A 56,976-nucleotide genomic window follows, 5' to 3' on the forward strand; every position below is an offset into this window, starting at 1 on the left:
CCGCTCCACGCCGGTGAGTTGGATGACGGACGTGGTGGTGTCGAAGGCGCAGGGGACACCGGCGGGGCCGGGCATGTCGGCGGGGCTGGGGATCACTCGCCCACCACCACCCTCTCGCCCGCCTTCAACGCGCCCCCGGAGGGCGTGACTTCGACGATCCCGGCGGCGGAGAGCCCGACGGTGACATGGACGTCGGTCACGGTGGCGCCGCGCTCGACCTCGACCCGGGCACGTCCGTCGGACGAGGTGTGGATCGCGGCCATCGGCACGGTCAGCACCTTGCCGTCGGAGGCGCCGACCTTGACGGTCACCTTCACGGCGGCCTCGGCCTGCCCGGCGAGCGGACCCGGTTCCGGGACGGTGATCCGTACCTGGACGGCGGCCGTCGGGTCGGAGGCGGAGTCGGTGGCGGAGGGGGCCGTAGTGGAAGAAGCGGGGGTGGCGGACTCGTCCCCTACGACGTCCACCGTGCCCTTGGCCGTCTTGCCGTCCGTCGTGGTCAGTTCGGCGGTCATGCCGTGGTGCAGGAGTTGGGCGTCGGTGCCGGGGACGGCCGCCTGGACCACCAGGTCGGAGCTGGTCACGGTGCCGATCTGGGCGGACGGGGTGTCGCCCGTCTGCACGCTCACCTTGTCCAGCCGCGCGGGCAGCTTCGGCAGGAAGACGACCTCGCCGGCCGGGACCTTCGTACCGTAGGCGGCCTTGAAGCCGCTGAGCGCGTCGTTCGCCAAGTCCAGTGCTTTCTGGGCGGACTTGACCTGGAGCTTGTGGACCTGCTGGTCGGTACTGGACTGCGGGGCCGGGGTGCCGGCCGAACTGCTCTCGCCCGAACCGGCCTCCGTGGCACCGCTGTTGGTGGTGAGAAGTGCCTCCTGCGCGGCGGAGACGGCCTGTTCGAGCGAGCCGAGCTGCTGCTGGTCGGCGGGGCTCGGCTCCTGGGGGTCGTATCCCTTGCCCTTGTACCAGTCGGCGACGGCGTTGGCGGTGCCCTGCCCGTACGTCCCGCTGATGGCACCCGGGTCGAACCCGAGCCGTTTCAGGGCTTTCTGAAGCTGTGTCACATCGTTGCCCGAAGTGCCGGGTCCCAGCGCGCGGTACATCGGCACGGAACCGCCGAGCGCGAACACCGGGCGGCCGTTGACCGTCATCAGTACGTCACCCTCCTTGATCTTCGTACCGGCGACCGGCGCCTTGGTGACGCGCTGCTCGGCGCCCTCGCCGTCCGCGCCCGAGGACGTTCCACTGCCCACGGGCCCGGCCAGTGACAAGGGCCGCGGCGAGGCGAACTCGACCGACCCGGTCGCCACCACACTCGCGGTGAGCGACTGCCGTACGACCGCCACCGTCACCGGACCGGCCTTCGGCGCCCGGTGCGAGGCGGCGGCGTCGGCGGGCGACCGCACCTGCGTACCGGCGAACCAGCCCCCCGCCCCGACCAGCACGACCGCCCCGACGACGACCCCAAGTCGCCTACGACTACCGCCGATTCCCTTCTTGTCGACGCGGCTCATCCGTTCTCCCCGTAGTAGGGCTTGGCCTTCTCCTCGCCGAAGTAGGCGGCGCGGAACTTCCTGCCGCAGTCGAGGTCCTTCAGGGCGATGCCGATGTCCTTGTTGAGGAGGGGCAGTGCGTCCTCCTTGCTCAGCGACGTGAAGTTCTCCGGCAGCTTCCGGGCGATGTCGAGGCGGACCATGGTGACCATGCCGGTCGGCTGGGTGGTGGAGACGGAGATGCCCTGCCCGGTCAGACAGGTCGCGAACTCCTGGGCGAGCTGGACGAGTTGGGGATCACCGTTGAGCGCGAGGCCGTTGGCGTGGTTCGCGTCGGCGCGGGCCTTCTCCGCCTTCTTCTCGGCCGCGGCACTGAGCGCGGGACCGTACGCCGCGACCCGCCCGACCTCCGAACACCCGCCGACCTTCTCCTCGGCCTTGGTCTTCGCCGGCGGACCCTCCAGGGCGATGTCGTACGCCTTCTTCTGGGCGTCGGTCAGCCCGTCCTCGTCATGGTCCAAGGGGGCGGTCCTCTTGGCCACATTGGCTTTGCTGTACGGCACGTTGACGTCGTCGGGGTAGACGGCGCCGGCGTAGTACCCGAAGCCGTACTTCTGCCGGAACTTCTTCGCCTGCGCGTAGTCCTCCCCGTCGACCGCCGAGACCGGATCGGCCGCCGCGGACGAGATCTGCGCGTGCGGGGTGTAGGCGAAGCCCTGCTTCTTCATGCAGACCGCGATGGCGTTCTCCTGGATGTACTCCTTCTTGGTCGCGTCGTCCACGCCGTCCGGGACGGTGAGTTGTACGGCTCCGTTGGCGGCGGTCGTGGTGGCGGTCCCGCCCGAACCGGCGCTTGAGGACGCCGACTTGTCGCCTCCGCCACCGCAGGCGGCGAGGAGGGGGAGGAGGCCTAGCAGGCCGAGGGTCAGGGCGGACGTACGTGCTCTGGGCGTGCCGACTCCGGGCGCGCTACTTTTGGGCATGCTCATGCCATGTGCTCCTTCGGGGTTGATCAAGGGATGTGCGGGGGAGGTCTGTCACCTCGGCCGCCGGTCACCTTCAGCCGCCGGTCTCTTTCAGTCGCCGGTCTCCTTCACGGCGTCGAAGATGCGGGGGTCGGTGGCCAGTTGGACGAGCGGACCCGTTCTCGCGGCGCTGTGGTTCCTGCCGGTGGCCGCCTGGTCGAGCAGGCCCGCGACCACCGTCACGGTCCATCCGCCCGGGGTCAGACAGGTGACGCCGGTGGCCCAGGACGAACGCGTCCCGGTGCCGCTCGGCGTAGGCTGTGCCGCACCCGCCACGAGGAAGTTCAGCAGGCTGCCCTCCCCGTGCCGGGTCAGGGTGCACCGGGAGATCAGGCCGTTCCACGGGGAGCCGAGCACGTGTCCGGTGCGATCCGAGCAGGCCCGGGTCCGGTGGGCGTACGACGGGTCCACGGTGGTCCGACCGACGCTCACATAGAGGTCGTTCACGCCGCCGTCGGCGGTGATCAGCTTGAAGTACCGTCCGGGGCGCAGGGGTTGGCGCGGATTCCCGGCCGCGATCCGGGTGCCGTTGCCGGCCGGGATGATCGACTGGAGCAGCTCCAGCGACGGATACCAGACCGTCGACCGCCCGGCGGGCAGCGTCGGCGTACTCTCCGGCCGAGGCGCGAGCAGCGCGTGCCCGCCGACCGCGAGCACCCCCGCCAGCACCGCGGCGCCCAGCGTCGCCCCGACCCGTCGCCGCCGACGCATCCGCGTACCGCGTACGACCGCGCCCGGCACCAGATCCGGCATGGGCGGCTCCGCACCGGAGGCCAGCCCGCCCAGGGCTTCGGCCAGGGCGGACTCGTACGCGTGCTGCTCCGCCATGTGCTGCTGCGTCACGTGCTGCTCCGCCATGTGCCGCTCCGCGAACTCGTCACCTGCCTTTCCGCTCATGCTCACCACTCCGCTTGCAGATAGCTGGTGTCAGGGCTGGTGCCGGGGTCGGGACCAGGGCCGGTTCCGGTTCCGGTTCCGGTTCCGAAGTCCTTGCCCGAGTCGGCCAGGATGTGCCGCAGGGTGCCCAGACCCCGGGAGGTCTGGCTCTTCACCGTGCCGACGCTGCACCCCAGCGCCACCGCCGTGGCCTCCACGCTCTGGTCCTCCCAGAACCTCAGCACCAGCACCGCCCGCCCGCGCGGCGGCAACTGGCGCAGGGCGTCCAGCAGGGTCAGCCGCAGATCCGGATCGGAGGGCGGGGCCACCACGTCCTCCTGATGCGCCCCGGTCCGCTCCCACCAGCGCCGGCGCCGCGTCTCGTCGATGAACGTCCGGTACAGCACCCGCCGGGCGTACCCGTCCGGCGACTCCAGCTGGCGCACCCGACGCCACACCGCGTACAGCTTCGCCAACGCCGTCTGGGTCAGGTCCTCGGCCAAGTGCCAGTCCCCGCACAGCAGATGAGCCGTGCGCCGCAGATGCGCCTGCCGACTGCGGGCGAAGTCGTCGAAGTCGAGCCCGAGTTCGCGGACACCACCGACGTCATCGACACCACCGACGCCACCGGCATCGCCTGCGTGGGAGACGCCCTGTCCGACCGGCGTTCGGATCACAGGCCACCTCCACCCGGCACCGGCGCGGTGCGCGGTGAGAAGTACTTCATGCTTGAGGAACGGGGGCGCCGGCTCAGGAGGTTGTCACCTCACGAGAAGTTTTTTTCCACGACAATCACGGCAGCAATGGACGTGGACGACGGGGGTGGCAGCGGTGGATGGTTCGCGGAGCGGGACTCCGTCGTCGGCGGAGCTGCGCTATCGCGTGACCGTGTGGCAGCGAATAACACCCGTTGTGCCCATGGCTGTTCTGAGCGTGGCCCTTACCCTGACGTCCTTGACGGAGAAACCGCCCCCGGACGCGGTGACCGCCTGGCTGGCGATCTGGTTCGGCCTGCTGGTCGTGGGTGCCCTGCTCCCCTCCTACTTCGGCATCACCCTCACCCCGTCTGCGGCCGTGGTCCGCAACATCCGCCGTAGAACCATCCCTTGGGCCGACATCCAGGCCGTCCGGATCGAATCGATCCTGGGCACGAGGACGGTCGTCCTCTACGAGGTGAACGGCCGCAGCACCCGCCTACGGGCCCCCGCCACCGGCTTCCTCGCCTGGGACCGCCGCTTCGAGGAGAAGTTCCACGTCATAGGAACCTGGTGGCTGACCCACCGAGGCCCCGACTGGACCCCGGCCCCACCCCCACGGGCCTGGTGGACCACCCCACCGCCCCCGGACCAGAACCCGTTCGCCCCGCCCAAGTAGCCCGGCGCGGTGTGCCGGCGACGAGGCTGTCGGTGTGTGGCAGGCCGGCCGGACCGGCTGAACAGGACCGTCAGCAGGTTTCCGGCAGCCGGTGCGGCGCGTAGGTCTCCACCGCTTCCAGCCGTTCCCGTCTCGACGGGTTCACCATCACCCGACCCGCCACGGTCACTTCAGCGGTCGGGGCTGCTCACTTCACATCGACGTAGTCGGTCCAACCGGTCGTGGCCCGGGTGAGGTTCGTACCGGCGAAGTCGTAGCGGTACGCGCCGTCCGCCGTCGCTTTCACGGTGGCCGTGGCCCAGCCGTTCCGGTCGGTCTTGATCTTCTTCAGTGTGACGAAGGGGCCGCTCGTGCCCTTGCGGTACTGGAGGAGCACCTGGTGCCCGATGAGGGGCACGTTCTTGTGCTTCTCCCAGCTGGCGACGGTCATCTGGGCCTTGACCGTGAGGTTCTTGCCTTTCTTCACCACCGATACCATCACCCTTTTCAACCGATACCATCACCCTTTTCATTCGGGCATGACACTTTCGGGCATGACACTCATGACACTCATGACACTCATGACGCCGTGGATGCGGGAGAGGGTGAAAACGCGCTCGGCCTCCCGCAGGTGGCACCAGGCTTCCAGGTAGGGCGGGTCGAGTTCGAGCCGGCTGAGGGTACGCACAGTCTGCTGGCCCGAGGTGGCGACGTATTCGACGGTGATGGGCTGACCGACATCGATGGCATACGCGAGCTGGCGGATGTCGCTGTACGGCAGGCGCTTCGCCCACCCCGCGACGATCTCTTCGGTGTCCGTGGCGAAGGGAAGTCCCCCGTCGAACGGCGCGGGTTCGGGAATCGTGAGCGGGGCGGTCAGCAGCTGGTTCGCCAAGGCGTTCGGGTCGACGGCGGCGGGTGCCGTCGCGCGCGTGGCGGCGACAGCGATGCGGCCGCTGTCCCGCGTGCTGGTGCCGCGTGGAGTGGGAACGCGAGCGGAGGCGGCCCGCTGCGGCCGGGCTTTCTCGATGCGCACCGTGCCCTCGGCCGTCTCGGCGACAGGGGCGTATCCCTCGGCCCGGAGCGCGGCGAGGGTCGTGTCGATCGGGCTGCGGCTGATGAGCACTGTCGGCGCCAGCTGCCGCAGTCCGAGCCCGGCGAGCCCTCGGTGGGCGGCGAGTTCGGCCAGGAGCACGGGCTCGTCGCCGTGGATGACGCAGGCGGCAGGGGCGATGCGCACACGTCCGTGGCCGCGCGCGGTGTCGGCGATCAGATACGACAACGGCTGTGGCAGGGGCCCGCCGGCGACAGCGGCCAGGTCGGCTGTGATGTCCTCGGGGATGCGGCCGGCATCCAGAGCCCGGCGGATGCCGCCGGCGCTGAACCGCCACACCGACGCCGTGCCGCTGGTCTCTCGATCGGCGACGGAATCCAGGAGCGCGGTCAGTCGCGCGGACGGCGTGCCGGTGACGACGGCGGTGAGGTCGGCGCCGATCCGGGCCACTGCCGTGGCCGAGGGGACCAGTCGCTGGCACTCGATGCTCAGCCCCTCCGTGTCGCCGGTCCGCAGGTGGATGCCGAGAGCGGACAGGGCGCCACGCGCGAGTACCCCGAGGAGTTCGGCCTCACGGATCACGGCGGCGAACGGCGTTCCGTCCTGAGGTGACGAGTGGGCGAGGGGGCGGTGCCAGGCGATCAGCGGCCCCAGCTCCGCGGCGACTCGCGCGCCCTGCCCTGCCGGGAGCTGTGCCGCCGCGGCCAACAGCCCGAGGCGGGCCTGCGCACAACCGCCGCAGGGAGGTGCCCCGGCGACGGCGGGGAGCGCTCTGTTGTCCTCGTCCCGTGCCTGGGTGGGGGTGAGCGGCAGGTTCTGCCACGCCTGGAGCAGCACCGCGAACTGTTCCGGGGGTTCCTGTTCCGCCCAGGCGTCGTACGCCTCGGTGGGGGCCACCCGGTCGCCGTCCCGGCCCAGTAGCCCAGCGGCGTACGAGGTCTCCAGGGTGATGCGCACGACAGCGTCGTCGGCCTGGGCCGCCTTGCCGATCCGGGCCAGTTCCCGCGCACCCACCCCACCGGACTTCAACCGGGCCGGTGGGGTTGCCGAGCAGGCCGCCAGGACCGAGGCGGCATGGGCTACGAAGGCCGTGGCCGCGGCCGATGCTTCACGATCGGTCTCCGTCGGGGTGACAGATGCCGGCCGGGGGCACGGTGGGACGGGCTCGAACGGGGCGTGCCAGCCGGGCCCGCGCAGCGCGAGTGCCACCTCGGCGGGCATACGCGCCGGGCCGTATCGGTGCCGGTCGTGGATCAGGAACCCCCGGTCCAGTGCCCAGCGCGCGCCCGGTTCGAGCTCGGGCCCAGGAAACCCGGACACGACGAACTGCGGTTGCCTCGCCGAGGTCCGCGCCAGGCGGTCGAGCAGTTTCCGGGCGGTCTCGGGGGCCTTTGCGACCACGGAGGCGATCTGCTCCGGGTCGCTGTGGTGCTCCACCAGGGCGGCCAGTCGCTGCGGCTTGGCGCCCGGCGGCTTGAGGCCCAGTGTCACCAGCATGCCGCGCAGTTCGTCGGAGGTCGTGCCCGCGAGCAGTTCCTCCAGCGGAGCATCCAGCCCCAGGGGTGTGTCCCATGCCTGCCGCAGCGGTCCGGTCATACGGGGCTGCCCCGCGCCGTCCGGCCAGACCAGAGCGTGATCGGCCAGCGCCTCCAGTACGGCGTCCAGTTCGCGGGTGGTCGCGTCGTCCACAACTCCCAGCAGTTTCACCAGAGCATCGCGCGATGCGTGGACTCCCAGCGCCGCCAGCGCCTCGGCGACCTGGAGGTGCGGCAACGGGAGCCGCGGCAGGACCAGCGCCACCGATCCCGGGCGCTGAAGCCGATCCGCCAGTTCCCCCAACGAACGCGGCTCCGGGGGCGACGCAGCGTCCTGCCGTGCCCCGAGCACGCGTGCCAGACGCGAGCCGTCGAGGCTGCCGAGCCATGTCGCCAGCGTGGATCGGGACTTCATGCGACGTGCACCTCGTCAGACCAGGGAGCTTCGTAGCGGGGCCGAATCAAGGATGGCGTATCTCCGTGATCCGCGGGTGCCGCATGGGGCAAGTTCCCCCTTGGCGGGCATCGGCGGCTTGTGGGCCGTCTCCATTGCGGCGCGAGAGGGCCGACGGATCGGCTGAATGTCTGAAATGGAAGCTTATAAATGCAACCAAAACTGAGACCAGGCACGACGAAGGGCCCCACCGCGAACGGTGGGGCCCTTCGACATCGTGCCCGGTGAGGCACTGGCGGAGGATACGAGATTCGAACTCGTGAGGGGTTGCCCCCAACACGCTTTCCAAGCGTGCGCCCTAGGCCTCTAGGCGAATCCTCCGCCGCAAACAATACAAGACGTTGAGGAGTGCTCGCGAACTCGTTCCCCCCGCTCAGATCCTGTAGCCTGTGCGGAGCCCCTCACGCGGCGCTATCTGACTGAACTCCCCCAGGGCCGGAAGGCAGCAAGGGTAGGTTGGCTCTGGCGGGTGCGTGGGGGGCGCTTGCGTTCCCGGTGCGAAGGGCGGGGACTCGTTGCCGCGCGAAGAGCCGGACTCATCGGCGGACCCGGTTGTCAGTGGGCGCCTATAACCTCGTACGCGTGTCGTCTCTCGCGCTGTACCGCCGTTATCGCCCGGAGTCGTTCGCCGAGGTCATCGGGCAGGAACATGTCACCGACCCGTTGCAGCAGGCGCTGCGCAACAACCGGGTCAATCACGCGTACCTGTTCAGCGGGCCGCGAGGCTGCGGCAAGACCACGAGCGCGCGCATCCTGGCCCGCTGTCTGAACTGCGAGAAGGGCCCCACCCCGACCCCCTGCGGCGAGTGCCTGTCCTGCACGGACCTCGCGCGCAACGGCCCCGGTTCCATCGACGTCATCGAGATCGACGCCGCGTCGCACGGTGGTGTGGACGACGCCCGTGAGCTGCGCGAGAAGGCGTTCTTCGGGCCCGCGAGCAGCCGGTACAAGATCTACATCATCGACGAGGCCCACATGGTCACGCCGGCCGGCTTCAACGCGCTGCTCAAGGTCGTCGAGGAGCCGCCGGAGCACCTCAAGTTCATCTTCGCGACCACCGAGCCCGAGAAGGTCATCGGGACGATCCGGTCGCGGACCCATCACTACCCCTTCCGACTCGTGCCGCCCAGCACCCTGCGCGACTATCTGGGCCAGGTGTGCGGGCAGGAGAACATCCCCGTCGAGGACGGCGTGCTGCCCCTCGTCGTGCGCGCCGGCGCCGGTTCCGTGCGTGACTCCATGTCCGTCATGGACCAGTTGCTCGCGGGGGCGAGCACCGACGGTGTGACATACGCCATGGCGACCTCGCTGCTCGGTTACACCGACGCCTCGCTCCTCGACTCCGTCATCGAGGCCTTCGCCACCGGTGACGGCGCCGCCGCCTTCGAAGTCGTCGACCGCATCATCGAGGGCGGCAACGACCCGCGCCGCTTCGTCGCCGACCTGCTGGAGCGCCTCCGCGACCTGGTGATCCTCGCCGCCGTCCCGGACGCCCTCGACAAGGGCCTCATCGACGCCCCGACCGACGTACTGGAACGCATGCAGGCCCAGGCCGGCACCTTCGGCGCCGCCGAACTCAGCCGCGCCGCCGACCTCGTCAACACCGGCCTGACCGAGATGCGCGGCACCACCTCCCCCCGCCTCCAACTGGAGCTGATCTGCGCGCGCGTCATGCTCCCCGCCGCCTACGGCGACGAACAGTCGGTCATGGCCCGCCTGGACCGACTCGAGCGAGGCGTCAACTTCTCGGGCGGCGGCGGCGCGCCCGCCATGGGCTACGTCCCCGGACCCGACGCCCATCCCCAAGCCCGACCGCAGCCCCATCCCCAGGCCCAGGCCCAGGCCTACGGTGGCGGCGCCCCCGCCCCCGTACCGCCGGGCGGCGGTGCCGCCGCCGCGCGGGCAGCCGTACGAGGCCCAGGCGCCCCCGGCACCACCCCGCCCCCCGCCCCCGGTGCCCCCTTCGCCGGTACGACACCGGCCGCCCCCACCTCCACCCCCGCGACGCCGCCGGAGCAGGCACCCGCCCCCGCACCCGCCGCCTACTCCCAGCCGACCCAGGCACAACCCCCTGCCCCCGCCCCCACCCCCGGCGCCGGCGCCTGGCCCACCACCACAGCCGCAGGCAGCGGTCGCCGCCCCGGCGGCTGGCCCACGGCAGCCCCGGCGGGCGGCGGACAGCCCTCGTCCCCACCGGTACAGGCACCGTCACCCACGCCCGCGCCCACGCCCCAAGCCGCAGCCTCCGCCCAAGCCGTCACCCCGCCCCCCGCCGGCGGCCTCGACCCCCGCATGCTCTGGCCGAACATCCTGGACGTGGTGAAGAACCGCCGCCGCTTCACCTGGATCCTGCTCAGCCAGAACGCGCAGGTCACCGGTTTCGACGGCACGACCCTCCAGATCGGCTTCGTCAACGCCGGCGCGCGCGACAACTTCAACAGCAGCGGCAGCGAGGACGTACTGAAGCAGGCGCTGGCCGAGCAGTTCAACGTCCAGTGGAAGATCGAGGCGGTCGTCGACCCGTCGGGCGGCGGCACCCCGCCCCCGCAGCCGGGCGGCGGCTCGTACGGCGGTGGTGGCGGCGGCTTCGGCGGCGCCGCACCCGGTGGCTACGGCGGCCCCGGCCCCGTTACGCCCGCACCCCACCAACCGTCTCCCCAGCCCGCACCCACCTTCACCCCCCCGCCCCCGCCCACGAACACGCAGTCGGCACCGGCCCCCACCCAGTCCCAACCCCCTGCCGCCCCCTCCCCGGCACCGGCCCCCCGCACCGTGTCCGCCGAGGACGACACCCCCGAGGACGACGACCCCGACCTCGACGAGTCGGCCCTCTCCGGCCATGAACTGATCGTGCGGGAGCTGGGAGCGACGGTGATGGAGGAGTTCACGAACGAGTAGGCGCCGACCACTCCACCACCCCCGGCACAGACCGCGCGCCCCCGCGCCCCCGACCGACCCCACCCCGATGCCCCAGGGGCGCGAGGAACTGCGCGACCAGCCCCCGCACACCCGCACCCCGCAAACAACCCGCACCCCCCACCCCCGCCCCGCCCGCAACCCCGCTCCCGCCCCCGGCCAACCCTCACCCCAACCCCCACCCCGACCCACCCCACCCCCACCGTGTCCTAGGCTGACCCCCGTGAAGGTCCTCGTCATCGGTACCGGTGCCCGCGAACACGCCCTCTGCCGTTCCCTGTCCCTAGACCCCGACGTCACCGCGCTGCACTGCGCCCCCGGCAACGCCGGCATCGCCGAGGTGGCCGAGCTGCACCAGGTCGACCCCCTCGACGGCGCGGCTGTCACCACGCTGGCGACAGCGCTCGGTGCCGAGCTGGTCGTGGTCGGTCCGGAGGCACCCCTCGTCGCCGGGGTCGCCGACGCCGTGCGCGAGGCGGGCATCCCGGTCTTCGGCCCCTCCGGGGAGGCCGCGCAGCTGGAGGGCTCCAAGGCCTTCGCCAAGGAAGTGATGGCGGCGGCCGGTGTCCCCACTGCCCGCTCCTACGTCTGTACGACCCCGGAAGAGGTCGACGAGGCTCTCGACGCCTTCGGCGCGCCGTACGTCGTGAAGGACGACGGACTGGCCGCCGGCAAGGGTGTCGTGGTGACCGACGATCTCGACGCGGCGAAGGCGCACGCCAACGCCTGTGAGCGGGTCGTCATCGAGGAGTTCCTCGACGGCCCCGAGGTGTCGCTCTTCGCGATCACCGACGGCGTCACCGTCGTCCCGCTCCAGCCCGCGCAGGACTTCAAGCGCGCGCTCGACGGCGACGAGGGCCCGAACACCGGCGGCATGGGCGCGTACTCCCCGCTGCCGTGGGCCGACCCGAAGCTGGTGGACGAGGTCATGCAGACCGTCCTCCAGCCGACCGTGGACGAGATGCGGCGCCGCGGCACCCCCTTCTCCGGCCTTCTCTACGCCGGTCTGGCGATCACGAGCCGCGGGGTACGGGTGATCGAGTTCAACGCCCGTTTCGGCGACCCGGAGACCCAGGTGGTCCTGGCCCGCCTGAAGACCCCGCTGGCCGGCGTCCTGCTCGCCTCCGCGAACGGCACCCTCGACGACCTGGCCCCCCTGCGCTGGAGCGAGGACGCGGCGGTCACCGTCGTCATCGCCTCGCACAACTACCCGGACACCCCGCGCACCGGCGACCCGATCACCGGCCTCGACGAGGTCGCGGCGCAGGACGCCCCGCACGCGTACGTGCTGCACGCCGGGACCAGGCACGACGGCGACGCGGTCGTCAGCGCGGGCGGCCGGGTCCTCTCCGTCACGGCGACCGGCGAGGACCTCACCCAGGCCCGCGAGCGCGCGTACGCGGCCGTGGCCCGGGTCCGCCTCGACGGCTCCCAGCACCGCACGGACATCGCGGCGAAGGCGGCGGCGGGCGAGTAACCCCGCCGGGCCCGGCTCGGCACCGGCGGACGGCCACACTCCCCGGCCACACGCCCCGACACCACGCCCCGGCACCTCCCGACACTCCCCGGCACCACCCCGCATCGCCCGCCACCGGCGGGAAAAAAATCCCGATATCACCCCGATATCACCCCTATACCACCGCACTCCGATGAACCCCGCAGGCCCCGATCCCGTCTCAGGATTCGGGGCCTGAACCTTGCCCTCACCCTTGCCCTCCGTCATCCAGCTTTCCCCTGAGCCATTCCATCGAGTGACCGATGCCCCATCCGGCTGACGGGGGCCGGGGCCCCAACTATGGTGCGGCGCAAGCGTTCCGGCACTTGGCCCACCGGCATTGCGATGTCAGTGGCGAGTGCCACAGTGGGGGAGTGAGCAACGCCAGCAGAGCGGGACAGCACGGAGGGGGCGAGGTCCGGTCGTGACCGGTATGGGTGTGGGTGTGGAGGCGGGCGCGCAGGCGGCGCGTTCCCGGGCCTTGGCCGTGCTGCGGATCCGCAGCCGGGCGCTGGCCGTCGCCCTGTTGCCCGCCGCCGTCGCGGTGATCCTGCTCGCCGGCGGTTCCACCGGCCATCTCATGGGCCGGGGCTGGGACCTCTCCCGCTGGATCATGGGCGTGGCCGCGGTCGTCGTGCTGCTCGCGGCCGGCGCCATCGCGCTGGTCGTCGCGCGGGCCCGCCCGGCCGTGAGTCCCACGGTCGCGATCGCCGAGGAGTCGGCCCCCGACCTGTACCGCCTGGTGCGCGACCTGGCCGACCGCCTCGACGTCCCCGCGCCGTCCGCGATAGCGCTCACCCCGGACTGCGACAGCTGGCTGGAGGACCGCACCCACCCGGCCCACGGCCCGCCCCCGCAGGAGAACCGCGACGAGATCACCGGCGTCCGGAGCCTCACCCCGGCGCGTTCGCGTCGTACGGCCGCCTCGCCCGTCCTGGTGATCGGCTCGCCGTTCCTGTGGTGGATGCGGGTCGGTGAGCTGCGCGCGGTGCTCGCCCCGGTCGTCGCCGGTACGGGACCCTCCGCGCACCCGGACATAGCCGCGGCCCGCCGTTTCGTACGGGGCCTGGACGCGGCGGTGGCCGTGACCTCGGCACCCCGCGGTCCGCTGTACCGCGTGGCGCTCGCCGGTGTCGGCTGGGTCGCCCGGCTGCTGCTGCGCAGTTGCCGGGGGCACGCGGCCGAGATGGAGCGGGGTGTGGCCGCCGCTGCCGCCGAGCGCGCACAGGCTGTGGACTACGGCCTGCGGATCGTCGCGCAGGAACAGGTGGGCCTGGCGTACGCGGGCTGGGACCGGCTGCTCACCCGGGTCGCGCTGCCCGCGTGGCGGATGGGCCGCTGGCCGTCCCGGCTGGACGCGGGCGTCGTGGCGGCGCTCACGGAGCTGTCCCGCCGCGACCGCCTGGCCGAGGGCTTCGCCTCCCGGCTCGGTGAGCGCCCCGCCTGCGACCTGCTCGAAGAGCCCGGCACGATCGACGAGGCGACCTCACTCCTCGCCGCCCGTCTCTTCCACGGCGGCCCCGCCGAGGCCGGCCCCGACTGGGCGCCGGTGGACTGGCAGGAGTACCCGGAGGAGGTCGTCGACCGCAAGTGGCGCACGGACGCGGCCCGCCTCCACCGAGTCCTGGACACCCTCGGCGTCCGCCGCGCCCCCGACGCCACGGCCACCCCCCACCACGACGCCCCGACCCTGGCGCGAGTGGTGGACCACCTGACAGACCCGACGGCGGAGGGCCGCCACGCGGAGACGCACGGCACCGACGACGGCACCGACGGCGGCTCCGACGACGGCTCCGGGATCGACGCAACCGCCGCTTCCCTGACCGCTGTTGACCCGGACGAGGCCGCCGCAGACGACGCCACCGACCCCCTCACCCCGCACGACCCCACCCCGCACGACCCGGCCCTGCACGACCTCACCCCGCACGACCCGGCCCTGCACGACCTCACCCCGCACGACTCGGCCCTGCACGACCCCACCCCGCACGACCCGGCCCCGCACGACCCCACCACCCACAGCCCCGCCCCCTCCCACAGCCCTACCCCTACCCCTACCCCTACCCCTACCCCTACCCCCACCCCCGAGCCCTACAAAGCGATGGCCGCCGACGACGACGAAGAACTCGGCGAAAGCGGCTCCCCGCACAGCGCGGCCCTCGCCGCAGGCCTCACCGCCGAGTTGGCGCGGGAGGAAGCGGCCACCCCGCCGATCAGTTCGGCCCCGCCGGGACAGGGCCCTGACACCGCGCTCTGGGACGACGGCTCGCTGCCCCTCTTCCCGCTCCAACCACCCCGTACCGGACGGGAGTTGCTCGCCGATCACGTCACGGCGATGGTGTGCTGCGCCGCGATGGACACGGCCGGTGCGACCCCCGGGCTCGACTGGCTGGACGGTCCGACCCTGCTCGTCAACGGCGAGAGGGCGGCCGATCTCACCCCGAGGGTGCTCAGCCTCGTGGAGGACGGCGACCCGGCGCCTCTGCGGGCGTGGCTGATCGACCTGGGCATACGCCCGGAGAAGCCGGTCCGGCTCGTCTGATCCCTCCCCGCCCTGACGGAATCTGTGCTTCCACTTTTGGTCAATTGGCGACGACCAGTGACAGGGTGCGTGCTTAATGTGATGTGCTGGGGCCGATCCCGCACGCCGCTCGGTTCCCGGCAAAGGCATCCGGCCTACGGCACGCGGCATACGACAGCTGCACGCGGCATACGACAGCTGAACGAAGGAACCACCGCGGGGGCACGAGGGAGGGGAGCGACCATGGGGCCGGAGCAGATCCGCCGCTGGGAGTCGGGAGCGCTGGCGCACGCCGTGACGGACCCCTTCGGGCAGGGCCCCGTCCCCTGGCTCCGGGGCAGCGAGACCTACTTCGACGACACCGGCCACGTCGTCCCCTGGTACGTGGACCCGGCCCCCGCGCACACCCCCGCCCGCACCCCCGGCAGAAACGCCCCCAAGCTCCCCGCCCCGCGCGCGTCCGGGGGCGGCGCCCCCCGCTCCGCCGACGACGTCCACCGTCAGATCAAGGGTTTCACCTCGGCCGGCGCGGTCGCCCCGGGCGAGGCACTCGACTTTCACGTCACGGTCGACCCGCCCCAGGAGTTCGGCGTCGACATCTACCGCATCGGCCACTACGGCGGTGACGGCGCCGCCAAGATCACCACCAGCCCCCGCCTCTCCGGCATCGTCCAGCCCCCGCCGCTCACCGCCGACCGCACGGTCTCCTGCCACCACTGGTGGCTGTCCTGGCGGCTGCAGGTCCCGAGCTACTGGAGCATCGGCGCCTACGTCGCCGTCCTGACCACCGCCGACGGCTACCGCTCGCACATCCCCTTCACGGTCCGCGACAACCACCCCGCCGACCTGCTCCTCCTCCTGCCCGACATCACCTGGCAGGCCTACAACCTCTACCCCGAGGACGGCCACACCGGCGCGAGCCTCTACCACGCCTGGGACAGCGACGGCCGGCTGCTCGGCGAGTCCGAGGCCGCGACGACGGTCTCCTTCGACCGCCCGTACGCGGGCGCGGGCCTCCCCCTCCACGTGGGCCACGCCTACGACTTCATCCGCTGGGCCGAGCGCTACGGCTACGACCTCGCCTACGCCGACGCCCGCGATCTGCACTCCGGCCGCGTCGACCCCACCCGTTACCGGGGGTTGGTCTTCCCGGGCCACGACGAGTACTGGTCGACGTCCATGCGCCGTACCGTCGAACGTGCCCGCGACACCGGCACGTCCCTCGTCTTCCTCTCCGCCAACACCATGTACTGGCAAGTGGAGTTGGGGCCGTCCCCGTCCGGTGTCCCCGACCGCCTGCTCAGCTGCCGCAAGCGCCGGGGTCCGGGCAGGCCGGTGCTGTGGCGCGAAGTCGACCGCCCCGAGCAGCAGTTGGTCGGCATCCAGTACGCGGGCCGGGTGCCCGAGCCGTACCCCCTGATCGTCCGCAACGCCGACCACTGGCTGTGGGAGGCGACCGGCGCCGGCGAGGGCGACGGCATCGAGGGCCTGGTCGCGGGCGAGGCGGACCGGTACTTCCCGCGCACCCCACTCCCCGCGCACGAGGAGCGCATCCTGCTCGCCCACTCCCCCTACGCGGACGGCGAGGGCGCCCTCCGCCACCAGGAGACCTCCCTGTACCGCGCGCCGTCCGGCGCCCTCGTCTTCGCCTCCGGCACCTTCGCCTGGTCACCGGCCCTGGACCGCCCCGGCCACGTCGACGCACGTGTCCAGCGCGCCACGGCCAACCTCCTGGACCGCATCTGCAAGCACGACTAACCCCGCGACGGGACGTCGGCCGCGCATACGGGACAATCGAGCCAGTTGGAGAGACCCACTGGAGGAACCGTGTCCGGATTCGTAGAAAAGCCCGAGCCGCTCCAGGTTCCGGGCCTGACGCACCTCCACACCGGCAAGGTGCGCGAGCTGTACCAGAACGGGGCGGGCGACCTCGTGATGGTCGCCAGCGACCGCATCTCCGCCTACGACTGGGTGCTGCCCACCGAGATCCCCGACAAGGGCCGCGTCCTCACCCAGCTCTCCCTCTGGTGGTTCGACCAGCTCGCCGACCTGATCCCGAACCACGTCCTCGGCACCGACCTCCCGCCCGGCGCCCCCGCCGACTGGGAGGGCCGCACCCTCGTCTGCAAGTCGCTCCGGATGGTCCCGGTGGAGTGCGTGGCCCGCGGCTACCTCACCGGCTCCGGCCTGGTCGAGTACAACGAGTCCCGCACGGTCTGCGGCCTCGCCCTCCCCGAGGGCCTGGTCGACGGCAGTGAACTCCCCGCCCCGATCTTCACCCCGGCCACCAAGGCGGCTGTGGGGGAGCACGACGAGAACGTGTCGTACGAGGAGGTCGCCCGCCAGGTCGGCGCCGACACCGCCGCCCAGCTGCGCCAGGCGACCCTCGCCGTCTACGGCCGGGCCCGGGACATCGCCCGCGACCGGGGCATCGTCCTCGCGGACACCAAGTTCGAGTTCGGCTTCGACGGCGAGACACTGATCGCCGCCGACGAGGTCCTCACCCCGGACTCCTCCCGGTTCTGGCCGGCCGAGGAGTGGGAGCCGGGCCGCGCGCAGCCGTCGTACGACAAGCAGTTCGTGCGCGACTGGCTGACCGGGCCGGAGTCCGGGTGGGACCGCAAGAGCGAGCAGCCGCCACCGGCACTCCCGCAGCAGGTCGTGGACGCGACCCGCGCGAAGTACATCGAGGCGTATGAGCGCCTGACGGGCCTGAGCTGGAGTTAGTCGCACGAAAAGACCCCGGTCCAGTGGACCGGGGTCTTCTTGTTGAGCGGACGACCAGGTTCGAACTGGCGACCTCAACCTTGGCAAGGTTGCGCTCTACCAACTGAGCTACGTCCGCGCTGCGCCGTGGCGCGAGAGCAACTATACCCAACCTCGCTCGCGTGCGAGACGCACTGCCGTGTGACGGTTCTCGGCACCGAGTTTCGAGACGGCCGAGGAGAGGTAGTTCCGTACGGTCCCCTGGGACAGCGCGGCCCGTTCGGCGATCTCCGCGACGGGCGCTCCGTCGGCCGCCAGCTCCAGCACCTCGGCCTCGCGGGCGGTGAGCGGCGAGTCCCCGGCGGAGATCGCGTCGGCGGCCAACTCGGGGTCGATGTAACGGTTTCCGGCGTGCACCGTGCGGATGATCTCCGCGAGCCGTTGCGCGCTGACCGTCTTCGGCACGAACCCGCGCACCCCCGCAGCGAGCGCCCGTTTCAGATGCCCCGGCCGGCCGTGCCCGGTCACGATCAGCACCCGGCAGCCGGGCAGTTCGGCCCGCAGCGATGTGGCGACCTTCACACCGTCCGCCCCCGGCATCTGAAGATCCAGTACCGCCACATCCGGCTCGTGCGCCCGTGCCATGGCCAGCGCCTCGGGCCCGGTCGCCGCCTGGGCCACCACCACGAGGTCGTCCTCAAGACCGAGCAGCGCGGCGAGCGCACCCCGGATGAGGTGCTCGTCGTCGGCGAGGAGAAGTCGTACGACGGGGGCGGTCACGCGACGACCTCCGTCACGTACGGCAGCGGCACGGTCGCCACCACCCGGAACCGGTCGCCGTCCACCGAGCCCGCCTCCAGCGCCCCACCCACCGCGCTCAGCCGCTCCCGAAGCCCGACGAGCCCGGATCCGCCCTTGCCGCCGCTGCCCTCGCCGGTGTCTGCGCCGCGGCCACCGCCGACGGAGTCACGGCCACCAGTGTCCCCGGCCGCCCTCTCGGCCCCGTCGTTCTCCACCGTCAGCACCACATGTCCCTCCGCCACCCGCACCCCCACCGCGCACCGCCCCGCGTCCCCGTGCCGCAGCACATTGGTCGTCGCCTCGCGCACCACCCACCCGAGCGCCGACTGCACCTCGACCGGCAGCCCGGCCGCGTCCCCGGTCACCTCGCACGCGATGCCCGCGGCGGCCAACACGCTCTGCGCACCGGCCAGTTCGAGCCGGAGATCGGCCTCACGATAACCCCGTACGACATCCCGCACCTCCCGCTGCGACTCCCGCGCGATCCGCTGCACCTCGATCATCTGCTCCACGGCCTCGGGCCGTCCGCGCCGCGCGAGCTGCACCGCGAGTTCGCTCTTCAGGGCGATCACCGACAGGTTGCGGCCCATCACGTCGTGCAGGTCGCGGCCGAACCGCAGCCGTTCCTCGGCGACGGCGAGGCGGGCGCGGGTCTCGCGGGCCTCGTCGAGTTCGTAGACGGCGTCGAGGAGCCAGACGGAGAAGACGGCGGTGAAGGCGAGACCACCGCTGGCGATGAGCACGATGGGCGCGGTGACGAGCGCGGCCGGGGCGGCCACACCGAGCGCGAGCTGCAGGACCAGCGTGCCGCCCACCACGCCCGCCACCACCGCGAGGACCTGCCGCAGGCCGCGGACCCCGAGCGTGAGCGTGCCGGTGCCGAAACTCAGCACGCCCACCAAGAGCGTGGTCGCGGCGGCCTGCACCTGGTTGTCGTCGGGACTCCGCTCCCCGAGGACGAGCGCGACGACGGCGATCAGCGTGGTCACCACCCCGAGGAACCACAGCAGCCGCACGGGCTGTGCCCGCCGGCCACGCGTCCAGTCGAGTGCCCGGGAGGCGGTGGCGGAACAGAGCAGCGCGTGCGCGCTCACGAGCACCGCAAGCCGGCCCGCGACACCTGCCCCGACCTGCGAGAACAGCGGCAGCCCGACCGCCGCGACCTCGACCACCGCGAAGAAGTGGAAGGACCACCGGGTGTACGCCTCGACCTTCCCGGGCGTGCTCTTCCGCCCCCACCAGCCGCGCGAGCCACCAGGTGTCCGCATGTCGTCGTGCTCCCCGTACTCCTCGTACCTCAGCGCCGCGGTTCCCAGCGGAACCACCGCCGTACAGCAAACACCGCGAGGACGGTCCAGGCCAGCGCGGTCAGGACGGCGCCCAGGGCGTCGTAGCCGGACAGGTCGCCGTTCCAGCCGCCGCTGATCAGCCGGATCGCGGGGGAGAGGGGGAGGAACTGGCAGACGTCGGCGACCCGGTCGGACAGGAGCTGGAGCGGGACGATGATCCCGGATCCCATCATGGACACCAGCACCACCGGCAGCGCGGTCACCTGCGCGCTCTCCGCCGTCCTGGTCACACTCGCCGTGAGGACGGCCAGCGCGGCGGACAGGAAAAGCCCGAACAGCAGCCCCAGGACGACGAGTTGGGGCATCGCGGGCGCCCCGGCGTCGAGCAGCAGCACACAGGCCACGGCCAGCAGCAGCGACTGGACGAACCCGAGGCACACCGACGGGAGCGCGGTGCCGGCGAGGATCTCGGAGTCACCGAGTTCCCCGGTGCGCAGCCGCTTGAGGACGAGTTCCTCCCGGCGTGCGACGAACGCGCCGACGAGGGACGAGTACACGGCGAAGAGCAGCGAGAACCCGATAGAGGCGGTGAGCATCACCGAGCCGACGCTCAGCCCCTCCCCCTTGAGATCCATCTGGTCGACGGCCGGCCGCACGCTGAACGGCAGCGCCAGCGGCACGAGCAACGCCGTGACCACGGCGCTCCGGTTCCGCCCGAGCAGGCTCAGCTCGGCCCGCCCCAGCGCCCGCAGCCGCCGTACCGGAGTAGTCGTAGCAGCCCTCGTCGTAGTCGCCACGGCACTCATACGGCCACCTCCTGCTCCCGCGCGATCCCCAGAAACGCCTCCTCCAGCGAGGCCGACCGCACTTCGAGCCGCCGCAGCTCGATCCGTGCCCGCTCGGCCCACACGAGCAGTGCGGTCGCCGCCCGCTGCAACTCGTGCGTCTGAAGCCGTACGGCCCTCCCGGCCACCTCGTGTCCGACGACCCCCAGTTCGGCGAGCGGCGGCAGGTCCCCCACGAAATAGCCCGAGGGCAGTTCGAAGGAGATCCGCGACGGTTGCCCCGCTGTGACCTCGGCCGGTGTCCCGGTGACCGCGATCCGCCCCTCGCGCATGATCGCGAGCCGGTCGGCGAGCCCCTCCGCCTCCTCCAGGTAGTGCGTGGTCAGCAGCACGGTGGTCCCGCCGTCCCGCAGCGCCCGCACCAACTCCCAGGTGTCCTGGCGCCCTTCGGCGTCAAGACCGGTCGTCGGCTCGTCCAGGAACAGCACCTCGGGCTCCCCCAGCAGCGCGAGCGCGAGGTCGAGCCGCCGCCGTTCACCCCCGGACAACTGCTTCACCCGTACGTCCGCCCGCCGGGCGAGTCCGACCAGCGCGAGCGCCTCCGCCTCGGGCCGGGCCCCGCTCGTGCAGCCGGCCCACATCCGCGCGGTCTCGGCGACGGTCAGCTCGGACGGGAACCCGCCCTCCTGCAACATCACCCCGGTGCGCGGCCGTACGGCGGCCCGCTCGGCGTAGGGATCGTGGCCGAGGACGCGCACCCGCCCGCCGGACGGTGACGCGAGCCCCTCCAGGAGTTCGACCGTGGATGTCTTGCCCGCCCCGTTGGTGCCCAGGAGCGCGAAGACCTCCCCGCGCCGCACGGAGAAGGTGATCCCCCGCACGGCCTCGAACCCGCCCCCGTACACACGGCGTAGGTCAGTGACCTCAATCACGTGTTCGTGTTCGTTGGTGTCCATGACTTCAGCGTCCCGGCGATCGGGGGCCCGGAGCAGTGCGCGCTGTCATCACTCGGTATGACAAATGTCAGACGGGCGTCGAGGCACACGAAAAGACCCCGGTCCATTGGACCGGGGTCTTCTTGTTGAGCGGACGACCAGGTTCGAACTGGCGACCTCAACCTTGGCAAGGTTGCGCTCTACCAACTGAGCTACGTCCGCAATGCATCCGATCGCCAGGCCTCTAGAAGACTCAGCCGCCGGTCGGCGCGAGCACCAGCCTACCCGATCCACCGGAGTGGTTGGGACGGCGATGCAGAGCGGGTGACAGGAATTGCACACTGCGCCTTCCCCCTGGAAGGGGGATGTTCTGCTACTGAACTACACCCGCGTGTACTCCGTGAGCTGGGCCTTTCGGCCTTGCCCCTCGGCGTGCTCCGAACTCTAGCTGACCAGGAGGGGTGCAGCGCAAGTCGGTTGTCCCGAGGGGCCGGTGACCGCCAGTCGGCTCACGTCCTGCCGCGGACTACTGCGCGGCGGAGAACGCCTCGTAGACCTTCTTGGGGATGCGTCCGCGCGCCGGCACGTCCATCTTGTTCGCCTGCGCCCAGGCCCGGACGGCTGCCGGGTCGGGGGCCACCTCGGTCTGGCGGTAGGCCTTGCCCGACCTCGACCGCTTGCGACCTGCGTCCACGTAGGGCGCGAGCGCCTTACGCAGTTTCTTGGCATTGGCTTGATTCAGGTCGATCTCGTACGACTTGCCATCGAGCCCGAAGGCGATCGTTTCCGCCGCTTCCGAGCCGTCGATGTCGTCAAAGAGAGTGACCACGACCTTCTGCGCCACGAATATCGGTCCCTTCGTCCGGCACTCCGTACAGCTCAGCTGTGGTGATGTGCCGAGTGTCGGCTATTTCTAATTCATTTGTACAGTGCCCGGCAATGCATTGTGAAGCCTGACTAAATCTGTCCGCGTGTCCGAGTGCAATAGGTATCCGGGGTTGGTCGGGGATCTTTCCCGTAACTTTTCATGAACTCCCCCCTCTGATGCCGGATCGTGATCGTGGTCACGTAGCTTCCTACCAATCTACTCGCGTAGAAGTTTTGTGCGGGTAGTCTGAAGCGACCTGCTCAGCACCACACCACCGGGAGTGCCAGTGGCACGCGTCGTAGTCGACGTCATGCTCAAGCCGGAGATCCTCGACCCCCAGGGCCAGGCGGTCCAGCGTGCGCTGCCACGCCTGGGTTTCGAAGGCATCTCCGACGTACGTCAGGGAAAGCGATTCGAACTGGAAGTTGACGGCCCGGTCGACGAGGCCGCGCTCGCCCGCATCCACGATCTTGCGGAATCCTTCCTCGCCAACACGGTGATCGAGGACTTCAGCGTCAAGGTGGAAGAAGTGGCGGAGGCGGCCAAGTGACCGCTCGTATTGGCGTCGTCACTTTCCCCGGCAGCCTCGACGACCGCGACACCCAGCGCGCGATCCGCCTCGCGGGCGCCGAACCGGTCGCCCTCTGGCACAAGGACAAGAACCTCCACCAGGTCGACGCGGTCGTCCTCCCGGGCGGTTTCTCCTACGGCGACTATCTGCGCGCGGGCGCCATCTCCCGTTTCTCGCCGGTGATGGAGACGGTCATCGAGCAGGCGAAGTCGGGACTCCCCGTCCTCGGCATCTGCAACGGTTTCCAGGTCCTCACCGAGGCGCACCTCCTCCCCGGCGCGATGCTCGGCAACAACCACCTCCACTTCATCTGCCGTGACCAGAAACTGCGGGTGGAGAACGCGGACACCGCCTGGACCAGCGACTACGCGCCCGGCCAGGAGATCCACATCCCGCTGAAGAACATGGACGGCCGCTACGTCGCCGACGAGCACACGCTCGACGAGCTGGAGGCGGAGGGCCGGGTCGTCTTCCGCTACCTGGACCTGAACCCGAACGGCTCACTGCGCGACATCGCCGGCATCACGAACGCCGCCGGGAACGTCGTGGGCCTCATGCCGCATCCCGAGCACGCGGTCGAGCCGCTCGTCGGGTCCGGCCGCACCGACGGCCTCCCCTTCTTCACCTCGATCCTCAAGAAGCTGGTCAACGCATGAGCCGGACGCCTCTGGACACGGTCGAGCACGCGGCCGAGACCCCCGACGTCGAGCTGCCCTGGGCCGAACTCGGCCTGAAGAAGGACGAGTACGAGCGCGTGGTCGAGATCCTCGGCCGCCGCCCGACCGGCGCCGAGCTGGCCATGTACTCCGTCATGTGGTCCGAGCACTGCTCGTACAAGTCCTCCAAGGTCCACCTCCGCCAGTTCGGCGAGAAGGCCCCGCAGTCCGACGCGCTGCTCGTGGGCATCGGCGAGAACGCGGGCGTGGTGGACGTGGGCCAGGGCTACGCGGTCACGTTCAAGGTCGAGTCGCACAACCACCCGTCGTACGTGGAGCCGTATCAGGGCGCGGCCACGGGTGTCGGCGGCATCGTCCGCGACATCATCGCGATGGGCGCCCGCCCGGTGGCGGTCGTCGACCCCCTGCGCTTCGGCGCGGCGGACCACCCCGACACCAAGCGCGTCCTGCCGGGCGTGGTCGCGGGCATCGGCGGCTACGGCAACTGCCTGGGCCTGCCCAACATCGGCGGCGAGGTCGTCTTCGACGCCTGCTACCAGGGCAACCCGCTGGTCAACGCGGGCGCCATCGGCGTCATGCGGCACGAGGACATCCACCTCGCGAAGGCCTCCGGCGCGGGCAACAAGGTCATCCTCTACGGCGCCCGCACGGGCGGCGACGGCATCGGCGGCGCGTCGATCCTGGCGAGCGAGACCTTCGACGACGCGAAGCCGTCGAAGCGCCCCGCGGTCCAGGTGGGCGACCCCTTCCAGGAGAAGCTCCTCATCGAGTGCACGCTTGAGGCCTTCGCCGAGAAGCTGGTCGTGGGCATCCAGGACCTGGGTGCGGCGGGCCTGTCCTGCGCCACGTCCGAGCTGGCGTCGAACGGCTCCGGCGGCATGACGGTCACCCTGGACGACGTCCCCCTCCGTGACTCCACGCTCTCGCCCGAGGAAATCCTCATGAGCGAGTCGCAGGAACGGATGTGCGCGGTCGTCGAACCCGCGAAGGTCGACCGCTTCCTGGAGATCTGCGACAAGTGGGACGTCATCGCCACGGTCATCGGTGAGGTGACCGACGGCGACCGCCTGGAGATCTTCTGGCACGGCGGCAAGATCGTGGACGTCGACCCGCGCACGGTCGCGCACGACGGCCCGGTCTACGAGCGCCCCTACGCCCGCCCGTCCTGGCAGGACGCGCTCCAGGCGGACGACGCCAACAAGCTTGCCCGGCCCGGGACTTCGGAGGAACTGAAGTCCCAGGTCCTGGCACTGGTGTCGTCCCCGAACCAGGCGTCCAAGAAGTGGATCACGTCCCAGTACGACCACTTCGTGCAGGGCAACACGGTGCTGGCGCAGCCCGAGGACTCGGGCATGATCCGCATCGACGAGGAGACCGGCCTCGGGGTGGCCATCGCGACGGACGGCAACGGCCGGTACGCGAAGCTGGACCCGTACGCGGGCGCGCAGTTGGCGCTCTCGGAGGCATACCGCAACGTGGCGACGACCGGCGCGAAGCCGCTCGCGGTCTCCGACTGCCTGAACTTCGGTTCGCCCGAGGACCCGGCGGTGATGTGGCAGTTCGCGGAGGCGATCCGTGGACTGGCCGACGCCTGCCAGCAGTTGGGCACGCCGGTGACGGGCGGCAACGTCTCCCTCTACAACCAGACGGGCGACGTGGCGATCCACCCGACCCCGGTGGTGGCGGTGCTGGGCGTCATCGACGATGTCGCGCGTCGCACGCCGGTGGCGTTCCAGGAGGAGGGCCAGCTGATCTACCTCCTCGGCGACACGCGTGAGGAGTTCGGCGGCTCGGCCTGGTCCCAGGTCGTCCACGACCACCTCGGCGGCCTGCCCCCGAAGGTCGACCTGGAGCGCGAGCGCCTGCTGGCCGAGATCCTGATCTCCGCGTCCCGCGACGGCATGATCGACTCGGCGCACGACCTGTCCGACGGCGGTCTGATCCAAGCGGTAGTGGAATCGGCCCTGTTGGGCGAGAAGGGCGCACGCCTGATCGTCCCGGACGGCCTCGACGCGTTCACGTTCCTCTTCTCGGAGTCGGCGGGCCGCGCGGTCGTCGCGGTCCCGCGCTCCGAGGAACTCCGCTTCAACGACATGTGCGGCGCCCGGGGCCTCCCGGTCACCCGCATCGGTGTCGTGGACGGCGACGCCGTGGATGTCCAGGGCGAGTTCGCGCTCTCCCTGGAGGAACTCCGCGAGGCCCACGAGGCGACGATCCCGGCCCTGCTGGCGTAAGCGCTTTATCGGCCCTACGGCTGTGAAGGCCCCTCCTGTTTCGACGGGCGGGGCCTTCGGCGTGGGGTGGTCTCCCAAAATGTGTCACTGACACGAGTAAGTGACACATTTTCGAAGACCACCCCCACCCCCCGGCGCCCACCTCGCCCACGCAATAGGCTCCCCGCCATGCCCACCGCCAAGAAACGCACCCGCACCTACGACCCGGCCAGGACCCGCGCCGCGGTCCTCGCCCAGTTCGGGAACGTACGGGAGGCGGTGGCGACCCTCACCCCCGAGCAACTCGCCCTGCCCACCCGGCTCGGCGACTGGACCGTACGGGAACTCGTCGCGCACATCGGTGGGGCCCTCTCCGCGATCGGGCGGTTTCTCGATCGCCCGGAGCCGGGCAAGCAGGACGCCGCGGTTCTCGACTGGCCGTTCGCCACCGCTGTGAACGCCGATGCCATCGGGGCCTCGGCCCATGTCCTCACCGAGCGGAACCCCGACCTCGTCGGGTATCTCGGCGCCATCGAACGGGACTTCACCGAGCGGCTCGCCGCCCACCCCGGCACCCGGCTGATGGACACGACCGCCGGCGCGATGCCCCTCGCCGACTACCTCGTCACCCGCGCCGCCGAACTCTGCGTCCACACCGACGACCTGAACGCCGCCGTCCCCGGCCTGGACATCCCCTACGACCGCCAGGCCCTCGCCGCGGCCACCCGCCTCCTCGCCGACGCCCTCGCGGTGAAGGCGCCCGGCGGTTCGACCGAGGTGCGCATTCCGCCGTACGCCGTGGTGCAGTGCGTCGAAGGGCCCCGGCACACCCGTGGCACCCCGCCGAACGTGGTGGAGACGGACCCGCTGACCTGGCTCCGGCTCGCGACCGGGCGGACGTCGTGGCAGAACGCCGTGGGAGAGGCGAAGGTCAGGGCCAGTGGGGAGCGGGCGGACCTCGGGGGGCTGTTGCCGATCATGTCCTGAGGCGGGTCGGGGGCCGGTTACCGAGCGGCAGGATGTGCGACGGCTCACCTCGTAGGGCGGGCGGCGGGGTCGCCGTAGCGCCGCGTTCCGCGTTTCCGCTGGTGAGGGCGGTGTCGGCGGGGAGTGATCCATTGCGGGCGCGTATCCCCAATTCGGACCAGTGGTCGATCTCGCCTACACTCGGTGCCGTGCCACGTGGTGACGGTCGACTCAGTCATGATCTGCTCCCCGGCGAGAAAGGACCCCAGGACGCTTGCGGCGTCTTCGGAGTCTGGGCTCCCGGTGAAGAGGTCGCCAAGCTCACTTACTTCGGGCTCTACGCCCTCCAGCATCGAGGCCAGGAATCCGCGGGAATCGCGGTCAGCAACGGCTCGCAGATCCTCGTGTTCAAGGACATGGGCCTGGTCTCCCAGGTCTTCGACGAGACCTCGCTCGGTTCGCTCCAGGGCCATATCGCGGTCGGTCACGCCCGCTACTCGACCACCGGGGCCTCCACCTGGGAGAACGCCCAGCCGACGTTCCGCGCCACCGCGCACGGCTCGATCGCGCTCGGCCACAACGGCAACCTGGTCAACACCGCGCAGCTCGCGGAGATGGTCGCCGACCTCCCCAAGAAGGAGGGCGGTCGCACCCCGCGGGTGGCCGCGACCAACGACACCGACCTCCTCACGGCCCTGCTCGCCGCCCAGGAGGACCTCGACGGCAAGCCGCTGACCATCGAGGAGGCCGCCCACGCGGTCCTCCCGCAGGTGCAGGGCGCCTTCTCCCTCGTCTTCATGGACGAGCACACCCTCTACGCCGCCCGCGACCCCCAGGGCATCCGCCCGCTGGTCCTCGGCCGCCTTGAGCGCGGCTGGGTCGTCGCCTCCGAGTCCGCCGCCCTCGACATCTGCGGCGCCGCGTACGTCCGCGAGATCGAGCCGGGCGAGTTCGTCGCCATCGACGAGAACGGCCTGCGCACCTCCCGATTCGCGGAAGCGAAGCCCAAGGGCTGTGTCTTCGAGTACGTCTATCTCGCCCGCCCCGACACCGACATCGCCGGGCGGAACGTCTACCTCTCCCGTGTCGAGATGGGCCGCAAGCTCGCCAAGGAAGCCCCGGTCGAGGCCGATCTGGTCATAGCGACTCCGGAGTCCGGCACCCCGGCCGCCATCGGCTACGCGGAGGCCTCGGGCATCCCGTTCGGCGCGGGTCTGGTGAAGAACGCCTACGTCGGCCGTACGTTCATCCAGCCCTCGCAGACCATCCGGCAGCTCGGCATCCGCCTGAAGCTGAATCCGCTGAAGGAAGTCATCAAGGGCAAGCGCCTGGTCGTCGTCGACGACTCGATCGTGCGCGGCAACACCCAGCGCGCGCTGGTGCGCATGCTCCGTGAGGCCGGCGCCGCCGAGGTCCACATCCGGATCTCCTCGCCGCCCGTGAAGTGGCCCTGCTTCTTCGGCATCGACTTCGCCACCCGCGCGGAACTCATCGCCAACGGCATGACCATCGACGAGATCGGCACCTCGCTGGGCGCCGACTCCCTGTCGTACATCTCCCTCGACGGCATGATCGAGGCGACCACCATCGCCAAGCCGAACCTGTGCCGCGCCTGCTTCGACGGCGAGTACCCGATGGACCTCCCGGACCCCGAGCTGCTCGGCAAGCAGCTCCTGGAGACCGAGCTGGCTGCGGGTCCCGCCGCCACGGCCGCGGCCGACGCGATCCGTCGCCCGTAAGCCCCGCCGTATCAATCAACGCGAAAGATCCCAGGCAATGTCTGAGACCTCCTCCTCTCCCGGTGCCTCCTACGCCGCCGCCGGCGTCGACATCGACGCGGGCGACCGCGCCGTAGAACTCATGAAGGAGTGGGTGAAGAAGACCCAGCGCCCCGAGGTCCTCGGCGGCCTCGGCGGCTTCGCCGGGCTCTTCGACGCCTCCGCCCTCAAGCGGTTCGAGCGCCCCCTGCTCGCCTCCGCCACGGACGGCGTCGGCACGAAGGTCGACATCGCCCGCCGGCTGGGCGTCTACGACACGATCGGCCACGACCTGGTCGCGATGGTCATGGACGACATCGTGGTGTGCGGCGCGGAGCCGCTCTTCATGACCGACTACATCTGTGTCGGAAAGGTGCACCCCGAGCGTGTCGCGGCCATCGTGAAGGGCATCGCCGAGGGCTGTGTGCTGGCCGGCTGCGCCCTGGTCGGCGGCGAGACCGCCGAACACCCCGGTCTGCTCGGTCCGGACGACTTCGACGTCGCGGGCGCCGGTACGGGCGTCGTGGAGGCCGACCGGCTGCTCGGCGCGGATCGCATCCGTACGGGTGACGCGGTCATCGCCATGGCGTCCTCCGGACTTCACTCGAACGGGTACTCGCTCGTCCGGCATGTGCTCCTGAACCAGGCGGGTCTCGACCTGGAGGCGCGGATCGACGAGCTGGGCCGCACCCTCGGCGAGGAACTCCTGGTGCCCACCAAGATCTACTCGCTCGACTGCCTGGCGCTCACCCGGACGACCGATGTGCACGCCTTCTCGCACGTCACCGGCGGCGGACTCGCCGCCAACCTCGCCCGGGTGATCCCGGACGGCCTGCACGCCATCGTGGACCGCTCCACCTGGACCCCGGCGCCGGTCTTCGACCTCGTCGGGAAGACGGGCCAGGTCGAGCGCCTGGAGCTGGAGAAGACCCTGAACATGGGCGTCGGCATGATCGCGATCGTGCCGGAGGAATCGGCGGACGTGGCCCTGGAGACCCTGGCCGACCGCGGGGTCGAGGCATGGGTCGCGGGCGAGATCACCGAGCGGGGAGACTACGCGACGGGTGCGGAGATGGTCGGCGACTACTCGGCCTGACGATCGGCAGACTCGCAGACTGGCAGCACAAAACCCGGTCCGGTGCTTGATGCCCCGGACCGGGCGAGGTGCAGTCAGCTGACGGGAAGATCTAACCGCTGAGCGCGCTGCAAGCGGTACGCGTTACGCGCCACGACGTTGCGACTGGGGACCGGACTCGTCGTCCTCGTCCTCATCGTCGTCGTTATAGAGATCCGCGTACTGAGCGTACGGGTCGTCTTCTTCCTCGTCGTCGTCCTCGAACGGCTCGCCATTCGGCGGCTGGTTCGAAGTCGAAGCGCCCAGCTCATTGGCCAGACGCGAGAGGTCAGTCCCGCCGCTGCTGTACTTCAGCTGGCGGGCGACCTTCGTCTGCTTGGCCTTTGCCCGGCCGCGCCCCATGGCTCGACCCCCTCGGATACGGGGCTCGGTGGCCCCAGAGTCTTGACACGCGTTCATGATCTGGAACGGACTCTCCGTGGAGAGACCGGTCCGTAGGGCTTCCACGGTACCTGAGCCCGCGCCCATACGGTACGTCGCCCGCAGCACGTGCCGGGCTCCAGGACCCGCGAGGTGCCCTGTACTCGCTGGTCAACCGCGATTTTAACCACTTCTTGGCAGGCGACCCGCCGACGAACGTGAGAGTTCTCTCTAAGTCTTCGCCGGCGGGTACCGGAGACGCATGCCGAGCGGCCAAGCGGAACCTCAGCGTCCGCGCACCGCGGCGGCCTCGTGCATCCGCTGCTCGGCGATCCGGTCGGCCGCGGCGGCCGGCGGAATACCGTCTTCCTTCGCACGTGCGAATATTGCCAGCGTGGTGTCGAAGATCTTCGCGGCCTTCGCCTTGCACCGCTCGAAGTCGAACCCGTGCAGTTCGTCGGCGACCTGGATCACCCCGCCGGCGTTCACCACGTAGTCCGGGGCGTAGAGGATCCCGCGGTCGGCGAGGTCCTTCTCGACGCCCGGGTGCTCCAGCTGGTTGTTGGCGGCGCCGCACACCACCTTGGCGGTCAGCACCGGCACGGTCCCGTCGTCCAGGGCGCCGCCGAGCGCGCAGGGGGCGTAGACGTCGAGCCCCTCGACCCGGATCAGGGCCTCCGTGTCCGCGACGGCCCGCACGCCGGTCGGGTGCCTGTCGAGGATCCGCCGTACGGACTCCTCGCGCACGTCGGTGATCACGACCTCGGCGCCCTCGTCCAGCAGGTGCGCCACCAGGTGGTGCCCGACCTTGCCGACGCCCGCGATGCCGACCGTACGGCCGCGCAGGGACGGGTCGCCCCACAGGTGCCGGGCGCTGGCCCGCATGCCCTGGAAGACGCCGAAGGCGGTCAGCACGGAGGAGTCGCCCGCGCCGCCGTTCTCGGGCGAACGCCCGGTCGTCCAGCGGCACTCGCGCGCCACGACGTCCATGTCGGCGACATACGTGCCGACATCGCACGCGGTCACGTACCGCCCGCCCAGCGAGGCCACGAACCGGCCGTAGGCGAGCAGCAGTTCCTCGGTCTTGTCGCGCTCCGGGTCACCGATGATCACGGCCTTGCCGCCGCCGTGGTCCAGGCCGGCCATGGCGTTCTTGTACGACATCCCGCGGGCGAGGTTGAGCGCGTCGGCGACGGCGTCGGCCTCGTTCGCGTAGGGGTAGAAGCGGGTACCGCCGAGCGCGGGGCCCAGCGCGGTGCTGTGGATGGCGATGACGGCCTTGAGGCCGCTGGCCCGGTCCTGACAGAGCACGACTTGCTCATGACCGCCCTGGTCCGAGTGGAACAGGGTGTGCAGGACGCCGTTGTCTACGTCGGTCACGGTGGTGACTCCTGGGTGAGTGGCGGCGGTTGGAGACAGGCTCCCGTAGGGGTGGCGGGTGCCGTGGCACGAGCGTAGGGCCTGCGTCGGACCGCCATCGGTGCAGTGTTCAGGATCACCTACCGGAGGGGGGTGTCCGTGCGACGATTTGCATGGTTTTCCCGCGCGTTCGTGAGCGGGTCCCGGAGGTTTTCCCGACGGTCGGCGGGGGAGGGAGCAGGCGTGCCCAAGAAGGTGTCCTCGGTGATCGTCCCGTACGCGACCTATCTGCGCGTCTACGAGCCGCTGGCCGCCTTCCCCGAGCCCGAGCGCGGCCACTGGGCGCGCTACGCCCGCCGCCCCGACCGTCCGTCCTACCAGGACGAACTGCGCCGCGCGCTGGCCGACTTGCTGCCCACCCCGCCGGTCCCGGTGCCGGTGCACGAGAGCGCCGACGCCTTCGTGGTGGAGGTCGACGGCGTGATCTGCGTCTGCCCCTGGCGCACCCGGCTGCGCGGCTGGCAGGCCCTGGGAGACCTCGCGGAGGAGTTGCCCCCCTCGGTCCTGGACGCCGTACTGCCGCCGCTCGTACGGCACCAGGCCACCCAGGACTACGAGCGCTGGCTGGCCCGCAACCCCGACGCCCGGCCGTGGATCCGCACGGCGACCTGGCAGGTGCCGCTGAGCTGGTTCGTGCTCGTCGGTGACGAGGAGCGGCGCTACGACAAGGCCTCCGGGGACGATCCGCCGATGCTGCGCTACCGCACGCCGATGGTGCAGGCGCGGCGGCGCGTGGCGCGGGCGCTGCGGGCCCTGAAGGACGCGATGGACGACGGGCCGCTGATCGAGGGTCTGGTGGACGTGGGGCGCTGGCTGGAGGAGTTCCATCCGCGGTCCCTGGTCGAGCTGGACTACGGCGGGCTCGTGCACGTCCTGCCGGCCGGCGAGCTGGAGGACGACCACTCGGCGGCGGACGTGGCCGCGGGCATCGAGGCGCTGCGGACCGGGGACGGGGCGGCGGCGGGCGAGGCGTACGGGCGGCTCGTGGCGCGCTGGCGGTCGGTCAGGGACCGGCGCTCGGCGAACTGACACGGCCGACACTCCTCGAACGCTTCCTTCGAACGCGGCTGACATTTTCGAACAACTGCGCATAGGATTCTTACGGTTCGTCAACACGGGACGTAGGTCCCGATCCGGGCTATTGGTGTCAAGGGTGACGGAACGCACGTGCAGATCCCTTGCGCCACTTGCCCACCCTCGTGCCAAAATAGGACAAGGAGTCCGGGGAGGGCTCCGTCCGTCCCGTTGTGGGCGGAATCTCAGCATTGCGCGCTTTGGGGGGTCTGGATGACTCCTGATCACCCTGTGACTGATCGTCACAGAGGTGTGACTGTCCGCTATGGCATGGTCCATCGGCTTCCGTCGCTGATGGACACCTGGGAGCCTAATTCCATGGGTTTGGCCTACAGGGTTGGACAGATGGTGTAGTTGTAGTGCCGAGGACAAGCCGTTCGTCCTATAACCGACTCGACCCGCGTCCGCCATTTCGGGCAACGCGGGTCAAGGTGCAGAATTTAGAGGAAAGAACCGAGAAGGTTCGGTTCTCCCGAGGAGGCCGCTCATGACCGCTCGCACCCCTGATGCCGAGCCGCTGCTGACCCCGGCTGAGGTCGCCACGATGTTCCGTGTGGACCCCAAGACGGTCACGCGGTGGGCGAAGGCCGGCAAGCTCACTTCGATTCGCACGCTCGGCGGACACCGCCGTTACCGCGAGGCGGAGGTCCGTGCACTGCTTGCGGGCATCCCGCAGCAGCGCAGCGAAGCCTGACCAACTGAATAAGGGCACGACGGCAGGTCCCCCAACCGGCCGGAGGTGCCCGACATCACAGCTCCAAGCGACGCGGGTTCTGCCCCAACAGGGCCCACGCCCAACGCTCTTCGGACATGTGAACACAGGGTGCGTCGTAGATCGCGCTGGACTCCGCCGGGTCCAGCGCGATCTTTTTTGTGCCTGGTCGTGGGTCCGTGTGCGCCCGGCGCGGGGGCCTGTGAGGGAGCTTGTCGGAGTCTGGGGAGGGGTGTCGGATCTCCTGTGGACCATCCCTCGTAGGGGTGCAATTGCACATATTAAATTGACCAGTTGTAGGTGAGGCGTAAGTTCCGCCGTTTCAAAAACTTATGCGGTGACACCCGTCACATGCCAGATGTCTTGTTGCCTCTGACCTATGTGCGCTAGGGGATTTGGCCCGGTGGATCGTCCTGTGGCTCCGGTGGCGGGGGAGAGTCCAGGGCCAGCCGCAGCAGCCGGTGGCAGATCGGGCAGTGCCGGGTCACATGGCGGTAGGAGGTGGCGGCCGACAGATGCGCGCGGAGCAGGGCCCGCGTCTCGTGCCTGACCGAAGCCGCCATGCGCCACCTCCCGTGGCCCTGCGTGGAACGGGGCCTGGTTTCTGGGTACCTGGCGGATGTGGGGGCGTCAAGGGCGCGGGGTGCTCCGTCGGCCACGGGACGCGCGAGAAGGGCGCCGTCCCTGGGGGCTGCGCCCCCAGACCCCCATCGGCCCTGAAGGGGCCTCGTCCTCAAACGCCGGACGGGCTGGGTGGTGCGGGCTTGCGTCAGCAGGTTGCCGTACAGACACGAGAAAACCCGCCCTCGAAGAGAGCGGGCACGAAGAAGGCCCGCGTCCCCCGAAGGGTGCGGGCCTGTCTCGATCGCGTGCGGTCCTGACGGGATTTGAACCCGCGGCCTCCACCTTGACAGGGTGGCGAGCACTCCAAACTGCTCCACAGGACCTGGTTTCGCGGCACTTGATGGTGCGTTGTGCTGCGAGATGAGACTGTACAGGAGGGTGGCCCGCCTGGTCGAACTCACCCAGTGTGGGGGCGTTGTCACGGTGCGGCGGCGTCGATCGCCTTCACGATCCGCTTGTCGGAGACCGCGTACGCCGTGCCGAGCGCGTGGGCGAAATAGCTGACCCGGAGCTCCTCGATCATCCAGCGGATGTCCAGGACGGAGGCGGGGACCGGGCGGCCCTGCGGGAGTTGTTCCAGGAGCCACGCGTACTCGTCCTGCATCTCGTGGACCTTCTCCATGCGCGTCGTGTCCCGCTGCACCCCCGTCGGCATCTGCTGGAGACGACGGTCGGCGGCCACCAGGTAGCGCATCAGGTCGGGCAGGCGACGTATGCCGGCCGCCGTGACGAAGCCCGGCTTCACGAGGGCGTCCAACTGGGCGCGGACGTCCGCCAGGTTCGGGAGGAGCGCGGGGCTGTGTGCGCCCTTCAGACGCCGCTCACAGGCCTGCCAGGCGGCCAGCACCTGCTGCACCTGGCCCACGGCCCGCACCGTCGTGTCGACGATCTCCGCGCGCACCTTCTCGTAGAGCTTCCGGTACGACTCCTCGTCCCACGCCGGGCCGCCGAAGTCACCGATCAGTTTGTCGGCCGCCGCCAGCGCGCAGTCGTCGAACAGCGCCTGGATCGAACCGTGCGGATTCGCGGACAGCGCGAGCTTCTGCGCGTTCGTGAGCTTTTCGGACGCGAACTTCGCCGGATTCACCGGGATGTTGCGGACGATGAGTCGGCGCGTGCCCTTCCACATCGCCTCCGCCTGCTCCTCCTCCGTGTCGAAGAGCCGTACGGAGACGGTGTCGCCGTCGTCTACCAGCGCCGGGTACGCCTTCACCGGCTGGCCGGCCCGACGGGTCTCGAAGACGCGGGTGAGCGAGCCGATCGTCCAGTCGGTCAGCCCCTTGCGCTCCAGGGACTCCCCGCCCTCGCGCTCGGCCGTCGCCGCGGCTGCCTGGGAGATGGCCTGGCGTGCCTTCGGCTTCAGGCGGAGCTTCAGTGCCTCCAGATCCTTGTCCTCGGCGATCTTGCGGCGGCGCTCGTCCACGATCCGGAAGGTGATGAGGAGGTGGTCCGGGACCTTCGACCAGTCGAAGTCGTCCGCGGTGAAAGGGACTCCGACCATGCGCTTCAGTTCGCGCGCCATTGTCGTCGTCAAGGGCTCCTGCAGAGGGGTCGCCGTCGCCAGGAAGCGTTGCGCGAAGTTCGGAGCCGGGACGTAGTTGCGGCGGATCGGCTTCGGGAGGGAGCGGATCAGCTCCGTCACCACCTCTTCCCTCAGCCCCGGGATCTGCCAGTCGAAGCCCTCGTCCGTGACCTGGTTGAGGACCTGGAGCGGGATGTGGACCGTGACACCGTCCGCGTCCGCACCCGGCTCGAACTGGTACGTCACCCGGAACTTCAGCCGCCCCTGATGCCAGGAGTCCGGATAGTCGTCCTTGCTGATGTCACCGGCGCGCTCGTTGATGAGCATCGAGCGCTCGAAGTCGAGGAGTTCGGGCTCCTCATGGCGCTTGTGCTTCCACCAGGAGTCGAAGTGGGCGCCGGAGACGACGTGTTCGGGCACCCGCTGGTCGTAGAAGTCGTAGAGCGTCTCGTCGTCGACCAGGATGTCCCGGCGCCGGGCGCGGTGCTCCAACTCCTCGACCTCGGTGAGGAGTTTGCGGTTGTCGGCGAAGAACTTGTGGTGGGTGCGCCAGTCGCCCTCGACGAGCGCGTTGCGGATGAAGAGTTCGCGACTCGCCTCCGGGTCGATGCGGCCGTAGTTCACCTTGCGCTGGGCGATGATCGGGACGCCGTAGAGCGTGACCTTCTCGAAGGCCATCACCGCCGCCTGGTCCTTCTCCCAGTGCGGTTCGCTGTACGTCCGTTTCAGGAGGTGGCCGGCGAGCGGCTCGACCCACTCGGGCTCGATCCTGGCGTTGACGCGCGCCCAGAGCCGTGAAGTCTCCACCAGCTCCGCCGACATGACGAAACGCGGGGTCTTCTTGAAGAGTGCCGAGCCCGGGAAGATCGCGAACTTGGCGCTGCGGGCGCCCAGATACTCGTTCTTCGCGCCGTCCTTCACGTCCTTCATACCGATGTGCGAGAGCAGGCCCGCGAGGAGGGAGACGTGGACGCTCTGGTCGGAGGCGCCCGGGGGCGGAGCCCCCTGATCGGATGCAGTCTCGTTGAGGTGGAGGCCCATCTGCTTGGCCACCGTGCGGAGTTGGCTGTAGATGTCCTGCCACTCGCGGATGCGGAGGAAGTTCAGGTACTCCTGCTTGCACATGCGACGGAACGCCGAGGAGCCGCGCTCCTTCTGCTGCTCGCGGATGTACCGCCACATGTTGAGGAACGCGAGGAAGTCGCTCGTCTCGTCCCGGAAACGGGCGTGCTGCTGGTCGGCCTGCGTCTGCTTCTCGGCGGGGCGCTCGCGCGGGTCCTGGATGGACAGCGCGGCGGCGATCACCATGACCTCGCGGACACAGCCGTTCTTGTCGGCCTCCAGGACCATGCGGGCCAGGCGCGGGTCCACGGGGAGTTGGGCCAGCTTGCGGCCCGTCTGCGTGAGGCGCTTGCGCGGGTCCTTCTCGGCCGGGTCCAACGCGCCCAGTTCCTGGAGGAGTTGGACACCGTCACGGATGTTGCGGTGGTCCGGCGGGTCGATGAACGGGAACTTCTCGATCTCGCCGAGACCGGCCGCGGTCATCTGCAGGATGACGGAGGCGAGGTTCGTCCGGAGGATCTCCGCGTCCGTGAACTCCGGGCGGGCGAGGAAGTCGTCCTCGGAGTAGAGCCGGATGCAGATGCCGTCCGACGTACGGCCGCAACGGCCCTTGCGCTGATTGGCACTTGCCTGGCTGACCGCCTCGATGGGCAGCCGCTGCACCTTCGTACGGTGGCTGTAGCGGCTGATACGGGCGAAGCCGGGGTCGATGACGTACTTGATGCCCGGGACCGTGAGGGAGGTCTCGGCGACGTTGGTCGCCAGAACGATCCTGCGCCCGGTGTGCTGCTGGAACACGCGGTGCTGCTCGGCGTGCGAGAGCCGGGCGTAGAGGGGTAGTACTTCGGTGAACCTGAGGTTCTTCTTGTTGAGCGCGTCCGCCGTGTCGCGGATCTCCCGCTCGCCGGACAGGAAGACGAGGATGTCGCCCTTGCCCTCGCCCTGAAGCTCCTCCACGGCATCGCAGATCGCGGTGATCTGGTCGCGGTCGGAGTCGTCGGAGTCGTCTTCTAGGAGGGGGCGGTACCGCACCTCCACCGGATACGTCCGGCCGCTGACCTCGATGATCGGGGCCTCGCCGAAGTGCCGGGAGAAACGCTCCGGGTCGATGGTCGCCGAGGTGATGACGACCTTGAGATCCGGCCGCTGGGGCAGCAACTGGGCCAGATAGCCCAGCAGGAAGTCGATGTTGAGGGACCGCTCGTGGGCCTCGTCGATGATGATCGTGTCGTAGGCGCGCAGTTCGCGGTCGGTCTGGATCTCGGCGAGCAGGATGCCGTCCGTCATCAGCTTGATGAAGGTGGAGTCCTGGTTGACCTGGTCGGTGAACCGGACCTTCCAGCCGACGGCCTCGCCGAGCGGGGTGTCCATCTCCTCCGCGACGCGCTCGGCCACGGTCCGGGCGGCGATACGGCGGGGCTGGGTGTGCCCGATCATGCCGCGCACCCCACGGCCGAGTTCGAGGCAGATCTTCGGGATCTGGGTCGTCTTGCCGGAACCGGTCTCACCGGCCACGATCACCACCTGGTGATCACGGATCGCCGCCGCGATGTCGGCCTTCTTCTGGCTGACCGGCAACTGCTCCGGATACGAGATCGCCGGGATACGGCTGCGCCGCAGCGCCATCCGCTCCTCGCCGCGGGCCACCTCGGTCTCGATCTCGGCGAGGACCGCGGCGCGGGCCTCCGGCTTGCGGATCTTGCGCGCGCCTTCGAGCCTGCGCCCGAGCCGGTGCGCGTCGCGCAGGGTCAGCTCGGTCAGGCGGGGGGCGAGGTCGCCGAGGGCGGGAGTGCCGGGGGCGGGGGCCGGAGCGCCGGGTGCGGAGGCGGGGTGCGTAGACATACGCCGTCCAGGATCTCACCTCGCCGAAATTCCTGGCGAATGAATTGTCCGGGGTCAGTTGTCCGGGGCGGGCGCCGCTGCCGGGGGCTCCGCCCCCAGACCCCCGGTCGGCCCTGAAGGGGCCTCGTCCCCAAGCGCCGGACGGGCTGATTGCTGCCGTTCTGCGTCTTGCTGGCGGCCCGCTTCCTTGGACATCGACTGGGCCGTGTTCGACACGGCCTTGATGCCGAGGTACGCCGTCGTCAGGCTGGCCATCGCGGTGAACGCCGAGGTCAGGACGCCCACGATCACCGCCCGGTCGCCGTTCAGCTGCCATACGCCGAAGATCGCCACCGCCGTGATCGCGATGTTGCTGCCGACCACCGCGAGCAGTCCGTACCGCGCCCGTATCTTCTCCAGGTCGATGTCCTGGCCCATCGCGCCCCACCCTGTAGTCCGGGTTACGACGAAAGCCCCGTCCCGGTGGGACAGGGCTTTCGATCCGGTGGCTGGGGCCGGGGTCGAACCGGCGACCTATCGCTTTTCAGGCGATCGCTCGTACCAACTGAGCTACCCAGCCACGAGGTTCCCAGAAGGAACCTCAGCGGTCCTGACGGGATTTGAACCCGCGGCCTCCACCTTGACAGGGTGGCGAGCACTCCAAACTGCTCCACAGGACCAAGCTGTTGCGCGCGAACCAGCGAAGCCAGTGTCGCACACGGTGTTGCGTGCCCCCAACGGGATTCGAACCCGTGCTACCGCCTTGAAAGGGCGGCGTCCTAGGCCGCTAGACGATGAGGGCTATCGGCCCGCCTGGGCGCTTCTCAGCGCGTCGGGGACGTGAGAAGCATATGGGATGGCGGGAGGTATCGCCAAAACGGTTTACGGGGCCGGAGGAGAGGGGCTCGCGGAGGGGCTGGGGGACTGGTGTGCGCCCGGCAGGTTCTCCTTCGGGAGGTGGCGGCTGACCTCGGCCGTCGTCAGGCCCAGGCCGCCGAGTCTGATCTCGTCCCAGGCCTGGAGGCGGTGGGTGTCGCGGTCGATGTAGAGGATCGACGCCTCGATCGGGTCCGGGTACTTGCCTTCCACCGCACGCAGGCCGCTGCCGCCCGTCGAGCCCTCGATGCGGAGGCGGGTGCCGTGCTTCATGATCTCGGTGCCCTCGTGGTGGAGGTGGCCGGCCAGGACCAGCGGGACCTCGCCGTCGGTCTGGCGTGCCGCCGACGGTTCGTGGACCAGGGCGATGTCGACGGGGGTGCCGGCGGCCTGTTGGTCGCGGAGGGCGGAGGCGAGTTGGTCGCCGGCGAGTTCCTCCGCGTTGTCGCCGCCGGGCGTGATCGAGCGGTCGGGGGTGAACTGGGGGTCGCCGATGCCGGCGAAGCGGACGCCCGCGATCGTCTCCGCCCGGCCCTCGTCCAGGACGTGCACGTTCTTCATCCGGGCCAGATAGCGCTGGGTGGTGAGGGAGTCGTGGTTTCCCCTGACCCAGACGTAGGGGGCGCCCAGGTCGGCGATGGGGTCGAGGAAGCCGTTCTCGGCCGCCGTGCCGTGGTCCATGGTGTCGCCGGTGTCGACGATCACGTTCACCTTGTACTGCTCCACCAGCGACGCGATGATCTTCCAGCTGGCCGGGTTCAGGTGGATGTCCGAGACGTGGAGCACGCGGATGGTGGTCGGGTCCGGCTGGTAGGCGGGGAGGGTGGACGTGACGTCGTAGAGCTTCGTCACGTTCGTGACCAGGCGGGCCAACTCCTTCTGGTAGACGTCGAATTCGGTGACGATGTTGCGCGCGTTGCCGACCAGGGACGGGGCCGAGGTGAGCAGGCCCGAGAATTTCGGTTCGAGGATCGACTTCGGGTTCCAGGTCGCGTACGCCGTCGCTCCGGACGCGGCCAGGAGGGTCAGGGCGAGGCCGCCGGCCGCGAGGGCGCGGCGGGGGCGGCGGTAGACCGCGAGGCCGAGGGTGCTGGCGCCGAGGACCACGGCGGCGCAGGAGCGTACGGCGAGGTCGAGGGTGCCGTGTTCGACGTCCCGGGCGACCTCGTCCTGGAGGCCGGAGATGCGTTCGGGGTGGTCGACGAGGGCCTGGGAGCGTTCGGGGTCGAGTTGGTCGACGTTGACGTCCAGGCGGACCGGCGCGTGGTGGCTGTCGAGGGACAGGGCGCCCAGCGGGGACACGTTGATCTTCGTGCCGCCGGTGAGGGACGGGCGCAGGGTCATGGTCGTGTTCATGGGGCCGACCTGGACCCGTACGTCGCCCACGATCAGCAGGCCAAGCCAGGCGCCGACGACCACGACCATCACGAGGCCGAGGGCGCGGGGCCAGGGGTGGGGCTGGGGGACGAGTGCGACGGTGGGGCGGGGGCCGCGGGCGCGGTAGTGGCGGGTCAGGGCGAGCCGGGTTCGGCGGAGGCGGTTCAGGGCTGCGACGGGGACGCTGGCCATTGGTCCCGTATGCCCCGGGGTGGGGGCAGGTATGCGCGGGACGTCCGGGTACCTGCCCTAGCCCCAGCCGAGTTCGTGGAGGCGTTCGTCGTCGATGCCGAAGTGGTGGGCCACTTCGTGCACGACGGTGACGGCGACCTCGTGGACGACGTCCTCCCGGGTCCCGCAGTAGCGCAGGGTGGGGCCCATGTAGATCGAGATGCGGTCGGGGAGGACTCCGGCGTACCACTCGCCGCGTTCGGTGAGGGGGGTGCCTTCGTAGAGGCCGAGGAGTTCGGGGTCGGAGGGGTCGGGTTCGTCCTCGACGAAGACGGCCACGTTGTCCATGACCCGGGTCAGCTCGGGCGGGATCCGGTCGAGGGCTTCGCTCACCAGCTCTTCGAACGTCTCGCGTGTCATTTCCAGCACATGCCCATTGTCCGGGACGAACGCGGGTTCGGGGCGGTGGTCAGCCCCGAAGGGCGTGATGGCTGAGAAGGCCGGGGATCAGTGCGGCCGTGCGTTCCGTCTGGTCGCGGTGGGTGGGCAGGTCCAGGGCTGCCAGGCGGGTGACCAGGTGCCGTGCGCCCGCGGTGACGTACTGGTTCAGGCGTTCGGTGACCTGTTCCGCGGTGCCTGTGACCACGGCCTGGATCTTCTCCAGTTCGGCCAAGGGCATGCCGTAGGTGGCGCGGGCGTAGTCGTCCGCCGCCCGGTGGGCGTGTTCCGGGTCCTCGTCGATTCGTACGGTGACGAAGAGCGCCGGGGTGACGGCGTCCGGGGTGCGGCCCGCGGCGGTCGCCGCCTGGTGGATGCCGTGCAGGCCGGTCGTGTAGTCGGCGGGGTCGGGCGGGTAGGGGAGCCAGCCGTCGTAGAGGCGGCCGGTGCGGGTGAGGGCGGTGGGGGTGGCGCCGCCGAGCCAGATGGGTGGGCCTTCGGGGCGGTACGGCCGGAGGGCGGGCGGGATGTCGGTGAAGTGGTGGAACTCGCCGTGGAAGGAGTCGGCGCCCTGCCAGAGCGCGCGCCAGAGGGTGACGGTCTCGTCCAGGCGGGCGAAGCGACGGGCCCAGGGGACTTCGGAGAGGTCGTAGAAGGGGCGTCCGAAGCGGCCGGGGTAGCCGGCGCCGACGGCGAGGGTGAGGCGGCCGGCGGAGAGGAGGTCGAGGGAGGCGAGGGACTGGGCGGCCTGGATCGGGCGGCGCAGGAAGGGGAGCAGGGCGCCCGTGCCGAGGGTCGCCGTTTCGGTGGCGGGGGCGAGGGCGGCGAGCATCGTGAGGGCCTCGATGCGGGGGCTGATCAGGGAGTCGTTGACGAAGAGGGAGGTGAAGCCGAGGTGTTCGGCGGCGCGGGCGAGGGTGATCAGTTCGCGCGGGTCGTCGTCCTTGGCCCACTGGGCGGTTCCGGTCGGGAGCAGTACGCCGATGTCCATGGGGTCGATGGTGGCCGGGGGCGGGTATGGCCTCAATTCCCCGCGGGGAATGGCCGGTCGGGGTGGGGCGCCGTAGAACTGGGGCGTGGACTTCTGTCAGGTGTTGCGTGAGCGTCGTACGGGGTCCCGGCTGAGTCAGCTGGAGTTGGCGTCGCGGGCCGGTACCACGCAGCGGCATGTGAGTTTCGTGGAGTCGGGGCGGTCCGTGCCGGGGCGGGACCTGGTCGTGCGGCTGGCGGAGGCGCTCGAACTGCCGTTGCGGGAGCGGAACGAGCTGTTGCTGGCGGCCGGGTTCGCGCCGGTGTACGCGGAGAGTTCGCTGGACGATCCTGCGCTGGCTCCGGTGCGGGGGGCGATCGGGCACATCCTGCGGGGGTATCTGCCGTATCCGGCGCTGGTGGTGGACCGGGGCGGTGATCTCGTCGCCGCGAACAGCGCGTTCGGGGTGATCACGGAGGGGGCGGCGGCGGAGTTGCTGGGGCCGGGGGCGAATGTGTACCGGCTGGCGTTGCATCCGGACGGGGTGGCGCCGCGGATCGTCAACCTCGCCGAGTGGGCACGGCACATCCTGGCCCGGCTGGGCGCGTTGCCCGCGCTGCGGGCCGAGTTGGCCGGGTATGTGCCCGAACTCGGCTCGGAGGAAGGGCAGTTGGGGTTCGCCGTGCCGTTGCGGCTGCGGTCTTCGTATGGGGAGCTGCGGTTGATGACGACGGTGACGACCTTCGCGACCGCCGTGGACGTGACGCTGGCGGAACTGAAGCTGGAGGCGTTTCTGCCGGGGGACGCGGCTACGGCGGAGGCGTTGGCGGCTGCCGCCGCCGCGGCGGCGGGGGATCAGGCTCCGGGGAACATGTAGTCGGTGCGGATGCGGCCCTCGGCGTCGAGCGCGAGTACCTCCAGGCCGCCGCCGACCACGTCGCCGCTGCCGACGGCCACCGTGTCCCAGCGGAACTGGATCAGGCCGTCCAGGCGTACGGCGTCGGTGCGCGGCCGGAAGGTGAACCCGCCCTTCGCGACGAACCGTTCGTAGCTGCGCGTGACGCGCGTCTCGATGGCGTCGTACCCCTGGGCGCGCAGGGTCGGGTGGTCGAAGCCGAGGCCCGCGGCGATCTCGCGGATCTCGGCGGGCGGCTGGAGCACGTGCGTGCCGTCCTCGGCCCAGAGGCTCTCGATCGCCGCGCGGCGCCGGGCGGGGTCCGGTTCCGTCCACTGGGCGAGGTAACGGGCGGCCAGGTCCTGGGGGTTGGTCTCGGTCATGCGGGGGCTCCTCGGCTCGGCGGTGTGCGGCCGATCGTGCGGCGGGTGCGGGGAAGGGGGCAATTCCCGGCCAGGAATGGCCTGTGGCGGCCGGGCGCGTGTCTTCCGGTGGGCGGTGGGAGTTGAGAGGGGGACTTCTTTTTCCGCCCTCGGAGGTGGCCCCGTGCGCCCCATGTACGTTCCCGTCCGTCTGGCCGCCGCGGTCGCCGTCGTCGCCGCTGCCGCCGGCTGTATGAGTGTGGGCGACGACACAGGGGGCGGGGCCAAGCCCTCGCACTCCGCCGGGCGGCACGCCGGTGACGCCCCCGACGGCGGGGCGGGGGCGTCGGGGGGCGGGGCCGGGTTCGGGGGGCCGGCGGGGGACGGGAAGCACGGGCACGGGAAGCCGAAGCCGGGAGAGTCGGCCTCGGGGTCGGCGTCGCCGTCGGCGGCGGGTGCGGGGGCGGTGAGTCCGTCCGCTTCCGCACCGCCGCGACCGGGGGCGAGCGGCAAGCCGGGGGCGCCGACCAGCGCCGCGCCCCAGCCGTCCCCGACGCGGGCCACTCCGTCGCCCGACCCGGAGACGCCGAGCGCGCAGCCCTCGTCCGCCGCCCCGACCGTCGCGGAGCCCTCGTCCTCGGCCCACGAGGACCCCGCGCCGCAGCTGGTCAGCAGGGAACCGGCGCCCGCGGCCGGGTCGCCGGCCTGAGGCGTCTGTGACGCACGTCAATCCGGGCCGGTTTGCCTTGGGGGGTGGTGGGTGCGTATGGTGGTAGATCGTTTGATCCCATTGCCCGGCGCCACTGCAGAGCGCGCCGTGTGGCGCGTACTCTCCCTTGCCGTGGCGGACCGCATTGAGGCGGTCGATAGCGAATCACGGAGTTGACGGGCGCGTGCCGACGGATACTCCGGAAGGTTTCGCATTCGCATGTCCATTTCCAGTACTGATCACGTCGTCATGCCCGAGAACGAGGGCACCGAGACGGCCGTAGACACCGAGACGGTGGCAGACGCCGTCGCGGCGGCTCCCGAGGTGACCTTCGCGTCCCTCGGTCTGCCCGAGGGTGTCGTGCGCAAGCTCGCGCAGAACGGCGTGACCACCCCCTTCCCGATCCAGGCCGCGACCATCCCGGACGCCCTGGCCGGCAAGGACATCCTCGGCCGTGGCCGCACCGGCTCCGGCAAGACCCTCTCCTTCGGTCTGCCGCTGCTGGCGACCCTGTCCGGCGGCCGTACCGAGCGCAAGCGCCCGCGCGGCATCATCCTCACCCCGACCCGCGAGCTGGCGATGCAGGTCGCCGACGCCCTCCAGCCCTACGGCGACGTCCTCGGCCTGAAGATGAAGGTCGTCTGCGGCGGCACGTCCATGGGCAACCAGATCTACGCCCTGGAGCGCGGCGTCGACGTCCTCGTCGCCACCCCGGGCCGCCTGCGCGACATCATCAACCGCGGCGCCTGCTCCCTGGAGGACGTGCGGATCGCGGTCCTCGACGAGGCCGACCAGATGTCCGACCTGGGCTTCCTGCCCGAGGTCACCGAGCTGCTCGACCAGATCCCGGCCGGCGGCCAGCGCATGCTGTTCTCGGCCACCATGGAGAACGAGATCTCCACGCTGGTCAAGCGCTACCTCAAGGACCAGGTCACGCACGAGGTCGACAGCGCGCAGGGCAACGTCACGACGATGTCCCACCACATCCTCATCGTGAAGCCCAAGGACAAGGCGCCGGTCACCGCCGCGATCGCCTCCCGCAAGGGCCGCACGATCATCTTCGTCCGCACCCAGCTGGGCGCCGACCGCATCGCCGAGCAGCTGCGCGAGTCCGGCGTGAAGGCCGACGCGCTGCACGGCGGTATGACGCAGGGCGCCCGTACGCGGACGCTGGCGGACTTCAAGGAGGGCTACGTCAACGCGCTCGTCGCGACCGACGTCGCCGCCCGCGGTATCCACGTCGACGGCATCGACCTGGTCCTGAACGTGGACCCGGCCGGCGACCACAAGGACTACCTGCACCGTGCCGGCCGTACGGCGCGTGCCGGTCGTACGGGCACCGTCGTCTCCCTCTCCCTGCCGCACCAGCGCCGCCAGATCTTCCGGCTGATGGAGGACGCGGGCGTCGACGCCGGGCGTCACATCATCAACTCCGGCACGGCCTTCGAGCCCGAGGTCGCCGAGATCACCGGTGCCCGTTCGATGACCGAGGTCCAGGCCCAGTCGGCGGGCGACGCCGCGCAGCAGGCCGAGCGCGAGGTCGTCCAGCTCACCAAGGAGCTGGAGCGGGCCACGCGCCGCGCGTCCGAGCTGCGCGAGGAGGCCGACCGCCTGGTCGCCCGTGCCGCGCGCGAGCGGGGCGACGACCCGGAGACCGCGGTCGCCGAGGCCGCCGCCGTCGTGGAGGCCGCGGCCCAGGCCGTGGTGTCGGAGCAGTCGGCCGCCGCCGAGGCGCCGGTGCGCGAGGAGAACTCCTCCTACGACCGTCCGCGTCAGCAGCGTGACGACCGCGGCAACTACGAGCGCCGTGACCGTCGTGACGACCGTGGCGGCCGTTCCTTCGAGCGTCGTGACGAGCGTCCCTCGGGTGGTTTCCGTCGTGACGACCGTGGTGGCAACGACCGCGGCGGCGACCGTGGCGGCCGTTCTTTCGACCGTCGCGATGAGCGTCCGTCCGGTGGTTTCCGCCGCGACGACCGTCGGGACAACGACCGTCCGGCTTCGGGCGGCTTCCGTCGCGACGACCGTCCGTCCGGCGGCTTCAACAGCGACCGTCGTGACGGCGACCGCGGTGGCCGTTCCTTCGAGCGTCGTGACGAGCGTCCCTCGGGTGGTTTCCGTCGTGACGACCGTGGTGGCAACGACCGCGGCGGCGACCGTGGCGGCCGTTCTTTCGAGCGTCGTGACGAGCGTCCGTCCGGTGGTTTCCGTCGTGACGACCGTGGTGGCAACGACCGTCCGGCTTCGGGCGGCTTCCGTCGCGACGACCGTCCCGCGACGGGCGGTCACCGGGGCAGCGACCGTCCGTTCAACCGTGACCGCCAGGGCGACCGCCCGGGCTTCCGCACCGGCGGCCACGACCGTCCGTCCGGTCACCGCGGCACCACCGGCACGGGTACCGGCACCGGTTCCTTCGGCCGCCGCGACGACAAGCCGCGCTGGAAGCGCAACGGCTGACGTCGAGTGAGGTGATGAAGGGCCCGTACGACACGCTCGTACGGGCCCTTTCGCATGCCCCGGAAACCCCGGTGGCCGGCGGCGGCCGCTCGGGGGCGCGGCGCTGGCCGCCGTTCTCGCGCTGGCCGTGGGTTCACCAGGGGTGGTCGGGGCGGCGGGCGAGACCGTGCTGCCGACTGGCGTACGTGGACCCGGCAGAGCGCGTCCACCTCCTGGCCGCGGGCACCTCGGCCGCGCTCGTGTACCGGGACCACGCCGGCCGGGACGGGATCGCCGACCTGTTCACCCTCGACTCCTCGGGGGCCCTGTCCTTCCAGCAGGGCACGGGCAAGGGCACGTTCTCCGGGAAGGTCACCGGCACCGGCTGGAGACGACCAACAAGGCGGTCCCCTTCGGTGACTTGAGCGGCGACCGCTGCAACGACGTCCTGGTCCGCCTGAAGAGCGGGGCGCTGCGCGCGTACAAGCCGGGATGCGGCGGGGTGCTGAAGCCGTCGACGGCGTACACGTCACTCGGGACGAGCGGCTGGAACCAGTACGACGTGCTGACGACGCCCGGTGACATCAGCGGCGACGGCCGCCCGGACCTGATCGCGCGGAGCGCGTCGACGGGGACGGTGTACCTGTACAAGGGCACGAGCGCGGGCACACTGGCGGCGCGGGTGAAGCTGTACGCCGACTGGAGGACGTACAAGAAGGTCGTCGGTGTCGGTGACCTCAACGGGGACGGGATCGGCGACCTGCTGGCGCAGGACAAGGCCAACAACGTCTACCGCTACTACGGCACAGGCAACGGCACGTTCGGGGCGCGGGTGAAGCTGTTCGGCGCGTGGGGCGGGTCGTACGACACGGTGGTCGGGGTCGGGGACATCACCGGGGACGGGAAGGGGTCGTTCGGGGCGCGGGTGAAGGTCTCGGGCGGGTGGCAGGGCTACAAGGGCGTCATCTGATGTGACTCCTAGGGCGTTTTTTGGCCACATCGAGTCCTTATCGATTCCTTAAGTGGCGCATGTCACGCCCCCGGTGAGGGAATCGCTGGGGGCATGACAGATGACGCCATAGCGAGTGGGCTGTCAAAGGGAGATCCCCCCGGTCTCTCCGACGAAGAACGGCTTGCCCAACTCGGCTACACGCAGGTTCTCGCCCGCCGCATGTCGGCGTTCTCCAACTACGCGGTCTCCTTCACGATCATCTCGGTCCTGTCGGGCTGCCTGACGCTGTACCTGTTCGGCATGAACACGGGCGGCCCGGCCGTGATCATGTGGGGCTGGGTGGCGGTCGGCCTGATGACCCTCTTCGTCGGCCTGTCGATGGCCGAGATCTGTTCGGCCTACCCGACGTCGGCGGGCCTGTACTTCTGGGCCCACCGCCTGGCGCCCCCGCGCTCGGCGGCGGCCTGGGCGTGGTTCACGGGCTGGTTCAACGTGCTCGGCCAGGTCGCGGTGACCGCCGGGATCGACTTCGGTGCCGCGTCCTTCCTGGGCGCGTACCTGAACCTCCAGTTCGACTTCAAGGTCACCCCGGGCCGGACGGTGCTCCTGTTCGCCGGGATCCTTGTGCTGCACGGTTTGCTGAACACGTTCGGTGTCCGCATCGTCGCGCTGCTCAACAGCGTGAGCGTGTGGTGGCACGTGATCGGGGTCGGCGTGATCGTCGGCGCGCTGACCTTCGTCCCCGACCACCACCAGTCGACGAGCTTCGTCTTCACGAAGTTCGTGAACAACACGGGCTGGGGCAGCGGTGTGTACGTCGTCCTGCTGGGCCTCCTGATGGCGCAGTACACCTTCACCGGCTACGACGCCTCGGCCCACATGACGGAGGAGACGCACGACGCGTCGACGGCGGGCCCCAAGGGCATCGTCCGCTCCATCTGGACGTCGTGGATCGCAGGCTTCGTCCTCCTCCTGGGCTTCACGTACGCGATCCAGTCGTACGACAAGGAACTCGGCTCGGCGACGGGCGCGCCGCCGGCGCAGATCCTGCTGGACGCGCTGGGCGCCACCTCGGGGAAGCTGCTGCTCCTGGTGGTGATCGGCGCGCAGCTCTTCTGCGGGATGGCGTCGGTGACGGCCAACAGCCGCATGATCTACGCCTTCTCGCGCGACGGCGCGCTGCCGTTCTCCCGCGTCTGGCACTCCGTGAGCCCGCGCACCCGGACGCCGGTGGCGGCGGTGTGGCTGGCGGCGGCGGGCGCGCTGGTCCTCGGCCTCCCCTACCTGATCAATGTGACGGCGTACGCGGCGGTCACGTCCATCGCGGTGATCGGCCTCTACATCGCGTACGTCATCCCGACGCTGCTGCGGCTGGGCAAGGGGGACGACTTCCAGCGGGGGCCGTGGCATCTGGGCCGGTGGTCGCGGCCGATCGGGATGGTGTCGGTGGTGTGGGTGATCGTGATCACGATCCTGTTCATGCTGCCCCAGGTCTCACCGGTCACGTGGGAGTCCTTCAACTACGCGCCGGTGGCGGTACTGGTCGTGCTCGGCTTCGCGGCGGCCTGGTGGGGCGCCTCGGCCCGGCACTGGTTCCTGAACCCGGAACACACCCGCACGAAGGCGCGGGAGGCGGCACGTTCCGGCGCGCCCGAACCGGTAGATCCGTAACACTCCGGACCAGCCCGGCGCCCTTCCTCTCGTCCTTCCCTTCATCCGGCGCGGCCGTGTCCCCGATACCCGATCGGAGACACGGCCACGTCCCGCTATGCTCGGGGAGGCAACATCGCCTGGGCCCTTAGCTCAATTGGCAGAGCAGTGGACTTTTAATCCATTGGTTGTGGGTTCGAGTCCCACAGGGCCTACTGGCGCGGGGGGAGGGAAACCCCTTCTGACCTGCTACGCAGCGTCCGGTTCGGCTTCGGTCGGCTCGGGCGCTGCTTCGTTTTCGGGGGTTTGCGCGCCCGAGCCCGCAGCGTGCCGGCCCGCCATCACGATCGCGCGGACAGCCTCGGGGCAAGCAGCTCCAGCACTTCCTCCCAGCGATACCGATCCGCCCCACCGCCGGCCTTCGGCCGATGAGACTCGTACGACCCGATCAGGACGCCCATCTCGCGCACAGCCCGAACAACGTGCCGCGCTGCGCGAGGCCCGTAAACAGTGCCGTGATCAGTTCCACGCCACCCCGTAGATCGCTTCGGATGGCTGCCCGTTCGGAGCCACTCACCGGCCGCCAGACGCTCCTTCGAAGCCACCGCTGAGTATGGGGGGCTGAGCAGCTGCACTGAGGCTGACCGCGCCTCGTAACCTGTGCTGCGAGCGACGAAAGGACACCAGCCGTGGCTCAGCGGACAACCGACGACCAGCCCAAAGCCCTACCGCCCGCCCTCGAATCCATGACCCTGCTGGTCGCCGCCGTCATCGTCCACGACAAGGCCACCAACCGTGTCGTCCTCCTCCAGCGCAGCGAGAACGCCAAGTTCGCTCAGGGGATGTGGGATCTCCCCGTCGGCAAGAGCGAACCCGGCGAGCCCATCACGGCAACCGCCGTACGCGAGGTGTACGAAGAGACCGGCCTGACCGTGAAGCCGGAGTCCCTGAAGGTCGCCCATGTCATCCATGGCGCCTGGGGCGTCGAAGCCCCCAACGGCTTCCTCACGGTCGTCTTCGCCGCCCATGAGTGGACCGGCGAACCGGAGAACCGCGAGCCACGCAAGCACGCCCAGGTCTGCTGGGTCGATGCTGAGGCCATCCCCGAGGAGTTCGTGGACACCACCGCGAGTGCCCTCCACAGGTATCTCACGCGTGGGCCCCAGGTGACGCTGGACGGTTGGGCATAGGGGACACCTCTGACCCCAACTGACGTGGAGCCAGGGCCTGTCCGGTCGGCGGGGAGTTGCACCGGACAGGCCCTGGCGGCTTCGGGGACCGGGTCAGTCCCGGTGGAGCAGGGCCGTGGTGTCCGGGGGCAGCTGGCCGTCCTTGGTCAGGGGGCCGGAGGTCAGCAGCGTGGTGGTGGTGTCGGGGAGTGGGATCGGCTGGTCGGAGAGGTTGACCGCGCAGAGGATGCCGTCGCCGCGTTCGAAGAGGAGGGTGCCGGGCGGGGTGTCGAGCCAGTGGAAGTCCTCGCCGGCCAGGCCGGGGGTGGTGCGGCGCAGGCGTAGGGCGGAGCGGTAGAGCTGGAGCATGGAGGTGGGGTCGGCCTGGTTGGCTTCGGCGGTGTAGGTCTTCCAGTCCGGGGGCTGGGGCAGCCAGGGGGTGACGGTCGGGGAGGTGCTGAAGCCGAAGGGTGGGGTGTCGCCGGTCCAGGGGAGGGGGACGCGGCAGCCGTCGCGGCCTCGGACGGTGTGGCCGGAGCGTTCCCAGGTGGGGTCCTGGAGGGCGGATTCCGGGATGTCCTCTACTTCGTAGAGGCCCAGTTCCTCGCCCTGGTAGATGTACGCGCTGCCGGGCAGGGCGAACATCAGGAGGGCGGCGGCGCGGGCGCGGCGGGTGCCGAGGGCCAGGTCGGTGGGGATGGGCTTGTCCCGGAAGAGTGCCTGGACGCCGGTGTCGGTGCGGCCGTAGCGGGTGACGTGGCGGGTTTCGTCGTGGTTGGAGAGGACCCAGGTGGCGGGGGCGCCGACGGTGGCGAGGGTGGTGATGCTGCGGTCGATGACCTCGCGCAACTTGCCCGCGTCCAGGGGGCATTTGAGGAAGTCGAAGTTGAAGGCGGTGTGGAGTTCGTCCGGGCGGAGGTAGTGCGGCATGCGGCCGGGGCGGACGTGGGCCTCGGCGACGAAGACGCGGGGGGTGGGGTAGCTGTCGGCGATGGCGCGCCAGCTGCGGAAGATGTCGTGGACGCCGTCGCGGTCCCAGTGGGGGTGGTCCTGCTGGCCCTCGCCGGTGAGGACGGAGAACTCGGTCAGGCCGAGGTCGGGCAGGGCGGGGTCCTTGACCATGCCGTGGGCGACGTCGATGCGGAAGCCGTCGACGCCGAGGTCGAACCAGAAGCGCAGGATCGACTCGAACTCGGCGCGGACCTCACCGTTGTCCCAGTTGAGGTCGGGCTGTTCGGGGGCGAAGAGGTGGAGGTACCACTGGCCGTCGTCGGTGCGGGTCCAGGTGCGTCCGCCGAAGGCCGCGTGCCAGTCGTTGGGCGGCAGCGAACCGTCCTCGCCCTTGCCGTCGCGGAAGATGTAGCGGGCGCGTTCCGGGGAGCCGGGCGGTGCCGCCAACGCCTCCTGGAACCAGGCGTGTTGGTCGGAGGTGTGGTTGGGGACGATGTCCAGGATGACGCGCAGGCCGAGGTCGTGGGCCTCGGTGATGAGCCGCTCGGCCTCGTCGAGGGTGCCGTAGGCGGGGTGGATGTTCCGGTAGTCGGAGACGTCGTAGCCGCCGTCGGCGAGCGGGGACGGGTACCAGGGGTTGATCCAGATGGCGTCGATGCCGAGGTGGGCCAGATAGTGCAGGCGGGAGCGGAGGCCGGCGATGTCGCCGGTTCCGTCGCCGTCGCCGTCGGCGAAGCTGCGTATGTAGACCTGGTAGATCGCGGCCCTGCGCCACCAGGAGTCGTTCGTGGGGGTCGGGTTGTTCATGGTGCTCGGTCCTGACTCTTCTGGAATCCGAAAGTGGTGGGGGTGGGGGTCAGCCCTTGACCGAGCCCTGGAGCAGCGCCTTGACGAAGTGGCGTTGCAGGAACAGGAACACGAGGATCGTGGGGGCCATGATGAGGAGGGCACCGGCGTTCAACAGGACCTGGTCGGTGCTGTACTTGGTGGTGAACGCCTGCAACGCGCCTGCCATCGTGCGCTTGTCGGGGTCGTCGATGAGCACCAGGGCGAGCAGGAACTGGTTCCAGGTGGACAGGAACATCAGCAGCGCCAGGGAGGCGATCGCGGGGCGGGCCAGCGGCAGGTGGATGTGGAACAGGGCCCGCCAGGGGCCGGCGCCGTCGATGCCCGCCGCCTCCGACAACTCCTTTGGCACGGTGGCGAAGTGGGCTCGCATCCAGAACACCGCGAAGGGCATGTTGAGCCCGATGAGCGGGAGGATCAGTGCCCACTGGGTGCCCAACAGGCCCATGGATTTGGTCTGTTCGTAGAGCGGGACGATCACGATCTCGTACGGCAGGGTCAGGGTGAGGACCAGGATCAGGTAGAAGACCTTGCCGAGCGGGATCTCCAGGACGGCGATCGCGTAGGCGGCCATCGTCGAGATGAGGACCGCGACGGGGACGACGCCGAGCACGATGAGGGTGCTGGACTGGAGCAGGGTCGTGATGTTGGCGACGTTCCAGGCGTCGACGAAGTTGTGCCAGTGCGGGTGGGCGGGCCAGCTCAGGCCGGAGGGGAAGGTTCCCTGCGGGGCGAGGGCCGCGCTGACCATGCTCAGCAGCGGTACGACCGAGTAGAGCGCGGCGGCCGAGATGAGGATCAGGCCGGGGGCGCGGCGGCGCAACGACCGTACGGTCTGCGCGCCTTGCGACGTGCGTGCCGTCTGCGTGCGAGCGGTCTGCGTGCGTTCGGGCATGGTCACTTCTCCCGGAACAGGCGCTGGAGCGGGACGATGACCGCGATCACGACCAGGGCGAGGACGACGGCGAGCGCGGAGGCCGCGCCGAGGCGGCTGTCGTTGAACGCCAGGTTGTAGACGGCGACTCCGGGGACCATGGTCTGGGTGCCGGGGCCGCCCTGGGTGGAGAGGTAGACCACGTCGAAGCTGGCGAGGGCGGCGATGATCGTGATGGTGACGCAGACGCCGATCTCGCCCCGCAGACCGGGCAGGGTGACGGCGCGGAACTGGCGGACGGGTCCGGCGCCGTCGATGCGGGCCGCCTCGTAGAGGCTGTTGTCGATCTTCCCGATGCCGGCCAGCAGCAGCATCGTGCACAGCCCGGTGGACAGCCAGGTGCCGATGAAGCCGACCGCGGTCAGGGCCCAGGTGTAGTCGGCGAGCCAGGCGCGGGCGAGGCCGCCCAGGCCGACGGCGCGCAGGAACTGGTTGACCACACCGTTCTCGGAGTACATCCACGTCCAGGCCACGCCCGCGGCGGCGCCGGGGATGATCTGCGGCAGGAAGAGCAGCGTGCGGGCCAGCGCGCCGGTGAACCGGCCCTCGATCTGGCGCAGTACGGACGCGGTGATCAGGGCCAGGGTCACCGGCAGGACGGTGAAGAACAGGATCAGGTAGAAGGCGTGCAGGAGGGAGGAGAACTGCGCCGAGTCGGTGAAGACGGCGGTGTAGTTCTTCAGGCCCACCCAGGTGGAGGCGCCGATGCCGTCCCAGTCGTAGAAGGAGTACTGGATCGACAGCAGGACCGGGTAGAGGTTGAAGACGCCGTAGAAGGCGAGGGCGGGGAGGGCGAAGAGCCAGCCGGCCCACCGCCTCGCCCGGAGCCGGCTGCGGCCCCGGGCGGCTTGGTTGACGTGCATGGTGCTCAGCTGCTCTTGAGGGCGTCGGCGTAGGTGGACTGGAGGGTCTTGACCATCGCGGCGGGCTCGACCTTGCCGGAGACCAGGAGCTGGAGCTGCTGGGTCAGCTTGGTGTTGACGGCCGGGGCGGAGTTCTGCAGCCAGCTGTCGAAGCCGTTGTCGGCGGCGATGGCGGCGTAGCCGGTCTGGATCTGCTCGGTCGCCGTGCCCGACAGGGACGGCGTCGGAGCCTTGCCGGTGTCGGACGTCACCGCGGCGTAGCCGTTGGCGACCGCGACCTTCGCCGCCCCGGGCGTGGTGAGGAAGTCCAGGAAGAGCGCGGCGGCGTCCTTGTGCTTCGAGCGGGCGGCGATGGAGTAGGCGAGCGTGTTGCTGGTCATCCCCGCGTACTTTCCGCCCTTCTCGGCCGGCGGCATCGGGAACACTCCGTACTTGCCCTTGAAGTTCTTGTCGATGGTCTGCGTGATCCAGCTGCCCTGGAAGAACAGCAGGCCCTTGCCGCCGGTGAACTGGCCGTAGGACGCCTCCTGGTTGAGGGCGTTGACGTCCGAGGCGAAGTAACCCGCCTTGATCCACTTCTGGAGGGTCTGCGTGGCCTTCACCGCCGCCGGGGTGTCCAGGGTGGCTCCGGCCTTGTGGTTGACGATGTCGCTGAGTGCCTGGGCGCCCATGTAGTCGCCGAGCAGCAGGTTGTAGAGGTGGCCGATCAGGCCGTCCTGGTTGGAGGCGACGATCGGGGTGACGCCGGACTTCTTCGCCTTGGCCAGTACGGCTTCCAGCTCGCCGATGCTCGTCGGCACCGCCGTCATGCCGACCTTGGCGGCCAGCTCCTTGTTGTAGAAGACGCCGACCAGCGGACCGGCCGAACCGCCCGCCTGATAGAGCGAGCCGGAGCCGATCACACCGTTGGACACCCGGCCGGGGGCGAGCGCGGAGGCGGGGACCTTGCTGCTCCAGCCGTACGCCTTGTCGTAGGCGTCGAGGTTGGTGAGCAGGCCGTCCTTCACCCCGCCGAGGAGGTCGGAGGGTGCGGCGATGTCGGGCGCGGAGTCGGACGCCAGCAGGCGCGGCAGCACGGTGTTGTAGTTGTTGTCCGCCTCGACCCGCAGCTTCACCGTGATCTTCGGGTACTTGGCGTGGAAGGCGTCCGCCAGGCCCTGCTCGTACGCTTCCAGGCCGGCCGCGGAGAACAGGGTCAGTGTGACGGGGGTGTCGCCCACGGCGGTGTTCACCGCGGTCGGGGTCGCGCCGGCCGACGAGCCCGAGCCGGAGCCGGGTCCGCCGCATGCCGCGAGCGTGACCAGCGCCGACGCGGCGGCCACGGCCGCCAGCGGGGCGCGCAGACGACGGCCGGCTGCTCTGGCGGGGGCGATGGGGTGCTGCTCAGGCATGATGCCTCCTCGCATTCATGCGGCTGCCGCTCCACTCAATGGTCGGCAGACAAAGGTCGGCGTGCTTTCCGGACCGGACCGCAGCGAGTGCCAGACGGGTTTCGGAAGCGTTTCCGTTGCCGAAAGAGTGAGGCGGCCCGACAAGTCTGTCAAGTAACGAAAACGCAACATGCATTTGACGTGCTGGAATGATGAGATGACCGTGTGGGGTGGCGTGGGTTGGCGTCCGGTCGCCTTGGGTGGCATCGGAAGCGCTTCCGGGAATCATGGAAGCGTTTCCGAAAGTGGGTTAGCCTTCCGGCATGGCGCAGAGCTCCGAGAAGATCAACATGGCGGACGTGGCCCGCGCGGCCGGCGTGTCGATGGCCACCGCCTCCCGCGCGCTCAACAACGAGAACGGCGTCGCCGAGTCCACCCGGCGCCGCGTCCTCGCGGTCGCCGAATCGCTCTCCTACGTCGTCTCCCCCGAGGCGTCACGCCTGGCCGGCGGCGACACCGGCCGGGTCGCGGTGGTCGTGCCGCACATCTCCCGCTGGTTCTTCGCCACGCTCCTGGAGGGGCTGGAGTCGGTGCTGCGGGCGGCCGATCTCGACGTGCTGCTCTACCACGTCGACGGCATCGAGGACCGGCACGACTTCTTCCACCGCCTGCCCGCGCGCCGCAAGGTCGACGCGGTCGTGGTCCTCGCCTTCCCGGTCGGCGAGGAGGAACAGCGGCGCCTGGAGCTGATGGGCGTCACCGTCATCGCCGCCGGCGGCCAGCACGCGCCGTACCCGAACGTCTCCATCGACGACGAGACCGCCGGCCGCCAGGCAATGGACCACCTGCTCTTCCTCGGCCACCGCCGCATCGCGATGATCGCCGCCGTCGACCCCGACCAGCCCGACGACGTACAGCCCTCGGGCCGCTCGAACGCGTACTACGCCGCCCTGCGCGACGCGGGCATCCCCGTCGACGAACGCCTCGTCGTCACCGTCGACTGGGGCGGCGCCCAGGGCGCCGACGCCATGGCCAAACTCCTCAGCCAGCCCCAACCGCCCACCGCCGTCTACGCCCACTCCGACGAGGTCGCCCTCGGCGCGATCCGCACCCTGCGCCGGGCCGGACTCCGCATCCCCGAGGACCTGTCCGTCATCGGCATCGACGACCATCCCGTGGCCGAGCTGACCGACCTCACTACCGTGCGGCAACCGGTAAGGGAACAGGGGGAGTTGGCGGGGCGGATGCTGCTGAGCATCGTGAGGGGCGAGGAGACCGAGCGGGATGTCGTCGTTCCGACGCAGCTTGTGATCCGGGGGAGTACGGCGCCGCCGCGTTCGTAGCAGTTGTGCTGCCGGAAGGTCGTCGTGTCGCTGCCGCCGAGTGCTGGTAGATCGGCTGGGCGCTCCGAGGACCGGCCTGCGCGGTCCGTGAGGTCCTTCGGCTTGGCGCCGGTGTCGGCGCCGGTGGCGAGGGTGTTGCCGGTGCGGCGGAGGTCGTGGAAGCGGAAGTTGTCCAGTATCTCGACGTTGGGCCTGGTCTTGCGTCCACAACCTCCACCTCACCTGTCGCGATCCCCTGTTCGTGTCGCTCGGGCCGGCCCGCCAGGGCGCCATCCACGGTGGCCGTCATCGTGGTCGGAAAAGATCGAACGCGTCCCCGGTCTCTCGGCCACCACGGCGTTTGTTGACCCACCACATCACCAAGCCCGCAAGAGCAGGTCCCGCTACGGCGCCAGCACCATCGGGAAGTCCCGCCACCGCTGCGCCCGCGGTGACGGCGACGATGCCGCCCACCATCAGAATGAGCTGCCATCCCTCACGGTGCCGAACGGGAGTGAGTCCTTCCCACGCGTTTGCCGGGAGAAGAGCGCCCAAATGGCCGTCGGAATATCGTTCAGCAATGGTAATCAGCATTTCGGCCAGGCACTTCATGGCTTCGTCGCACTCGGGGCTGTCGAGACGCAGTGCTTCCTTCCTGAGCGCAGCCGCAAC

Annotated in this window: 48 protein-coding genes, 9 tRNA genes, 1 other RNA gene and 1 pseudogene (2 of these 59 cut by a window edge); 24 read left to right on the forward strand and 35 right to left on the reverse strand. The window is 70.3% G+C overall.

Annotation, left to right across the window (positions count from 1 at the left end; translation table 11 throughout):
• From ACIQBL_RS37010 to ACIQBL_RS37030, 5 genes are all read right to left on the reverse strand, one after another.
• Positions 1 to 75, reverse strand: partial view of an ABC transporter ATP-binding protein gene (locus ACIQBL_RS37010; RefSeq protein ID WP_401950402.1) — the beginning only. 654 nt of this gene lie to the left of the window's left edge; the window shows 75 of its 729 coding nt (coding positions 1-75); its start codon is at positions 73 to 75; its stop codon lies beyond the left edge, outside the window.
• A 17-nt stretch (positions 76 to 92) separates the two neighbouring features.
• Positions 93 to 1,511, reverse strand: coding sequence for a peptidoglycan-binding protein (locus tag ACIQBL_RS37015; protein WP_401950171.1), 1,419 nt, complete (start codon positions 1,509 to 1,511; stop codon positions 93 to 95).
• Positions 1,508 to 2,479, reverse strand: a complete 972-nt coding sequence (locus ACIQBL_RS37020; RefSeq protein ID WP_401950174.1) for a hypothetical protein — start codon at positions 2,477 to 2,479, stop codon at positions 1,508 to 1,510. The genes ACIQBL_RS37015 and ACIQBL_RS37020 overlap by 4 nt, the downstream gene beginning before the upstream one ends.
• An 87-nt stretch (positions 2,480 to 2,566) precedes the next feature.
• Positions 2,567 to 3,412, reverse strand: a complete 846-nt coding sequence (locus ACIQBL_RS37025) for a hypothetical protein (RefSeq protein ID WP_401950177.1) — start codon at positions 3,410 to 3,412, stop codon at positions 2,567 to 2,569.
• 2 nt (positions 3,413 to 3,414) lie between these two features.
• Positions 3,415 to 4,068 (reverse strand): SigE family RNA polymerase sigma factor, encoded by a 654-nt coding sequence (locus tag ACIQBL_RS37030; protein WP_401950180.1) that lies wholly within the window; start codon positions 4,066 to 4,068, stop codon positions 3,415 to 3,417.
• A gap of 277 nt (positions 4,069 to 4,345) precedes the next feature.
• Here ACIQBL_RS37030 and ACIQBL_RS37035 point away from each other — a divergent pair, with 277 nt between their 5' ends.
• The gene (locus ACIQBL_RS37035; protein WP_401950183.1) at positions 4,346 to 4,765 is read left to right on the forward strand and encodes a hypothetical protein; all 420 of its coding nucleotides are present in this window, start codon (positions 4,346 to 4,348) and stop codon (positions 4,763 to 4,765) included.
• Positions 4,766 to 4,952: 187 nt separating this feature from the next.
• On the opposite strand, the gene ACIQBL_RS37040 is transcribed toward ACIQBL_RS37035, so the two are convergent.
• The 3 genes from ACIQBL_RS37040 to ACIQBL_RS37050 form a co-directional block, all read right to left on the reverse strand.
• On the reverse strand, positions 4,953 to 5,231 hold the full coding sequence (locus tag ACIQBL_RS37040) for a hypothetical protein (RefSeq protein ID WP_401950186.1): 279 nt from the start codon (positions 5,229 to 5,231) through the stop codon (positions 4,953 to 4,955).
• A 42-nt stretch (positions 5,232 to 5,273) separates the two neighbouring features.
• Complete coding sequence (locus ACIQBL_RS37045; protein WP_401950189.1) at positions 5,274 to 7,748, reverse strand: helicase-associated domain-containing protein; 2,475 nt, start codon at positions 7,746 to 7,748, stop codon at positions 5,274 to 5,276.
• Positions 7,749 to 8,020: 272 nt separating this feature from the next.
• Positions 8,021 to 8,108, reverse strand: a tRNA-Ser gene (locus ACIQBL_RS37050).
• Between the two features lie 71 nt (positions 8,109 to 8,179).
• Between ACIQBL_RS37050 and ffs the strand changes: the two genes are divergently transcribed.
• From ffs to ACIQBL_RS37080, 6 genes are all read left to right on the forward strand, one after another.
• Positions 8,180 to 8,278, forward strand: an RNA gene (gene ffs / locus ACIQBL_RS37055) — signal recognition particle sRNA small type.
• A gap of 91 nt (positions 8,279 to 8,369) precedes the next feature.
• Positions 8,370 to 10,685 (forward strand): DNA polymerase III subunit gamma and tau, encoded by a 2,316-nt coding sequence (locus ACIQBL_RS37060; RefSeq protein ID WP_401950192.1) that lies wholly within the window; start codon positions 8,370 to 8,372, stop codon positions 10,683 to 10,685.
• Positions 10,686 to 10,926: 241 nt separating this feature from the next.
• Positions 10,927 to 12,180, forward strand: a complete 1,254-nt coding sequence (purD, locus tag ACIQBL_RS37065) for a phosphoribosylamine--glycine ligase (protein WP_401950195.1) — start codon at positions 10,927 to 10,929, stop codon at positions 12,178 to 12,180.
• A gap of 451 nt (positions 12,181 to 12,631) precedes the next feature.
• Positions 12,632 to 14,737: a hypothetical protein gene (locus tag ACIQBL_RS37070; RefSeq protein ID WP_401950405.1), complete on the forward strand. Its 2,106-nt coding sequence runs from the start codon at positions 12,632 to 12,634 to the stop codon at positions 14,735 to 14,737.
• 222 nt (positions 14,738 to 14,959) lie between these two features.
• Positions 14,960 to 16,474, forward strand: a complete 1,515-nt coding sequence (locus ACIQBL_RS37075) for a N,N-dimethylformamidase beta subunit family domain-containing protein (RefSeq protein WP_401950197.1) — start codon at positions 14,960 to 14,962, stop codon at positions 16,472 to 16,474.
• Between the two features lie 69 nt (positions 16,475 to 16,543).
• A complete protein-coding gene (locus tag ACIQBL_RS37080; protein ID WP_401950200.1) occupies positions 16,544 to 17,443 on the forward strand; it encodes a phosphoribosylaminoimidazolesuccinocarboxamide synthase in 900 nt (299 codons plus the stop codon).
• A 45-nt stretch (positions 17,444 to 17,488) separates the two neighbouring features.
• On the opposite strand, the gene ACIQBL_RS37085 is transcribed toward ACIQBL_RS37080, so the two are convergent.
• The 8 genes from ACIQBL_RS37085 to ACIQBL_RS37120 form a co-directional block, all read right to left on the reverse strand.
• Positions 17,489 to 17,561 (reverse strand) — tRNA-Gly (locus ACIQBL_RS37085).
• Positions 17,562 to 17,584: 23 nt separating this feature from the next.
• Positions 17,585 to 18,202, reverse strand: a complete 618-nt coding sequence (locus tag ACIQBL_RS37090) for a response regulator (protein WP_401950202.1) — start codon at positions 18,200 to 18,202, stop codon at positions 17,585 to 17,587.
• Positions 18,199 to 19,539, reverse strand: a complete 1,341-nt coding sequence (locus ACIQBL_RS37095; RefSeq protein WP_401950407.1) for a sensor histidine kinase — start codon at positions 19,537 to 19,539, stop codon at positions 18,199 to 18,201. Before ACIQBL_RS37095 ends, ACIQBL_RS37090 begins: the two co-directional genes overlap by 4 nt.
• Positions 19,521 to 20,318, reverse strand: a complete 798-nt coding sequence (locus ACIQBL_RS37100; RefSeq protein WP_401950205.1) for an ABC transporter permease — start codon at positions 20,316 to 20,318, stop codon at positions 19,521 to 19,523. Before ACIQBL_RS37100 ends, ACIQBL_RS37095 begins: the two co-directional genes overlap by 19 nt.
• Positions 20,315 to 21,253, reverse strand: coding sequence for an ABC transporter ATP-binding protein (locus tag ACIQBL_RS37105; protein ID WP_401950208.1), 939 nt, complete (start codon positions 21,251 to 21,253; stop codon positions 20,315 to 20,317). Before ACIQBL_RS37105 ends, ACIQBL_RS37100 begins: the two co-directional genes overlap by 4 nt.
• 128 nt (positions 21,254 to 21,381) lie before the next feature.
• Positions 21,382 to 21,454, reverse strand: a tRNA-Gly gene (locus ACIQBL_RS37110).
• Positions 21,455 to 21,551: 97 nt separating this feature from the next.
• Positions 21,552 to 21,623 (reverse strand) — tRNA-Gly (locus ACIQBL_RS37115).
• Positions 21,624 to 21,758: 135 nt separating this feature from the next.
• Positions 21,759 to 22,076: an Lsr2 family protein gene (locus tag ACIQBL_RS37120; protein ID WP_401950210.1), complete on the reverse strand. Its 318-nt coding sequence runs from the start codon at positions 22,074 to 22,076 to the stop codon at positions 21,759 to 21,761.
• A 310-nt stretch (positions 22,077 to 22,386) separates the two neighbouring features.
• Between ACIQBL_RS37120 and purS the strand changes: the two genes are divergently transcribed.
• From purS to purM, 6 genes are all read left to right on the forward strand, one after another.
• Positions 22,387 to 22,650, forward strand: a complete 264-nt coding sequence (gene purS / locus ACIQBL_RS37125) for a phosphoribosylformylglycinamidine synthase subunit PurS (protein WP_030043829.1) — start codon at positions 22,387 to 22,389, stop codon at positions 22,648 to 22,650.
• Positions 22,647 to 23,327, forward strand: a complete 681-nt coding sequence (purQ, locus tag ACIQBL_RS37130; protein ID WP_401950213.1) for a phosphoribosylformylglycinamidine synthase subunit PurQ — start codon at positions 22,647 to 22,649, stop codon at positions 23,325 to 23,327. Before purS ends, purQ begins: the two co-directional genes overlap by 4 nt.
• Entirely contained in the window at positions 23,324 to 25,582 is a 2,259-nt protein-coding gene (gene purL, locus ACIQBL_RS37135) for a phosphoribosylformylglycinamidine synthase subunit PurL (RefSeq protein WP_401950215.1), read from the forward strand. The genes purQ and purL overlap by 4 nt, the downstream gene beginning before the upstream one ends.
• Positions 25,583 to 25,750: 168 nt before the next feature.
• Positions 25,751 to 26,548: a sterol carrier family protein gene (locus tag ACIQBL_RS37140; RefSeq protein ID WP_401950218.1), complete on the forward strand. Its 798-nt coding sequence runs from the start codon at positions 25,751 to 25,753 to the stop codon at positions 26,546 to 26,548.
• Between the two features lie 188 nt (positions 26,549 to 26,736).
• Positions 26,737 to 28,266, forward strand: a complete 1,530-nt coding sequence (gene purF, locus ACIQBL_RS37145) for an amidophosphoribosyltransferase (protein WP_401950221.1) — start codon at positions 26,737 to 26,739, stop codon at positions 28,264 to 28,266.
• Between the two features lie 37 nt (positions 28,267 to 28,303).
• A complete protein-coding gene (gene purM, locus ACIQBL_RS37150) occupies positions 28,304 to 29,380 on the forward strand; it encodes a phosphoribosylformylglycinamidine cyclo-ligase (RefSeq protein ID WP_401950224.1) in 1,077 nt (358 codons plus the stop codon).
• 123 nt (positions 29,381 to 29,503) lie between these two features.
• Here purM and ACIQBL_RS37155 read toward each other — a convergent pair whose 3' ends face one another.
• Positions 29,504 to 29,761, reverse strand: a complete 258-nt coding sequence (locus ACIQBL_RS37155) for a DUF3073 domain-containing protein (RefSeq protein WP_401950226.1) — start codon at positions 29,759 to 29,761, stop codon at positions 29,504 to 29,506.
• Positions 29,762 to 30,064: 303 nt separating this feature from the next.
• Positions 30,065 to 31,159, reverse strand: coding sequence for a Leu/Phe/Val dehydrogenase (locus ACIQBL_RS37160; RefSeq protein WP_401950228.1), 1,095 nt, complete (start codon positions 31,157 to 31,159; stop codon positions 30,065 to 30,067).
• A 222-nt stretch (positions 31,160 to 31,381) separates the two neighbouring features.
• Between ACIQBL_RS37160 and ACIQBL_RS37165 the strand changes: the two genes are divergently transcribed.
• Together ACIQBL_RS37165 and bldC are read left to right on the forward strand one after the other, a co-directional pair.
• Complete coding sequence (locus ACIQBL_RS37165) at positions 31,382 to 32,227, forward strand: hypothetical protein (protein ID WP_401950230.1); 846 nt, start codon at positions 31,382 to 31,384, stop codon at positions 32,225 to 32,227.
• A gap of 532 nt (positions 32,228 to 32,759) precedes the next feature.
• Positions 32,760 to 32,966 carry a developmental transcriptional regulator BldC gene (gene bldC / locus ACIQBL_RS37170; RefSeq protein ID WP_003949541.1) on the forward strand — a complete coding sequence of 69 codons (207 nt, stop codon included), beginning with the start codon at positions 32,760 to 32,762 and terminating at the stop codon, positions 32,964 to 32,966.
• A 404-nt stretch (positions 32,967 to 33,370) separates the two neighbouring features.
• Here bldC and ACIQBL_RS37175 read toward each other — a convergent pair whose 3' ends face one another.
• The 10 genes from ACIQBL_RS37175 to ACIQBL_RS37220 all read right to left on the reverse strand — a co-directional run bounded on the left by ACIQBL_RS37175 (position 33,371) and on the right by ACIQBL_RS37220 (position 41,866).
• Positions 33,371 to 33,547, reverse strand: a complete 177-nt coding sequence (locus ACIQBL_RS37175; protein WP_401950233.1) for a DUF6274 family protein — start codon at positions 33,545 to 33,547, stop codon at positions 33,371 to 33,373.
• Positions 33,548 to 33,856: 309 nt separating this feature from the next.
• Positions 33,857 to 33,931: transfer RNA gene (locus ACIQBL_RS37180), tRNA-Asp, on the reverse strand.
• 95 nt (positions 33,932 to 34,026) lie between these two features.
• The gene (hrpA, locus tag ACIQBL_RS37185) at positions 34,027 to 38,034 is read right to left on the reverse strand and encodes an ATP-dependent RNA helicase HrpA (protein ID WP_401950236.1); all 4,008 of its coding nucleotides are present in this window, start codon (positions 38,032 to 38,034) and stop codon (positions 34,027 to 34,029) included.
• A gap of 54 nt (positions 38,035 to 38,088) precedes the next feature.
• Positions 38,089 to 38,451 carry a hypothetical protein gene (locus ACIQBL_RS37190; protein ID WP_401950239.1) on the reverse strand — a complete coding sequence of 121 codons (363 nt, stop codon included), beginning with the start codon at positions 38,449 to 38,451 and terminating at the stop codon, positions 38,089 to 38,091.
• A gap of 68 nt (positions 38,452 to 38,519) precedes the next feature.
• Positions 38,520 to 38,593 (reverse strand) — tRNA-Phe (locus ACIQBL_RS37195).
• 25 nt (positions 38,594 to 38,618) lie between these two features.
• Positions 38,619 to 38,693 (reverse strand) — tRNA-Asp (locus ACIQBL_RS37200).
• A gap of 49 nt (positions 38,694 to 38,742) precedes the next feature.
• Positions 38,743 to 38,815: transfer RNA gene (locus tag ACIQBL_RS37205), tRNA-Glu, on the reverse strand.
• 80 nt (positions 38,816 to 38,895) lie between these two features.
• On the reverse strand, positions 38,896 to 40,458 hold the full coding sequence (locus ACIQBL_RS37210; protein WP_401950242.1) for a metallophosphoesterase: 1,563 nt from the start codon (positions 40,456 to 40,458) through the stop codon (positions 38,896 to 38,898).
• 57 nt (positions 40,459 to 40,515) lie between these two features.
• A complete protein-coding gene (locus ACIQBL_RS37215; RefSeq protein ID WP_401950244.1) occupies positions 40,516 to 40,866 on the reverse strand; it encodes a metallopeptidase family protein in 351 nt (116 codons plus the stop codon).
• 40 nt (positions 40,867 to 40,906) lie between these two features.
• Entirely contained in the window at positions 40,907 to 41,866 is a 960-nt protein-coding gene (locus ACIQBL_RS37220) for an LLM class flavin-dependent oxidoreductase (RefSeq protein ID WP_401950247.1), read from the reverse strand.
• Between the two features lie 85 nt (positions 41,867 to 41,951).
• On the opposite strand from ACIQBL_RS37220, the gene ACIQBL_RS37225 reads away from it, so the two are divergent.
• A complete protein-coding gene (locus tag ACIQBL_RS37225) occupies positions 41,952 to 42,722 on the forward strand; it encodes a helix-turn-helix domain-containing protein (protein ID WP_401950250.1) in 771 nt (256 codons plus the stop codon).
• Here the strand turns inward: ACIQBL_RS37225 and ACIQBL_RS37230 are convergent.
• On the reverse strand, positions 42,701 to 43,123 hold the full coding sequence (locus ACIQBL_RS37230; RefSeq protein ID WP_401950252.1) for a hypothetical protein: 423 nt from the start codon (positions 43,121 to 43,123) through the stop codon (positions 42,701 to 42,703). The genes ACIQBL_RS37225 and ACIQBL_RS37230 overlap by 22 nt on opposite strands.
• 172 nt (positions 43,124 to 43,295) lie before the next feature.
• On the opposite strand from ACIQBL_RS37230, the gene ACIQBL_RS37235 reads away from it, so the two are divergent.
• From ACIQBL_RS37235 to ACIQBL_RS37260, 6 genes are all read left to right on the forward strand, one after another.
• Positions 43,296 to 43,811, forward strand: coding sequence for a hypothetical protein (locus ACIQBL_RS37235; protein ID WP_401950255.1), 516 nt, complete (start codon positions 43,296 to 43,298; stop codon positions 43,809 to 43,811).
• Positions 43,812 to 44,030: 219 nt separating this feature from the next.
• Positions 44,031 to 46,268 (forward strand): DEAD/DEAH box helicase, encoded by a 2,238-nt coding sequence (locus tag ACIQBL_RS37240; RefSeq protein WP_401950257.1) that lies wholly within the window; start codon positions 44,031 to 44,033, stop codon positions 46,266 to 46,268.
• A gap of 185 nt (positions 46,269 to 46,453) precedes the next feature.
• On the forward strand, positions 46,454 to 46,672 hold the full coding sequence (locus tag ACIQBL_RS37245) for a hypothetical protein (protein ID WP_401950260.1): 219 nt from the start codon (positions 46,454 to 46,456) through the stop codon (positions 46,670 to 46,672).
• A complete protein-coding gene (locus ACIQBL_RS37250) occupies positions 46,669 to 47,217 on the forward strand; it encodes an FG-GAP repeat domain-containing protein (RefSeq protein ID WP_401950263.1) in 549 nt (182 codons plus the stop codon). The genes ACIQBL_RS37245 and ACIQBL_RS37250 overlap by 4 nt, the downstream gene beginning before the upstream one ends.
• 93 nt (positions 47,218 to 47,310) lie before the next feature.
• A complete protein-coding gene (locus ACIQBL_RS37255) occupies positions 47,311 to 48,870 on the forward strand; it encodes an amino acid permease (RefSeq protein WP_401950266.1) in 1,560 nt (519 codons plus the stop codon).
• Between the two features lie 121 nt (positions 48,871 to 48,991).
• A tRNA-Lys gene (locus tag ACIQBL_RS37260) sits at positions 48,992 to 49,064 on the forward strand.
• 126 nt (positions 49,065 to 49,190) lie between these two features.
• Here ACIQBL_RS37260 and ACIQBL_RS37265 read toward each other — a convergent pair.
• Positions 49,191 to 49,319 (reverse strand): annotated as a pseudogene (locus ACIQBL_RS37265) (flavoprotein); the annotation flags it as partial.
• A 219-nt stretch (positions 49,320 to 49,538) separates the two neighbouring features.
• On the opposite strand from ACIQBL_RS37265, the gene ACIQBL_RS37270 reads away from it, so the two are divergent.
• A complete protein-coding gene (locus ACIQBL_RS37270; protein WP_401950269.1) occupies positions 49,539 to 50,039 on the forward strand; it encodes an NUDIX domain-containing protein in 501 nt (166 codons plus the stop codon).
• 93 nt (positions 50,040 to 50,132) lie between these two features.
• Here the strand turns inward: ACIQBL_RS37270 and ACIQBL_RS37275 are convergent, their stop codons facing one another.
• From ACIQBL_RS37275 to ACIQBL_RS37290, 4 genes are read right to left on the reverse strand one after another with little or no spacing between them, the layout of a single operon-like run.
• The gene (locus ACIQBL_RS37275; protein ID WP_401950271.1) at positions 50,133 to 51,776 is read right to left on the reverse strand and encodes a glycoside hydrolase family 13 protein; all 1,644 of its coding nucleotides are present in this window, start codon (positions 51,774 to 51,776) and stop codon (positions 50,133 to 50,135) included.
• A gap of 49 nt (positions 51,777 to 51,825) precedes the next feature.
• The gene (locus tag ACIQBL_RS37280) at positions 51,826 to 52,710 is read right to left on the reverse strand and encodes a carbohydrate ABC transporter permease (protein WP_401950274.1); all 885 of its coding nucleotides are present in this window, start codon (positions 52,708 to 52,710) and stop codon (positions 51,826 to 51,828) included.
• A gap of 2 nt (positions 52,711 to 52,712) precedes the next feature.
• Complete coding sequence (locus ACIQBL_RS37285) at positions 52,713 to 53,612, reverse strand: carbohydrate ABC transporter permease (RefSeq protein WP_401950276.1); 900 nt, start codon at positions 53,610 to 53,612, stop codon at positions 52,713 to 52,715.
• Between the two features lie 5 nt (positions 53,613 to 53,617).
• Positions 53,618 to 55,003 (reverse strand): ABC transporter substrate-binding protein, encoded by a 1,386-nt coding sequence (locus ACIQBL_RS37290; RefSeq protein ID WP_401950279.1) that lies wholly within the window; start codon positions 55,001 to 55,003, stop codon positions 53,618 to 53,620.
• Between the two features lie 302 nt (positions 55,004 to 55,305).
• On the opposite strand from ACIQBL_RS37290, the gene ACIQBL_RS37295 reads away from it, so the two are divergent.
• Complete coding sequence (locus ACIQBL_RS37295) at positions 55,306 to 56,325, forward strand: LacI family DNA-binding transcriptional regulator (RefSeq protein ID WP_401950282.1); 1,020 nt, start codon at positions 55,306 to 55,308, stop codon at positions 56,323 to 56,325.
• 285 nt (positions 56,326 to 56,610) lie between these two features.
• Here ACIQBL_RS37295 and ACIQBL_RS37300 read toward each other — a convergent pair whose 3' ends face one another.
• Positions 56,611 to 56,976 carry the 3' portion of a hypothetical protein gene (locus ACIQBL_RS37300; RefSeq protein ID WP_401950285.1) on the reverse strand. The gene runs 27 nt beyond the window's last position, so only the last 366 of its 393 coding nucleotides appear in the window; the start codon falls outside the window, past its right edge; the stop codon is at positions 56,611 to 56,613.

The sequence above is a fragment of the Streptomyces sp. NPDC088350 genome (assembly GCF_044753545.1).
Taxonomy (GTDB): Bacteria; Actinomycetota; Actinomycetes; order Streptomycetales; family Streptomycetaceae; genus Streptomyces.

Excerpts from the sequence above, each read along its gene's own strand:
- ACIQBL_RS37140 (WP_401950218.1), top strand. The coding sequence starts at position 25,751 with ATGCCCACCGCCAAGAAACGCACCCGCACCTACGACCCGGCCAGGACC.
- ACIQBL_RS37155 (WP_401950226.1), bottom strand. The coding sequence starts at position 29,761 with ATGGGGCGCGGCCGGGCAAAGGCCAAGCAGACGAAGGTCGCCCGCCAG.
- ACIQBL_RS37015 (WP_401950171.1), bottom strand. The coding sequence starts at position 1,511 with ATGAGCCGCGTCGACAAGAAGGGAATCGGCGGTAGTCGTAGGCGACTT.
- ACIQBL_RS37025 (WP_401950177.1), bottom strand. The coding sequence starts at position 3,412 with ATGAGCGGAAAGGCAGGTGACGAGTTCGCGGAGCGGCACATGGCGGAG.
- ACIQBL_RS37210 (WP_401950242.1), bottom strand. The coding sequence starts at position 40,458 with ATGGCCAGCGTCCCCGTCGCAGCCCTGAACCGCCTCCGCCGAACCCGG.
- bldC (WP_003949541.1), top strand. The coding sequence starts at position 32,760 with ATGACCGCTCGCACCCCTGATGCCGAGCCGCTGCTGACCCCGGCTGAG.
- ACIQBL_RS37045 (WP_401950189.1), bottom strand. The coding sequence starts at position 7,748 with ATGAAGTCCCGATCCACGCTGGCGACATGGCTCGGCAGCCTCGACGGC.
- ACIQBL_RS37075 (WP_401950197.1), top strand. The coding sequence starts at position 14,960 with ATGGGGCCGGAGCAGATCCGCCGCTGGGAGTCGGGAGCGCTGGCGCAC.
- purM (WP_401950224.1), top strand. The coding sequence starts at position 28,304 with ATGTCTGAGACCTCCTCCTCTCCCGGTGCCTCCTACGCCGCCGCCGGC.
- ACIQBL_RS37070 (WP_401950405.1), top strand. The coding sequence starts at position 12,632 with ATGGGTGTGGGTGTGGAGGCGGGCGCGCAGGCGGCGCGTTCCCGGGCC.
- ACIQBL_RS37175 (WP_401950233.1), bottom strand. The coding sequence starts at position 33,547 with ATGGCGGCTTCGGTCAGGCACGAGACGCGGGCCCTGCTCCGCGCGCAT.
- hrpA (WP_401950236.1), bottom strand. The coding sequence starts at position 38,034 with ATGTCTACGCACCCCGCCTCCGCACCCGGCGCTCCGGCCCCCGCCCCC.
- ACIQBL_RS37020 (WP_401950174.1), bottom strand. The coding sequence starts at position 2,479 with ATGAGCATGCCCAAAAGTAGCGCGCCCGGAGTCGGCACGCCCAGAGCA.
- ACIQBL_RS37105 (WP_401950208.1), bottom strand. The coding sequence starts at position 21,253 with ATGGACACCAACGAACACGAACACGTGATTGAGGTCACTGACCTACGC.
- ACIQBL_RS37100 (WP_401950205.1), bottom strand. The coding sequence starts at position 20,318 with ATGAGTGCCGTGGCGACTACGACGAGGGCTGCTACGACTACTCCGGTA.
- purL (WP_401950215.1), top strand. The coding sequence starts at position 23,324 with ATGAGCCGGACGCCTCTGGACACGGTCGAGCACGCGGCCGAGACCCCC.
- ACIQBL_RS37295 (WP_401950282.1), top strand. The coding sequence starts at position 55,306 with ATGGCGCAGAGCTCCGAGAAGATCAACATGGCGGACGTGGCCCGCGCG.
- ACIQBL_RS37190 (WP_401950239.1), bottom strand. The coding sequence starts at position 38,451 with ATGGGCCAGGACATCGACCTGGAGAAGATACGGGCGCGGTACGGACTG.
- ACIQBL_RS37285 (WP_401950276.1), bottom strand. The coding sequence starts at position 53,612 with ATGCACGTCAACCAAGCCGCCCGGGGCCGCAGCCGGCTCCGGGCGAGG.
- ACIQBL_RS37220 (WP_401950247.1), bottom strand. The coding sequence starts at position 41,866 with ATGGACATCGGCGTACTGCTCCCGACCGGAACCGCCCAGTGGGCCAAG.
- ACIQBL_RS37255 (WP_401950266.1), top strand. The coding sequence starts at position 47,311 with ATGACAGATGACGCCATAGCGAGTGGGCTGTCAAAGGGAGATCCCCCC.
- ACIQBL_RS37235 (WP_401950255.1), top strand. The coding sequence starts at position 43,296 with ATGTACGTTCCCGTCCGTCTGGCCGCCGCGGTCGCCGTCGTCGCCGCT.
- ACIQBL_RS37240 (WP_401950257.1), top strand. The coding sequence starts at position 44,031 with ATGTCCATTTCCAGTACTGATCACGTCGTCATGCCCGAGAACGAGGGC.
- ACIQBL_RS37230 (WP_401950252.1), bottom strand. The coding sequence starts at position 43,123 with ATGACCGAGACCAACCCCCAGGACCTGGCCGCCCGTTACCTCGCCCAG.
- ACIQBL_RS37290 (WP_401950279.1), bottom strand. The coding sequence starts at position 55,003 with ATGCCTGAGCAGCACCCCATCGCCCCCGCCAGAGCAGCCGGCCGTCGT.
- ACIQBL_RS37275 (WP_401950271.1), bottom strand. The coding sequence starts at position 51,776 with ATGAACAACCCGACCCCCACGAACGACTCCTGGTGGCGCAGGGCCGCG.
- ACIQBL_RS37280 (WP_401950274.1), bottom strand. The coding sequence starts at position 52,710 with ATGCCCGAACGCACGCAGACCGCTCGCACGCAGACGGCACGCACGTCG.